Annotated in this window: 50 protein-coding genes (1 of these 50 only partly in view); 23 read left to right on the plus strand and 27 right to left on the minus strand. The window is 36.5% G+C overall.

Annotated features, from left to right (window positions below; all coding sequences use genetic code 11):
• Positions 1–27 precede the first annotated feature (27 nt).
• Positions 28–2,637 carry a TonB-dependent receptor gene (locus ACMA47_RS00810; protein ID WP_413928265.1) on the plus strand — a complete coding sequence of 870 codons (2,610 nt, stop codon included), beginning with the start codon at positions 28–30 and terminating at the stop codon, positions 2,635–2,637.
• A gap of 104 nt (positions 2,638–2,741) precedes the next feature.
• Here the strand turns inward: ACMA47_RS00810 and ACMA47_RS00815 are convergent, their stop codons facing one another.
• From ACMA47_RS00815 to ACMA47_RS00845, 7 genes are all read right to left on the minus strand, one after another.
• The gene (locus ACMA47_RS00815; protein ID WP_413928266.1) at positions 2,742–3,323 is read right to left on the minus strand and encodes a YdeI/OmpD-associated family protein; all 582 of its coding nucleotides are present in this window, start codon (positions 3,321–3,323) and stop codon (positions 2,742–2,744) included.
• Between the two features lie 249 nt (positions 3,324–3,572).
• Complete coding sequence (locus ACMA47_RS00820) at positions 3,573–4,445, minus strand: hypothetical protein (RefSeq protein WP_413928267.1); 873 nt, start codon at positions 4,443–4,445, stop codon at positions 3,573–3,575.
• Between the two features lie 101 nt (positions 4,446–4,546).
• Positions 4,547–5,137, minus strand: a complete 591-nt coding sequence (locus ACMA47_RS00825; RefSeq protein ID WP_413928268.1) for a hypothetical protein — start codon at positions 5,135–5,137, stop codon at positions 4,547–4,549.
• Between the two features lie 19 nt (positions 5,138–5,156).
• Positions 5,157–6,773, minus strand: coding sequence for a polymorphic toxin-type HINT domain-containing protein (locus tag ACMA47_RS00830; RefSeq protein ID WP_413928269.1), 1,617 nt, complete (start codon positions 6,771–6,773; stop codon positions 5,157–5,159).
• A gap of 16 nt (positions 6,774–6,789) precedes the next feature.
• A complete protein-coding gene (locus ACMA47_RS00835; protein WP_413928270.1) occupies positions 6,790–8,922 on the minus strand; it encodes a type VI secretion system Vgr family protein in 2,133 nt (710 codons plus the stop codon).
• A gap of 429 nt (positions 8,923–9,351) precedes the next feature.
• The gene (locus ACMA47_RS00840) at positions 9,352–9,831 is read right to left on the minus strand and encodes a MarR family winged helix-turn-helix transcriptional regulator (protein ID WP_413928271.1); all 480 of its coding nucleotides are present in this window, start codon (positions 9,829–9,831) and stop codon (positions 9,352–9,354) included.
• 2 nt (positions 9,832–9,833) lie between these two features.
• Positions 9,834–10,322, minus strand: a complete 489-nt coding sequence (locus ACMA47_RS00845) for a GNAT family N-acetyltransferase (RefSeq protein WP_413928272.1) — start codon at positions 10,320–10,322, stop codon at positions 9,834–9,836.
• 162 nt (positions 10,323–10,484) lie between these two features.
• Between ACMA47_RS00845 and ACMA47_RS00850 the strand changes: the two genes are divergently transcribed.
• Together ACMA47_RS00850 and ACMA47_RS00855 are read left to right on the plus strand one after the other, a co-directional pair.
• A complete protein-coding gene (locus ACMA47_RS00850; RefSeq protein ID WP_413928273.1) occupies positions 10,485–11,465 on the plus strand; it encodes a BtrH N-terminal domain-containing protein in 981 nt (326 codons plus the stop codon).
• A 243-nt stretch (positions 11,466–11,708) separates the two neighbouring features.
• Entirely contained in the window at positions 11,709–12,596 is an 888-nt protein-coding gene (locus ACMA47_RS00855) for a C1 family peptidase (RefSeq protein ID WP_413928274.1), read from the plus strand.
• Positions 12,597–12,822: 226 nt separating this feature from the next.
• On the opposite strand, the gene ACMA47_RS00860 is transcribed toward ACMA47_RS00855, so the two are convergent.
• The 8 genes from ACMA47_RS00860 to ACMA47_RS00895 form a co-directional block, all read right to left on the minus strand.
• Complete coding sequence (locus tag ACMA47_RS00860; protein ID WP_413928275.1) at positions 12,823–14,238, minus strand: efflux transporter outer membrane subunit; 1,416 nt, start codon at positions 14,236–14,238, stop codon at positions 12,823–12,825.
• A gap of 91 nt (positions 14,239–14,329) precedes the next feature.
• Positions 14,330–17,476, minus strand: coding sequence for an efflux RND transporter permease subunit (locus tag ACMA47_RS00865; RefSeq protein WP_413928276.1), 3,147 nt, complete (start codon positions 17,474–17,476; stop codon positions 14,330–14,332).
• On the minus strand, positions 17,476–18,663 hold the full coding sequence (locus tag ACMA47_RS00870) for an efflux RND transporter periplasmic adaptor subunit (protein WP_413928277.1): 1,188 nt from the start codon (positions 18,661–18,663) through the stop codon (positions 17,476–17,478). Before ACMA47_RS00870 ends, ACMA47_RS00865 begins: the two co-directional genes overlap by 1 nt.
• Position 18,664: 1 nt before the next feature.
• Positions 18,665–19,120, minus strand: a complete 456-nt coding sequence (locus ACMA47_RS00875; protein ID WP_034694378.1) for a hypothetical protein — start codon at positions 19,118–19,120, stop codon at positions 18,665–18,667.
• Positions 19,121–19,236: 116 nt separating this feature from the next.
• A complete protein-coding gene (locus tag ACMA47_RS00880) occupies positions 19,237–19,749 on the minus strand; it encodes a GNAT family N-acetyltransferase (protein ID WP_062670043.1) in 513 nt (170 codons plus the stop codon).
• A gap of 154 nt (positions 19,750–19,903) precedes the next feature.
• Positions 19,904–20,134: a DUF2007 domain-containing protein gene (locus tag ACMA47_RS00885; RefSeq protein ID WP_413928278.1), complete on the minus strand. Its 231-nt coding sequence runs from the start codon at positions 20,132–20,134 to the stop codon at positions 19,904–19,906.
• Between the two features lie 61 nt (positions 20,135–20,195).
• The gene (gene lat / locus ACMA47_RS00890) at positions 20,196–21,521 is read right to left on the minus strand and encodes an L-lysine 6-transaminase (protein ID WP_413928279.1); all 1,326 of its coding nucleotides are present in this window, start codon (positions 21,519–21,521) and stop codon (positions 20,196–20,198) included.
• A gap of 114 nt (positions 21,522–21,635) precedes the next feature.
• The gene (locus ACMA47_RS00895) at positions 21,636–23,186 is read right to left on the minus strand and encodes an aldehyde dehydrogenase family protein (protein WP_413928280.1); all 1,551 of its coding nucleotides are present in this window, start codon (positions 23,184–23,186) and stop codon (positions 21,636–21,638) included.
• A 135-nt stretch (positions 23,187–23,321) separates the two neighbouring features.
• On the opposite strand from ACMA47_RS00895, the gene ACMA47_RS00900 reads away from it, so the two are divergent.
• Positions 23,322–23,471 carry a histidine kinase gene (locus tag ACMA47_RS00900; protein ID WP_002979804.1) on the plus strand — a complete coding sequence of 50 codons (150 nt, stop codon included), beginning with the start codon at positions 23,322–23,324 and terminating at the stop codon, positions 23,469–23,471.
• A 188-nt stretch (positions 23,472–23,659) separates the two neighbouring features.
• Here ACMA47_RS00900 and ACMA47_RS00905 read toward each other — a convergent pair whose 3' ends face one another.
• The 6 genes from ACMA47_RS00905 to ACMA47_RS00930 all read right to left on the minus strand — a co-directional run bounded on the left by ACMA47_RS00905 (position 23,660) and on the right by ACMA47_RS00930 (position 31,832).
• Positions 23,660–23,848 (minus strand): hypothetical protein, encoded by a 189-nt coding sequence (locus ACMA47_RS00905; protein WP_034694367.1) that lies wholly within the window; start codon positions 23,846–23,848, stop codon positions 23,660–23,662.
• Positions 23,849–23,931: 83 nt separating this feature from the next.
• A complete protein-coding gene (locus ACMA47_RS00910; RefSeq protein ID WP_079241549.1) occupies positions 23,932–24,798 on the minus strand; it encodes an SPFH domain-containing protein in 867 nt (288 codons plus the stop codon).
• Positions 24,799–25,443: 645 nt separating this feature from the next.
• Positions 25,444–28,713 carry a cytochrome c biogenesis protein CcsA gene (gene ccsA / locus ACMA47_RS00915; RefSeq protein ID WP_413928281.1) on the minus strand — a complete coding sequence of 1,090 codons (3,270 nt, stop codon included), beginning with the start codon at positions 28,711–28,713 and terminating at the stop codon, positions 25,444–25,446.
• A 244-nt stretch (positions 28,714–28,957) separates the two neighbouring features.
• Positions 28,958–30,142, minus strand: a complete 1,185-nt coding sequence (locus tag ACMA47_RS00920; protein WP_413928282.1) for a M50 family metallopeptidase — start codon at positions 30,140–30,142, stop codon at positions 28,958–28,960.
• 90 nt (positions 30,143–30,232) lie between these two features.
• Positions 30,233–30,814, minus strand: a complete 582-nt coding sequence (locus tag ACMA47_RS00925) for a Crp/Fnr family transcriptional regulator (RefSeq protein WP_413928283.1) — start codon at positions 30,812–30,814, stop codon at positions 30,233–30,235.
• 379 nt (positions 30,815–31,193) lie between these two features.
• On the minus strand, positions 31,194–31,832 hold the full coding sequence (locus ACMA47_RS00930; protein WP_413928284.1) for a cysteine hydrolase family protein: 639 nt from the start codon (positions 31,830–31,832) through the stop codon (positions 31,194–31,196).
• Between the two features lie 362 nt (positions 31,833–32,194).
• Here ACMA47_RS00930 and ACMA47_RS00935 point away from each other — a divergent pair, with 362 nt between their 5' ends.
• The 3 genes from ACMA47_RS00935 to ACMA47_RS00945 all read left to right on the plus strand — a co-directional run bounded on the left by ACMA47_RS00935 (position 32,195) and on the right by ACMA47_RS00945 (position 37,053).
• Positions 32,195–34,774 carry a DNA translocase FtsK 4TM domain-containing protein gene (locus ACMA47_RS00935; protein WP_413928285.1) on the plus strand — a complete coding sequence of 860 codons (2,580 nt, stop codon included), beginning with the start codon at positions 32,195–32,197 and terminating at the stop codon, positions 34,772–34,774.
• Positions 34,775–34,837: 63 nt separating this feature from the next.
• The gene (locus ACMA47_RS00940; RefSeq protein ID WP_413928286.1) at positions 34,838–35,485 is read left to right on the plus strand and encodes a LolA family protein; all 648 of its coding nucleotides are present in this window, start codon (positions 34,838–34,840) and stop codon (positions 35,483–35,485) included.
• A 110-nt stretch (positions 35,486–35,595) separates the two neighbouring features.
• Positions 35,596–37,053: an LptF/LptG family permease gene (locus ACMA47_RS00945; RefSeq protein WP_413928287.1), complete on the plus strand. Its 1,458-nt coding sequence runs from the start codon at positions 35,596–35,598 to the stop codon at positions 37,051–37,053.
• Between the two features lie 126 nt (positions 37,054–37,179).
• Here ACMA47_RS00945 and ACMA47_RS00950 read toward each other — a convergent pair whose 3' ends face one another.
• On the minus strand, positions 37,180–38,241 hold the full coding sequence (locus ACMA47_RS00950) for a 3-oxoacyl-ACP synthase III family protein (RefSeq protein ID WP_413928288.1): 1,062 nt from the start codon (positions 38,239–38,241) through the stop codon (positions 37,180–37,182).
• A 198-nt stretch (positions 38,242–38,439) separates the two neighbouring features.
• A complete protein-coding gene (gene frr, locus ACMA47_RS00955; protein WP_079241539.1) occupies positions 38,440–38,994 on the minus strand; it encodes a ribosome recycling factor in 555 nt (184 codons plus the stop codon).
• 448 nt (positions 38,995–39,442) lie between these two features.
• Here frr and ACMA47_RS00960 point away from each other — a divergent pair, with 448 nt between their 5' ends.
• Positions 39,443–40,783 (plus strand): lipase family protein, encoded by a 1,341-nt coding sequence (locus ACMA47_RS00960; protein WP_413928289.1) that lies wholly within the window; start codon positions 39,443–39,445, stop codon positions 40,781–40,783.
• Positions 40,784–40,862: 79 nt separating this feature from the next.
• Here ACMA47_RS00960 and pyrH read toward each other — a convergent pair whose 3' ends face one another.
• Entirely contained in the window at positions 40,863–41,570 is a 708-nt protein-coding gene (gene pyrH, locus ACMA47_RS00965) for a UMP kinase (protein ID WP_034694340.1), read from the minus strand.
• Between the two features lie 168 nt (positions 41,571–41,738).
• On the opposite strand from pyrH, the gene porQ reads away from it, so the two are divergent.
• The 5 genes from porQ (at position 41,739) to ACMA47_RS00990 (ending at position 44,829) form a co-directional block, all read left to right on the plus strand.
• Positions 41,739–42,731: a type IX secretion system protein PorQ gene (gene porQ, locus ACMA47_RS00970; RefSeq protein WP_114822146.1), complete on the plus strand. Its 993-nt coding sequence runs from the start codon at positions 41,739–41,741 to the stop codon at positions 42,729–42,731.
• An 84-nt stretch (positions 42,732–42,815) separates the two neighbouring features.
• Entirely contained in the window at positions 42,816–43,490 is a 675-nt protein-coding gene (gene cmk / locus ACMA47_RS00975) for a (d)CMP kinase (protein ID WP_034694336.1), read from the plus strand.
• 95 nt (positions 43,491–43,585) lie between these two features.
• Complete coding sequence (locus ACMA47_RS00980; RefSeq protein ID WP_034694334.1) at positions 43,586–43,936, plus strand: YtxH domain-containing protein; 351 nt, start codon at positions 43,586–43,588, stop codon at positions 43,934–43,936.
• A gap of 80 nt (positions 43,937–44,016) precedes the next feature.
• Entirely contained in the window at positions 44,017–44,325 is a 309-nt protein-coding gene (locus tag ACMA47_RS00985) for a phage holin family protein (RefSeq protein WP_034694332.1), read from the plus strand.
• Positions 44,326–44,328: 3 nt separating this feature from the next.
• On the plus strand, positions 44,329–44,829 hold the full coding sequence (locus tag ACMA47_RS00990; RefSeq protein ID WP_034694329.1) for a hypothetical protein: 501 nt from the start codon (positions 44,329–44,331) through the stop codon (positions 44,827–44,829).
• Positions 44,830–44,909: 80 nt separating this feature from the next.
• On the opposite strand, the gene ACMA47_RS00995 is transcribed toward ACMA47_RS00990, so the two are convergent.
• A complete protein-coding gene (locus tag ACMA47_RS00995) occupies positions 44,910–45,635 on the minus strand; it encodes a TrmH family RNA methyltransferase (RefSeq protein ID WP_413928290.1) in 726 nt (241 codons plus the stop codon).
• Between ACMA47_RS00995 and ACMA47_RS01000 the strand changes: the two genes are divergently transcribed.
• Positions 45,621–48,230 carry a BamA/TamA family outer membrane protein gene (locus ACMA47_RS01000; protein ID WP_413928291.1) on the plus strand — a complete coding sequence of 870 codons (2,610 nt, stop codon included), beginning with the start codon at positions 45,621–45,623 and terminating at the stop codon, positions 48,228–48,230. The genes ACMA47_RS00995 and ACMA47_RS01000 overlap by 15 nt on opposite strands.
• Here the strand turns inward: ACMA47_RS01000 and ACMA47_RS01005 are convergent.
• Together ACMA47_RS01005 and ACMA47_RS01010 are read right to left on the minus strand one after the other, a co-directional pair.
• Complete coding sequence (locus tag ACMA47_RS01005) at positions 48,227–48,784, minus strand: vancomycin high temperature exclusion protein (RefSeq protein WP_373427997.1); 558 nt, start codon at positions 48,782–48,784, stop codon at positions 48,227–48,229. The two genes, ACMA47_RS01000 and ACMA47_RS01005, sit on opposite strands and share 4 nt — an antisense overlap.
• A gap of 56 nt (positions 48,785–48,840) precedes the next feature.
• A complete protein-coding gene (locus ACMA47_RS01010) occupies positions 48,841–49,965 on the minus strand; it encodes a 2Fe-2S iron-sulfur cluster-binding protein (RefSeq protein ID WP_413928292.1) in 1,125 nt (374 codons plus the stop codon).
• 33 nt (positions 49,966–49,998) lie between these two features.
• Between ACMA47_RS01010 and ACMA47_RS01015 the strand changes: the two genes are divergently transcribed.
• The 9 genes from ACMA47_RS01015 to ACMA47_RS01055 all read left to right on the plus strand — a co-directional run.
• A complete protein-coding gene (locus tag ACMA47_RS01015; RefSeq protein ID WP_336702292.1) occupies positions 49,999–50,559 on the plus strand; it encodes a TlpA disulfide reductase family protein in 561 nt (186 codons plus the stop codon).
• 24 nt (positions 50,560–50,583) lie between these two features.
• Positions 50,584–51,555, plus strand: a complete 972-nt coding sequence (locus tag ACMA47_RS01020) for a FecCD family ABC transporter permease (RefSeq protein ID WP_413928293.1) — start codon at positions 50,584–50,586, stop codon at positions 51,553–51,555.
• A gap of 354 nt (positions 51,556–51,909) precedes the next feature.
• On the plus strand, positions 51,910–52,032 hold the full coding sequence (locus tag ACMA47_RS01025) for a hypothetical protein (protein WP_413928294.1): 123 nt from the start codon (positions 51,910–51,912) through the stop codon (positions 52,030–52,032).
• Between the two features lie 285 nt (positions 52,033–52,317).
• A complete protein-coding gene (locus ACMA47_RS01030) occupies positions 52,318–52,695 on the plus strand; it encodes a GxxExxY protein (protein WP_413928295.1) in 378 nt (125 codons plus the stop codon).
• Between the two features lie 99 nt (positions 52,696–52,794).
• The gene (locus ACMA47_RS01035; protein ID WP_413928296.1) at positions 52,795–53,718 is read left to right on the plus strand and encodes an ABC transporter ATP-binding protein; all 924 of its coding nucleotides are present in this window, start codon (positions 52,795–52,797) and stop codon (positions 53,716–53,718) included.
• 165 nt (positions 53,719–53,883) lie between these two features.
• Positions 53,884–54,336, plus strand: coding sequence for a MarR family winged helix-turn-helix transcriptional regulator (locus tag ACMA47_RS01040; protein ID WP_034694513.1), 453 nt, complete (start codon positions 53,884–53,886; stop codon positions 54,334–54,336).
• 53 nt (positions 54,337–54,389) lie between these two features.
• Positions 54,390–56,783 carry a 3-hydroxyacyl-CoA dehydrogenase/enoyl-CoA hydratase family protein gene (locus ACMA47_RS01045; protein WP_114822154.1) on the plus strand — a complete coding sequence of 798 codons (2,394 nt, stop codon included), beginning with the start codon at positions 54,390–54,392 and terminating at the stop codon, positions 56,781–56,783.
• Positions 56,784–56,822: 39 nt separating this feature from the next.
• Positions 56,823–57,176 carry a four helix bundle protein gene (locus ACMA47_RS01050; protein WP_413928297.1) on the plus strand — a complete coding sequence of 118 codons (354 nt, stop codon included), beginning with the start codon at positions 56,823–56,825 and terminating at the stop codon, positions 57,174–57,176.
• A 50-nt stretch (positions 57,177–57,226) separates the two neighbouring features.
• A protein-coding gene (locus ACMA47_RS01055; protein ID WP_121487666.1) for a thiolase family protein crosses the window boundary here: on the plus strand, positions 57,227–57,671 show its beginning. It continues 734 nt past the right edge of the window; only the first 445 of its 1,179 coding nucleotides appear in the window; its start codon is at positions 57,227–57,229; the stop codon falls past the right edge of the window.

Consider the following 57,671-nt stretch of genomic DNA (forward strand, 5'->3'; position numbering starts at 1 on the left):
TTAAAATCAAACACGCTAGTTTATTTCATGAGCATTACTTTTAAAAAGCGACTAATTATAGCGCTTGTATTACCTACGGCCGCCATTTATTATGGGCAGAGTACGAAGGATTCTTTAGAGAAATCTAAATCTATTGATGAGGTTATGTTGGTAGGTAGAAACCTTTCCCAAACAGCCAAAGAGAGAAAAACACCTGTTGCAGTTTCCAACATTAAAGCTGCAGAAATTCAGGAAAAACTGGGAAACAGAGAATTCCCTGAAATTATGAAGTCTACTCCATCCGTTTATGTTACCAAAGTAGGTGGTGGTTTCGGAGACAGCAGAATCAACATGAGAGGTTTTGACGGGGCCAACATTGCAGTGATCATCAACGGACAGCCGGTGAATGATATGCAGGGAGGAACTGTGTACTGGTCTAACTGGACTGGGTTGGCTGACATTGCCAGCAATATTCAGATCCAAAGAGGTTTGGGAGCTTCTAAATTTGTAGTTCCATCTGTAGGAGGAACGATCAATATTGTAACCAAAGCTACCGATTCTGAACAAAAAGCAATGGTGAAAGGAGAAGTTGGAAATGACAACTACTCCAGAATATCTGCTATGTACTCTTCAGGATTAAAAAACAAATGGGGAACAACCGTATTGCTTTCCCGTTGGCAAGGTGACGGATACATCAATGGAACAAAAGGTGAAGGTTACTCGTGGTTTTTCTCTACAGGATTTAAGCCTAATGAAAAGCATGCGTTCAATTTTATCGCTACCGGAGCACCACAGGTACACGATACGAGAAGATCTTCTGCAACAGGAGCGAACGTAGCAACATTGCAACAGTTTGAAACTTATGGAAGAAGATACAATCCACAAACAGGAATGTTGAATGGTTCTCAGTTCAACCTGGCTCCTAACTTCTATCATAAGCCTATCGCATCATTGAACTGGGACTGGACAATGAATGACAATCTGAAATTATCCACAGTTCTTTATGGTTCATGGGGACGCGGTGGCGGTGGTACCGGACTTAACGGTTCTATCAAAAACGCAGCCGGACAAACTATGAACTTCATGAATTATGGTGCAGGTGGTGACGGTACAATCAACTGGGATATGATTTATCGTTATAACAGAGGCGGTATGGTAACGGATTATAATGGAAATAGCTTCCAGAAATCAACCTTTACTGCTCCTGCAGGTTCTCCTGGTGATTATAACGGGCAATATGTATCTACTCTGAACGGAACAACTGGTATCGTGAGAAAGCAGAGTATCAATGCTCATGACTGGTATGGTGTGATTGCTGACCTTAATTATAAGAAAAATAACTGGACTTTTAACGGAGGGATTGATCTTAAGACTTACAAAGGAGCTTTGTATGACATTGTAACGGATATGTTGGGATCAGATGCTTTATTTGTTCCTGGTACAGCAAATGCTCCAAAAGGATATTATATCAATCAAACGGTAAAACCGGAACCTCTTACGAAGCTTAAAGATGCTCAGAAAGTATCGATCCATAATGAAGGGCTGGTAAAATGGGCAGGTATTTATGGAATGGTTGAGTACAGTTCTGAGAAGCTAAGTGCATCTGTTCAGGGATCTGTTTCTGAGCAATATTATAAGAGAGTGGATTATATGCTGTATACGCCAGGAAACCAGGAGACAAAATGGTACCACAAAACAGGATATATTGTAAAAGGAGGTGCCAACTATAATATTGACGATCACCACAATGTATTTTTCAATACAGGGGTTATCTCAAGACAGCCTTTATTCAATGCATTATTCCCGTCCAACCAGAATATCTATAATGATGCTAAGAATGAAAGAATTTTCTCTGTGGAGTTAGGATATGGTTTCAAATCGCGTTATATAGATGTGAACATCAATGCTTACAGAACGCAGTGGGATGACAGATTTATTTCAAGAACATTCAATGCTACAGCGGCAGATGTTGCAAAATTCCCTCAACTTAATCTTGGAAGCGCTTATTTCTACAATGCCTTGAACGTAGGTCAGCTTCACCAGGGAATCGAATTGGAAGCAAAAGCCAGACCTTTTACCAACCTAAGATTAAGAGGAATGGTATCAATGGGTAACTGGAAATATAAAGGAAATGCTAACTTCAACATCCTTGATGTTCAGAACAACCAGGAAATAGCTGGGGCAACCGGAACCATCAATATCAAAGACCTGAAAGTTGGAGATGCTGCTCAAACAACTGCAAGCATCGGTGCAGATTACAATATCACCAAAGCATTCAGTATTGATGCTAACTGGGAATATTATGACAAGCTTTATGCTCAGTTCAACCCGATCAATTTCCTTACTGAAGCGGCAAGAGAAAAAGGAATTGTAAAATTGCCAAGCTATCATTTATTTGATGTTGGTGCTTCTTACAAGTTCACATTGGATGCGAAAAAATCTTTAACATTGAGAGCGAACGTGTACAACTTATTCAACAAATATTATATTTCTGAATTAAGCTCCAATATCTTCGCAGGTGATAAAATTGCGAATGGTCCGGATGCCGGAAAAACGTATCAGGAAGCTGGCAGAGTGTATCAAGGTGTTGCAGACGGTAATACAGGATTCCTTGGTTTTGGAAGAACCTGGTCTGTTGCAGCCACTTTGAGATTCTAAGATAATTTCATTTCAATAATGAATCAATTGAATAGGCTGTCCCAAAAATGGGACAGCCTATTTTCATCATAAGCATCAAAAATAAGATTCTATCTTTTTACAGCTTAAAAATTTTTAGGTTTTTTATGTTGAGCGGCCTGTCTGGCAATTTCATCAATACGATTTTTTCTGGTTTCGGGTCTTTTGGCAAGCACAATCCATTGCAGAAGCATTTTTTTCATGGATTTGCTCAAACTTAAAAAATAGGTTTCAGAACCTTCATGTAGTTTAAATGCTTCACTCAGGTCTTCAGGAATGGTAAGATCTTCTACACTATCCAGAATATTCCAGGAACCATTCTCTTTGGCAATTCGGATGGTTTCAAATCCTGCTTGCTTCATCAGATTATTTTCTATCAGCTTCTGAACCTTATCCTTATTAATTTTTGACCAGGTACTCCTCGGCTTCCTCCTGCTGAATAACTGCATAAACGAACCTTCGTCAATGGTCTTCCTTGTACTGTCGATCCAGCCAAAACAAAGGGCTTCATCTACCAGATCCGTCCAATGAACAATGGGTAAATTTGATTTTCTGGTGTTACAAATCAGCCATACGGACTGCTCTATATGATGATTCTCCTCCAGCCATTGCCGCCATTCTTCCTTTGTATTGACATAGAAAGTTTGTTTCTCCGCGATTTTCCCCATAGCTTTTCTTTTATTGATGTAAAATTAAAATACTTTAGTGACAATAGTGTGTCAGTATTAAAATTTCAAATAATTAATCATGACATCCCATAATACAAGCCTATTAAAGAAATACATGATAAATTAGGCAAAATAAATTATTAAAAAATATTCTACCTTTTCAATCGGATATGGACAGAGAAACTATAGATTATATTATCAGATATTTTAGCAAATTTTGATTGTTAGCACTATTTGTTTAATAGCTAATTATTTGCTATTTAAATCCATATCAATGAAATAAGCCAAATGTTCATGCATTTTTTCTACAAAATGAAGTTCCGCGTTCAGGATCTTAGCTGTTGATTTTTCAAAATTGTATTTGGTTTTGATACTGAATTCAAACTCGCCAATAGAAAAATCTTTCTCCTTCTCATAAAGCTTTTTGATATGGCTTTTCATAAGTTCATCCTGGTTGTTCAGTACCGAATGAAACTCTACAAAAAGGTTGTTGTTTTCTTCTTCAAGTTTTACCAGTTTCAACTGATAGTGATATTCTACGCCATCAATCAGCCTGGAATGAATATTTGACAGGCTGAATAGAAAACTGTAATATTCATTAGGAGGAAATATAAGGTTATAAACTTCCGGCAGTAAAAGAATGTATTGCAGATTCTTCTTCAATTCAACATCAAAGTTTTTCAATCCCTTTTCATAATTTGTAATCAAATTATTTTGATCCTTTTCCTCCGGGAAAGCACTCGCCAGCTTATTCTCTTTCCATTCTTCCCAACTTTTCCAAAGATCAGGTTTATTCTCAATAGAAAGAATTTTCCCGCTAAGATTTCTTTTCAACTGAATATTGCGGGAAATATCTGCAAGGGCAAGACTTTGCAACAAAAAAGGCTTCATCAAAGTATCATCAGTATCACCCGTAATTTCCTGTAGTTTTATGGTGTTATTTATATCATGATCTCTCTTTTCCTGTTCAATAATAATATCTGATGAGGTTTTTAATGAGATTGGTTTGTTCTCTGTACCCATAATAAAAGTATTCTCTACCTTCAGGGTGTATTCCTGCGAGAACTTTTCCAGTTGAAAAAGAGGAATATTTTCCCCAAATAAAAAATTTGAAATACTCATTTCATTACTATTGTATACTCTGAATGCCTTTATTGCTGAAAATGAATTTTATATATTTTATGATTCCAACTCCAGTTTCTGACTGATAGTCAGATTATCTTTTAAGCTGGTACTGATGGAAGCTGATTAAATAGATTCTGGTAATCTAATAAAACTTCATAGTCTAAATAATCTTTAGGAGTATCAAACCAATGTTTAGATAAATCTGCAGTTCCAAATTGTTCGATGAGTACTGTTTTTTCATTTTCTTTTACAAATTCCTTCAAAAAAACATTGTCTTTCTTCTTATTTGAATAGAATAATAGTGTTTTTCCAAGATCACCATACCAAGAAATTTGTTTTAAAAAAATTTTATTGTTACTATATCCCTTAAAATCTCCTTTAACGATGTCACCTTTTGAAAAGACTATCATTAAATTATACTTAAGTATATTGTTATCGTAAAAATTTAATATTAAATTCATAGAATCAATAGTAATCTGGCAATAAGGTTTTTCATCTTTATAATAGGTAATACTATATTCAAGTTCATTTTCAAAAGCATATCTAGCCCACTCATCAGGGGTATATTTTAGAAACTTCTTTGGAACATTCTGGCTAAACTCTGTAGATAAATGAACTTCTAATGTAGTTTGTTCATCCATTATCTTTTCCATAAGTCCATTATACTTCGAAAATTCTGTTTTATACATTTTTATAATAAATTTTTAATTAAATTAATCCAGAAATATTATCCACTATTTCTACTCCTTTTTTTCTTGCATGCTCAAGAACTTCTTTACTTAAGTTACCAACTTTTTCAACATGTAGTATTACTTTATCTCCAGCAGAATTTATTACTTGGCCTGTCTGTGTCATAGGTTTACCATTATATTTTGCTGCATCATCAATATAACTTTTGATTGTTTTATCTGAAATTTGAGTTAGATCACTGGCTTTACGTTCAATAATTTTAAAAGTTCCGTCAGCATTTTCTATTAATCCATCTATTTTTCCAACTTTCCCTTTCTTTAACAAGACTTCAACTTCATGAGAATATTTAAAGCCTTTTTCTAATGCTTGTTTTCTTAATTCGCTATTCCATACTAAATTAAAAAAATATCCACGTCTAACTTTCTGAAACCATTTCTGAGATTCCAAAATCATTTGGGACAAGCATCTGCCAGAATTATGAACCAATAAAGCCAGCAGGCCTACAAAATAGGTATGAAAATGAGCTACCGTAAAGTTATAAACTTTTTTAGGTTCATAGCTATATTCTATCCTTTCAATGATAACTTTCGTATCATTTTTCGTTAAAATTTTTTCACCTATTTCTAATTCTGAAGCATCTTTCCAGCCTTCCTCAGTATAAAAAGGATGTATCGCAGTTGTTTCAATTACTTCAGCTTCGGTATAAATACTAATGGTATGGTCACTTTCATTGAGGATAAGATCAATCACCGGCTGAAGGGCTACAGTATCCATATCTTCATCATAAGCCCACACCTGATCTCCGATTTGGATATCTTCAATATTTTTAATTCCGTGTTCGGTATGCACAGGTGTTCCGGCTGGAAAACAGGCAAAAACACAGGTCTTAAGCAATTTTTTGGCTACATCATCCACACTTTTCTTTAAAGCTTCTTTGCTCAGCTTTTTTAGTGCTGCTTTTCCCATCTGTTGCAGAGCTTCTTTAGATATGGCTTTTGCCCCTGCTTTTATAGCCCCTTTTACTCCTGCTTTTGCTCCCTGCATGGCTACCGTTCCGGCTCCGAAAGAAACTACACCTACGGCTATAGAAGCGACATCCCAGATTAAAAATCCGGCATTCATAAGGCCACCGCCTACATCTCCGGTTTGTATATCATTGATGAGGTCACGACCGCTTCCCCAAACCGGGATCATACCTTCTACAAAACCTGCCTCACCTACACTATCGCCATATCCACTGTCGTCAAGTTCACGCTGTGCCTGATCCTGCATATCTTTTACCTCCTTGGCCGCATCATCCGGAAGTGGAACCTGTCCACTGGTCATAAACTCTATCTTCCCGCCTATAGGACATTGACAGGTACTTTTCCCTATCAAAGAACGGATCCCGTTAATTTTCACCTGCCAGGTATCCTGCCAGGTCATAGGAACAGTAGTAGGTGTACAAGGTCCTCCACTGATCTTACACACTTTAAAGGAAGGGATATTAATAAGAGGAGTAGCATCCTGATTGGTCGCTACAAGACAGCCATGGATTTTCACCTTCGTATTGAACGTAGGTTTAAAGAAATCCGGAGCTGCTCCCTGGTCACACATCATCAGGGCATTGAGGGTTATGTATTCTAACTCATCCATAATTTCGGTTTTAGAATTACATAATATTGGTATCTCCTGAAGACATCACAGCGCTTGGTCCGCCGGTAATAGTAAGTGGCGAATCTGTGCTGATATCCATAGGGCCGCCTTTACTTGACAATCCCAGAGCTCCGGTAAGTGCAGTGATATCAATTATTCCTTTTCCTGCTGAAGCCATAATACCTGCTTCGGATATGGTGATAGAATTATCTCCTACCTGTAGGGTAATACTTGTTTTTCCGTCAAGGGTAATATTTCCGCCTGCATCCATTTTCAGCAATGATTGTGGCGGAGCATCTTTTTTCCCCCCAACATTGATGACATTGGAACTTCCTGCATTCACAGTATGGTTGCTATTTGCATTGGTAGTCGCGTTTCCGGTTCCGTCAAAATTCATATTGGCACCACCCTGATCTTTAAGATTCATAGATCCGGCTCCATTGTCATATTTTAATTCTGCGCCACTTCGTCCACTGAAACTCATAACATTATTTCCAGTACCGCCACCTGCTCCAATTCCGCCATGATACATTCCACCCATCACAAAAGGACGATCGGGATGAAGATGTACAAAATTGATAATGACCTGATCTCCCACTTCAGGAATAGACATAAATCCTCTGTTTTTACCTACCTTTTCACTGCTTCCGGCATCAGGTGACATTACACGGATAAATTCTGTGGTGTCCTGGCCGGTTTGCCAGTCAAGCTGAACCTGCACGCGGCCTTGATTTTCAGGATCGGTATTGGAAACTACTTTTCCAAACTGGGGTTCCGCCACCGGAACTGTAAATTCCGGTCTTGGAATAAATCCGGTATCAGAAGCTATGGCCTGGAAAGATCCATCATAGTATCCGCGGGCATCCACATGATGGGTTACCTCTATAAGCATTAATTTAGTGAAATAAGAGGTTTCGTTAGTGTCCGTTTTACGCATCTGGATATCCGCAATACATCCTGGATAAAGAAAAGGAACGGTTGTATTACCGGAAGTTACAAAAACTTCTGAAGCTTTACTTCCTGCAGTTCCCTTTTGAGAAGCATCAATATCCATAAAAGATGATGCTTTGATAGGAGCCACTCTTAAAGATGGGGTTTGAAAAGTTTTTTCTGAAATTTCATAAGCCCTCTTCGCAATATCTGAGGTATGCGTTATTTTTGAGCTTCCGCCTTTAAATTTTTCATTTTTACTACTGTTATATCCATAAAATGAAGGATTCACATGCTGAGCTTTCATTTTAATTTTAACATCTGTCAGATTACTGCCATAGGTTAGCAACACAGGCTTTTCCTGTGGTGGCAATTGTCCGAAATGTAAAACTTCTCCATCATAGAAAAATTGTTCTCCATAAGCTTCAGCAATTCTAGCCAGATAGTTATAATGGGTTTCTCCGTATTGAGAACTGTAAGATACATTGCCATGACGGGCATCTATTCTAAAGTCAAATTTCCCCTGCCCTAATCCTTCTTTAATCACTTCATTGGCGATACTGTTCAAGCTAATGGGTTGTGATCCACCGAAACTTTGAATATGTGGGGCAGCATCTAACAAAATTGTTGGACTGAAACCTGACAGCACAAGATTACCCAGGCTTCCCTGTTCCTGACTGAATCCAACCTCCGTGATAACTCCTATAAAATTCCGCTCAGCTCCGCCTTCCACATCTTTATATTTGAAAACCACCGTAATCCTTTTTCCCAGGAAATTCTGTATTTCTTCAAGATTATGGTTTTCTGCACTTCCTAACGTATCATGAGCAAGAATAAGCTCAAACTCGTGATGTTTAGTAGCACTTTGAGTAAGGCTAAAATGTTTGAAATACTTTATAGATTTACCTTCCACATGGATATCAAGCTTTACTACCCGGTTGATTCCTACGATGGCACTCTCCGGAATACTGTCAGCATTGAATATTTTAGAAGTAGGCTGTCTGGCCCAAAGCTTATCCTTACTTATGGATGGTTCATTGGGCAGTAAAGGCTGGTTCAGGAATTGTTTTCCTGTATTCGCCATATTGACTGCGTTATTCACTTTTGAAGCAGTTTTCTTTACTTCTTTAACTTTTTTATTGTCTTTGATTTTGCTTACAAAATCTGTCTTGTCTGAATCTATTTCCGGTTTGGGAAGATTATTCTGTTCCTTAAACATGACATCTTTTTTTAGTGTATGACTTAATTGAATAAGGTGAGACCCTTTGGTTCAAGGAATCAACCTACAAGCTTGTAACGGTCTCTTGAACAAGCTTTTCAATGATTGACCTGAGATGGGTACAGTGGGAATTTTCAGAAAAAAAATTCCGCTTTAGATACTTAGTAACACTTTAAAAAGTGGTTGATTTCGGTATTTTTTCATAAGTTTTTTTAGTGATTTTGGTATTGCAATATATAACCTTAAATACTCACTCCAAAATGAATTATCGATTATTTGGAAAATTGTCGTAGTTCTACGACAATGAGTTTTCAATAAAGCTTTTTCACATATTGAACTTATGATTAGATGATCAGTGAGAAGAAATTAATTTTTTTATTTTTTATACATTATTATTTACTACGTAAGTAGAAAAAAACGCTCCTATATTTACTTAGAATTTTTACGTTGCAACGCTCTCTGATAAAAAGACTGATTGGCAATTTTCTCTTCTGCTTCATCAATAGCAGTCAGCAGATTGTTTTTATTGTCGGAAATATCTCCTAAAATCTGAGCCATTAGATCCCATACGGGTTTCATTTTCTCAATAAGTTCATTCCCTTTTGAAGTCAGTTTAAAGAGCCTTTTCCGTTCATCCTGCTTATCTTTTTCCCACTGGATCAAGTCCAGTTTTTCAAGTTCTTTGAGCAAAGTTATCGTAGATGGATGGGTATACCCTATTTCATTGGCTATTTCAACAACGCTTGCTATTTCTTTTTTATAAATGGTGAAAATAACCGGAAACCATTTCAATTCAAAATCAATTCCGAAGGCTTTATAAATAAGCGCTCCATCTTTTCTCAATTGTTCACTGAGGCGGTGCAGTCTGGTGGATATGGCAAGAATTCCTGCTTCGTTGATTACATTCATATTCAGTCAATATTTAAATGGTAAAAAACATCATCAGCACTCATTAAAGGAAATTTCACAGGAATATCGCTTTTTTCAATCTTTACAAATTCATTCCTTTCGTAGAAACGCTGGGCTGCTTTCAGTACCGTTATGGTTCCCAAATATAAATCATCAATTCTGTTTTCGCGACAGAAAGAAATTAAAACTTCCAATAATTCTTGCGCAATATTCAGTTCTTTTCCTCTGAATTCTTTTTTCACAAACATTTTTCTGATTGCTCCTGCCCTTTCGTCAAATTTAACCAACGCTATAGAACCTACCAGTTCACCTTCCACAAAAGCACCCCAAAAGTTACCTCCGGCTTCCGTGTAAAAACTTTCTATCTGCAGAAGATCAGGTTGATCTTCAATGGTAATCGGAATATTAAACTCTTTCTGCTGAATCGTCAAAATCAGATCAATGGCCTGCTCTGAGTAGGAATTCCCTATGGATTGTATCTCTAATTTCATAGTGTTTATATTTTAAAGTACAAAACTACGTAGTTGAATACATATATGCAAATCAATTCTACTTTTTAAAAAATTTTAACACTGAATTTTCAAAAAACGGAATTTCTATATAATGATATTTATGTAATTTTCTTTACCCCAAAATTAATAACCCACGCCAAAATGAAAATAGAAAACCTGAAGCCTTTTAACGGACAGCATTGTGAAACTACTACCACAGGAACATTATTACAACATATTGGAATTGAACTTTCCGAACCCATGCTTTTCGGGTTGGGTGAAGGTCTCGGCTTTATCTATTGGAATATGAAAACGATGGACTTCCCTTTCATCGGAGGACGAATAAAACCAGATTTGCTCACTAAGAATTTAGCCAAAAATCTGAATCTTGAATTAACGGTAAAAGAAACCTCTTCACCGCAAAAGGCCTGGGAACAAGTAAAAGAACTTCTCAATAGTGGGCAGGCAGTAGGATTGAAAATGGATTGCTATCATCTTGAATATTTCTCAAATCCTTTCCATTTTGCCGGACATTATGCGGCTATTTATGGCTATGATGATGAAGAGGCTTTCCTGATTGATACCAGACAACAAGGTGGACAAGTACAAACATCTTTAAAAAGTCTGGCTATGGCCCGTTCTGAAAAAGGTCCGATGGCTTCTAAAAATCTGTATTATATCATCAGGAAAACAGACAGAAAATTCGATCTGCAAAAAGTTATCATCACTGCGATCAAAAATAATACGGCTGAATATCTGAATCCACCCATTACCAATATCTCCTACAAAGGGATTTTAAAAACCAGTACTGAAATTGTCAAATGGTTCAATACGAGTAAAGACGTTGAAGAAGAATTTAAACAAGCGGCTTTGCTAATGGAAAAAGCAGGAACCGGTGGTGCTTTGTTCAGAAATTTATACCGTGATTTTTTGAAAGAAAGTGATGAATTGCTCCAGCTAAATCCGTTAAAGGCAGGTTATGAAGCATTCACAGAAATTGCAAAACTCTGGACAAATGTGTCTCAGCTGTTTGAAAAAGTGAGCCAGACAAAGGAAATTCAATATATTCATCAGGCTTCGGATATTTTAAAAACAATATCTGAAAAAGAGAAAAAAGCGATGGAAATATTGATGACATTATAATCTGCTATTTACAACTCTTTCTTAAACTCATTTTTTTGAAATGGATCAGGAGATCTGTTCTTTTGTAATTTTTATATCAAAATGAAGAAAATAAGGAATGAAATCAACAATCCCAATCAAAAACGAATAAACAAAACAACAAACACATAAAAAAGGTTAAAATAATATGATATTCATAAATTTAATTATTATTTTATATAAATAATTTATAATTTTATAAGATTAATTTTAAATAATACATTTATGAAAAATCTTAAATTATTCGCCATCGCATTAGGAGTGTTATCTTTGTCTTCCTGTAACAGAAATGAAGAAGAGCAAAACACCCAGGAACCTAACCAGGAAAATAAAGCAATGCATTCATTAGGAGCAATATTGGTAGATGAGAAAACCTATGATTCGTTTGCTAAAGTTGATATTAATGCATTATCAATGAAATTTAAAGGCAAATCAACAGAAGCTTTAGTAACTTCTATTCCATCAAGTTATATCATACCCAACACCCCTCCAATAGTAAATCAGGGACACGAGGGTTCATGTGTTGCTTTCGCTACGGCTTATGCCGCTGCAAGTACCCTGGAATATAATTTCAAAGGAGTAACCAGTCCAAGAAGTCCGGAATATGTATATAATCAAATAAAAGTAAGCGACTGTAGTGGTGGAAGTTACCCATCCAGCGCATTAGATTTAATAAAAAACCAAGGAGTTTGCAGCTGGAGTGAAATGCCGTATACAGATGTTGGGTGCTCTACACAACCCAATGCTACTCAAAAAAGTGCTGCAAGTACGCATAAATTTACAACCTGGGCTACTGTAGATAAAACAAATATCAGCAATGTAAAAGCTCTTTTAAGCATGAATTTTCCAATAATCATTGCAGTTACGGTAGATGCAAGCTTTGATAATTTAAGCTCGGCAAGCAACTGGATATGGAAAAGCCATTCTGGAGCTAAAAGAGGAGGACATGCCATCTGTGTAGTGGGATATGATGATGCAAAACAAGCTTTTAAAGTACAAAATTCATGGGGCCCATCATGGGGTGATAATGGATTTTTCTGGATAGATTATGCATTCTTTGCCAAGACTACAAAGGGTGCTATTAATGAATCTTATGTAGCCTATGTTCAATAAGAAAAGAAGTTATAAAAATTAATAGTGGTCGGAATGAATTCCGGCCATTTTTTATGTCTTTTAAATCCGGATCATTTATTTTTGGGTAAATGAGAGTATACATTGATATAATCAGGTTGATATAACAATCCCTGTTTACAATAAATATCAGCCTTGATCTTCCTTAATAAAAAAACGCATGCCATTACTGACATACGTTTCTCTATTATTTGATAACAGAATATGGTTATTTCCAGCCTCCGCCTAAAGCCTGATAAAGCTCTACGGCTGCTTTCATTTTACTGTATCTTGCATTGGAAATGTTAAGCTCTGCATTTAATGAATTCACACTGGCATTCAACACTTCAAGATAGTTCGCCATACCATAGTTCACTAATTCCTGGGAATAGTCAACCGATTTTTTGTAGGCATCCAGCTCTTTTTGTTTCAATTCAATGAATGAATCCTGAACAGAGAAAACTCTGATGGCATCCGAAACTTCTTTTCCGGCAGTCAGAACTGTTTTTCTGAAGTTTAAATAAGCAGTTTCCTTATTGGCAAGACTTACGTCATAGTTGGTTTGGATCTGTCTCTTATTTAAAATCGGCTGAGCCAATCCAGCCACTACATTGGCAAACAATGAATTTACACTGAATAAATGGTCAATATCTACCGACTGTACTCCTCCGCTTCCTGTCAGTTTTAAAGTTGGATAAAACTGAGCTTTGGCAGCATTGGTCAACTCAAAAGCATTCATTAAGTTATACTCTGCTCTCATAACATCCGGACGGTTGGCCAGAAGTTGAGTAGGATAACCTAATTTCAAATCGATAGGCAGTTTTTGCCCTTCCAACGTAGATCTTTCGATAGCATGAGAAGGCTCTCCCATCAAAAGACTCATGGTATTTTCAAGCAACTGGATCTGTGTATCAATATCAATCAGTAATGATTTGGCATTGAAAACAAGAGCCTCACTTTGCTGTACTGCTACTTCAGTAACTGTTCCGGAAGTTTTTAAAGCCTTAGTAGCTTCAAGGTTTTTCTCTCTTACCGCAATGGTTTCCGTAATAATTCTCTTCTGTGCATCAAATGTCAACAATTGATAATATGCAGAAGCAATGGAAGACACCAAACTGCTTTTAACCGCTTTATGTGCTGCAACAGTTCCTAAATAAGTAGCCAGCTGTGCTTTCTCCTGTGCCTTTAATTTACCCCAGATATCAGCTTCCCATCCGATACTTGCCGTAATGTCAAACTGATTCACATAACGTCTTGATCCGATAATCTGTCCAAACTGTGTATTGATAGACTGAGTCTGAAATGTATAGTTGGGTCCTATGGAAACTGTTGGCTGATAAGCTGCTTTACTTTGTTTAAGGTATGCTTCTGCAGAATTAATACTTTCCAGAGCAATTCTGATATCAAGATTGTTCTCCAGTGCTTTAGAAATATGCCCTTGCAATATAGGATCAGTGAATATCTCTTTCCAGGAAATATCTGCAATATTGGTACTGTCCGAAGGAAGCATATCTGTACGGAACAGCTTTTCGTCTACAACATTCTTCGGTCTTTCATATTCTTTTCTTGCCATACAGGATGAAATGGCTCCGAGTATGAAAACTGAAAAAGTGATTCCTTTTATGATGTTTAATAAACTCTTCATTATTTTTAATTAGAAGTTAGAGTTTAGAAGTTAGAAGTTAGTGTTTAGACTCATCTCTAATTTCTAACTTCTAATTTCTTAAATCTTAATTTTATTCTGCTAAATTGATATCTTCTTTTTTGATAGGTTTAATTTTTTCCTGCAGTGTTTCAAAAATCACATACAGAACCGGAATTACAAATAATCCCAAAACAGTTCCTATCAATAGTCCGATTGCCGCACCCGTAGCGATAGATCTGTTACCTACTGCTCCAATTCCACTTGCCAGCACTAACGGCAATAAACCGAAAATAAAGGCAAATGATGTCATTAGAATAGGTCTCACTCTGGCTTTCGCTGCATTGATGGCCGACATTACAATGGTTTCTCCATGATGTCTTCTCTGAACAGCGAATTCAACAATAAGAATCGCATTTTTCGCCAGTAGTCCTACGAGCATGATCAGGGCAATCTGGAAGTAAATGTTATTTTCCAGTCCCATAATCTTCTGGCCGAAGTAAGCTCCCATTACCCCAAGAGGAAGAGAGATAATAACGATCAGCGGAAGGATATAACTTTCATACTGTGCAGAAAGAATAAAGTAAACGAAGATCAAACTTAGTCCGAAAATCAGAAGTGTCTGAGATCCTGAATTTAATTCTTCTCTGGTTAACCCTGTAAATTCTACGGCATAGTTTTGATTCAGAGTTTCATCTGCCACCTGTTGTACAGCTGCAATGGCATCCCCGGAACTGTATCCGTCAGAGTTTGCTCCTGTCACCTTCACGGAAGTAAACAGGTTATAACGGCTTACAGATTGTGGTCCATAGGCTTTTGTTAATGTTACAAACTGTGAGATCGGAGTCATGATCCCTGATCCTGTTCTGACATAGAGCTGATTCAGATTGTCAATATTCTTTCTGTTCTCAGGAAGAGCCTGAACCATCACCCTGAACTGCTTTCCATACTTGGTAAAATCGGCAGTATAAATACCTCCGATATACCCCTGCATAGTCGCCAGAATGTCGTTTACAGAAACACCAAGCTGCTTGCTCAGAGGAACATTAATTTCCATCTGATACTGAGGATATTTGGTATTGAATGAAGTCTGTGCAAACTGAATTTCCGGTCTCTGCATCAGCTTACCGATGAATTCATTGGTTTTAGCATCTAAATCAGCATATTCACCTCCTGATTTGTCCAGCAATACCATTTCAAAACCGGCACTGTTACCAAATCCCGGTACACTTGGCGGTTGGAAGAATACGACTTTAGCATCAGGAACAGATCCTACAATTCCAAATAATTTTTTGGTGATATCTTCAGAAGTCTGTCCGTCTTTTTTTCTTTCTTCGAATGGTTTCAGTTTCACAAAGGCAAGACCGTTGTTACTTCCGTTCCCGGATAAGAATCCTCTACCCGTAGAAATTGTTACATTCTGTACTCCCGGAACTTTTAATGCCTTTGCCTGAAGTGTTTTCAGAGCGTTATAGGTTCTTTCCATAGAAGCTCCCGGAGGAAGCTGAACATCTGTAAAGATAATCCCTCTGTCTTCTGTAGGTACAAAACCTTTCTTCATGCTGCTGCTTGCCCAGAATAAGATCCCTCCGGTAACAGCAAAAATAATTAAGGTAACCCACTTATGTCTTAACAAGAATACAAATCCTCTTCCGTAACGCTCAGTAGTTGTTTTAAAAGCAATATTAAACTTATAGAAAAACTTCTGTAGCAGATTCAGATTTTGATACTCTTTATGATGCTCTGCGTGAGGTTTCAGAAATAATGAACATAAAACCGGACTCAGCGTTAATGCGTTAATAGCAGAAATGATGATAGCAATGATCAGCGTAATACCAAACTGCTGGTAGAATACCCCTGTAGGCCCTGTAATGAACGTCACCGGAATAAATACTGCAGCCATTACCAACGTAATCGAAATAATAGCTCCTGTAATCTCATCCATTGCTTCTACTGTGGCTTTTTTAGCATCAGAAATACCATGTTCCATCTTGGCATGAACAGCCTCGACGACGACAATGGCATCATCCACTACAATACCAATGGCCAGTACCAATGCAAATAAGGTTAAGAGGTTCAATGAATATCCGAATAAATTCAGGAAGAAGAACGCCCCCACAATAGATACCGGAACCGCAATGGCCGGAATCAGCGTAGACCTGAAGTCCTGAAGGAAAATATATACTACAATAAATACCAGAATGAAGGCTTCGATCAGGGTATGTACTACCTTTTCAATAGAAGCTTCCAGGAATTCGTTGGTATCAAAGTTAAAAGTATACTTTACACCCTTTGGAAAAGTTCCTTCGGCTGATTTCAGATAGGCTTTGATGTTTTTAATAATCTCCTGTGCATTGGATCCCGGAGTCTGGAAGATCCCCATACTGATGGAAGGATTGTTTCCGTTCTCCCCGATTCCTGTATAAGACTGTCCTGCCAGTTCTACTTTGGCAACGTCTTTCAGCATCAGGTTTTGTCCGTTTGCAAGAGATTTGATGATGATATTATCGTACTGTTCTTTATCATTGAATTTACCTACGTATTTGATGATATATTCAAAAGAACTTCCGCTGTTTTGTCCGATAGAACCTGCAGCAGCTTCTCTACTCTGCTCGTTGATAGCATTGGTAACATCCGTAGGAGTTACACTGTAGGCAGCCATTTTTGCAGGATCCAACCAGATTCTCATCGAGTAGTTTTTACCACCGAATACGTTGGCATCCCCTACACCATTTACCCTTTTCAGGTTTGGAATAATATTGATATTCAAGAAGTTCTGAAGGTACACATCATCCAAATCTTTATTTTCAGAATAGAAAGACATATACATCAGGGCACTGGTTTGTTGCTTCTGGGTTACAACCCCTGAACGTGTTACTTCGGATGGTAAAAGAGGTGTTGCTCTGGCTACACGGTTCTGTACGTTTACCGCTGCAATATCGGGATCTATTCCTTGTTTGAAGAAAACCTGGATCTGAGCAGAACCGTCATTCCCGGCACTGGAAGTGATATAATCCATACCTTCCACCCCGTTGATCTGTTCTTCCAAAGGAACTACCACACTTTTCATCACCGTCTCAGCATTCGCTCCCGTATAGTTTGCGGAAACACTTACCGTAGGCGGTGCAATATCCGGATACTGTGTAACCGGTAACGAGATCAGCCCTAGCACACCGAGAATCACAATCAAGATTGAGATTACGGTAGATAAAACCGGTCTGTTAATAAAGTTTTTTATCATTAGAATTTCGGTTTTATAGATTGAACAAGACTATCCATTTTAATTGGCTTCGGCTTCACTGCTGTTCCCGGTTTCAGACCTCCGATACCGGCTGCAATAACCGTTTCTCCTTTATTAACTCCTGATTTAAGAAGAGCCATATTGTCAATTCTGTCGATAACATTTACCACAACGTTTCTGGCAGTATCTCCTTTTTCTACTTTGTATACGTAAACGATACCTTGTTGCTCATAAGTAGCACTTTCAGGTACAACAAGAACATTATCGTAATGCTGAGGGAATCTGATGGTTCCACTGTTCCCATTACTTAATAATTTCTGAGCATTCGAGAAAGCAACTCTGAACTGGATCGTTCCGGTTGTAGGATCAATCTGACCGGTAATGGCTTCAATTCTCCCTTTTTCAGGATAAAGACTTCCATTGGCCAACTGAAGTTCTACCATAGGTAAGTTTTTAATTTTCTCAGGCATAGATGCACCCGGAGACTTTTCAAGGAAATCAAAATATTCCTTTTCATTCATCGCAAAGTAAGCATAGATCTCAGACGTATCTGAAATTGTTGTCAGAGGTGTCTGATCAGACGGTCCTACCAAACTTCCTACTTTTAACGGCAGTCTTCCGATTATCCCAGAAATAGGAGCACGAATGATAGAATATTCAATATTGGCCTCTACTCCTTTGTAATTCGCTTCAGCCTGTCTTTTGGCAGCATTTGCCTGTTGAAGCTGAGCCTGAGCCTGGGCCAACTGAGCCTGGGCTGTCTGTAACTGTACGTTGCTGATGATATTTTTCTGAACCAGAGGTTTTAGTTTGTTTACTTCAACCTGAGCTGCATTTACAGAAGCCTGAGCTGCTGCAACACTAGATGCTGCTGCGCCTATTCCAGCTTTGGAAGCCGCTGCATTTTCGTTCAGGATATTGGTTTCCAAACGGAACAAAGGCTGCCCTTTGGTAACATATTGTCCTTCATCTACCAATACCTGGGTAATATACCCTTGTATTTTTGCACGTACATCATTGTTTACTCTACCCTGAATGGTAGCCGGAAACGTCTGATAACCCACTATATTTTTTGACTCCACGGAAACAACCGGATACGGCTTGGCACCATCCTGTTTCGGGGCTTCTTTTTTGCAGGCTGTCAGTGAAAACGCTGCAATGGAAAGTATAACTAGCTTATTATTCATTTTATAGTTTATTAAGAGATTCCTGAATATTTTCTATGTTTTTATTTAAGAGTGCTTTGTAAACTTCTATTCTTTCGTTGTATCCATCATCTTTACTTTTTTTAAAATTGTTTAAATCATCTAATAGTCTTAATTCGTCCTGCATCTTTTGGACAATTTTTTCGAATCGTATTTTCTTGTATTCATCATTGATGAAAAAATACCGTTTCCGCTCATCCATTTTGTTATGATCTACGATAAGCTGGGCATTGAGCAGTAATGAAATACTGGTAGAAACAGAGCTTTTGCTCGCAGAGAGCACTTCAACAAATTCGTCAAAAGTAATTCCTACTTTCTCATAGTCGAAAAGAAGGTAGGAATAAATTTTTGATGCTAAAGGGGGTAAGCTGAACACGGTGCCATAGAATTTTACGGCATCTTGAAAAATTTTTTCATCAATTTCTATACTTTGGTGCATAATATAAAAATTTGAACAAAAGTAGAAATTAGTTCAGAACCAAACGAACAAACCTGATAGAGTTTATAAATACAGGGCGTTTTAAAAATTCAATGAAAGTTGATTTAACTTTTTGATTAAATTATAATCTTCTCAAAAGCTTTTCTCATTCCGTCTTTCAAAAGGACCTCTCCGCAATACGAATAACCTCTGCCTTCAAGGATTTTCAACATGGCAATATTGTCATGGTTGGTATCTACCTTAATACTCTGAATTCCATGGGATTTGGTAAATTCTTCAATCTGATCAAAAAGTTTTTTAACCATACCCTGTCCTGCAAATTTTTCATCTACAGCCACTCTGTGAACCACAACAAATTCACCGTCACTTAACCATGCTCCTTCAATGGTGCTGTAAGCAGGTTCATCATTCAGAATAAGTGCTGCATATACTGCAATCTCGCCATCCACTGTCATAACGTGACCAAATCCTTTTGCAATATCGCTTTCCACTGTCCCGAGATTAGGGTATCCGTTCTGCCATTGGGTACTTCCATCCTGCCTTCTTCTTTCGATGGACTGCTGGATGATTTCCCAAATAATGTTTCTGTCTTCAATTTCCGCTTGTCTTAGTTTAATCTCCGGATTCATGTTGTAAAATTTGATTAAAAGATTGATTTAAGAATTAAAAAAGTTACTGCTTTTTTAATTCTTAAATCAATGGTTTATAATTAATTAAAAAACCGAAAATTAATTAAAATTAATTTTCGGTTCGAAGTAGTAAAATTTAAAATTATGAAATTGTTTATTGATTTTCACTTTGTTGAAGGTAAGCATCAATAATTTCAAATGCTCTTTTTTCTTCTTCCAGATCTACCATTACTTTCAGCGAAGTGGCCGTTGGCGTAGTGGTAAACGTAAGATAGTTATTTTCAACGGTATTTGCAATTTGTGCGTCATCCAATTTAGACTTAACCAACTGAATTTCTGCAGGGTTATCACTTACATAAACTGATACTCTCGTACTTCTTTCCATATTCTAATTGTTTGAGTATCTAAATATACGATGTTTTTTTCAAAATTACAAATCCCGGGTTTTAAATTTTATTAATATTGTTTTCAATTTTATCTAAAGCAAGTTGGATTTCTTCTTTAGTAACATTCAAGTGAGGTCTGAAACGAAGAGACTGATCTCCACAAGGAAGAATGATTAATCCGTCATTGAAAAGCTCATTCATCAGGTGGTTTCTCTGCTCTGCAGTAGGAAGATCAATAGCACACATCAAGCCTCTTCCTCTTGCATTGGAAATTTTTTCAGGATATTTTTCAGCAAGAGCTTTTAAGCTTTCCAGTAAGAAATCTCCAACTACTCTTGCATTCTCAACAAGATTTTCTTTTTCGATCACTTCCATGACCAACTGGAAACGAAGCATATCGATAAAGTTTCCTCCGAATGTAGAGTTGATTCTTGAACTTTCTCTGAAAACGTTGTTCGGAACCTGATCAAATTTTTCTCTATTAGCTAAAACCCCACAAACCTGAGCTTTTTTCCCGAAAGAAATGATATCCGGTTTTGCTGTGAAATGCTGGAAAGCCCACATTTTTCCTGTAATAGCAATTCCTGTCTGAACTTCATCAAAAATAAGTAAGATTTCGTTATCATCACAGATTCTTCTTAATCCTAATAAGAATTCGTCTCTGAAATGATTGTCACCTCCTTCAGCCTGAATAGGTTCAATGATGATACAAGCCACTTTATCAGGGTGCATCAAAATTGCCTCTTCGATCTGAAGTAAAGCAAGATTTTCGTTTTTGATGGTTTCTTCAAGGTTTTCTTCAGTAATCGGGAACTTTAATTTTGGATTTAAAATTCTCGGCCAGTTAAACATTGGGAAATATTGATACTTTCTTGGGTCAGAAGTATTAGTCAGGCTCAAAGTATAACCACTTCTTCCATGAAAAGCCTGTTTGAAGTGGATACAGATTCCAGCTTCAGTATCTAATCCTTTTTCAAAGTTTTTGCGGGTTTTCCAGTCGAAGCATGCCTTCATAGCATTTTCAACTCCCATCGTTCCGCCTTCGATAAAGAAAGCGTATTGTAATTCTTCAGGGATAACTACTCTCTCAAATACTTCAAGGAAATGAGCGTATTCTTCCGAGTAAACGTCAGCCAAAGTAGGTTTGTTAACAGCCATTCTTCCCAACCATTCTGATCTTTCTAGAAGATAAGGGTGATTGTATCCGATGGATGCTGATGCAAACATAGAGAACATATCCAAGTATTCTCTGTCTGTCAGTTTATCATAAAGCCAAGATCCATGTGATTTTTCAATATCCATCACAAAATCGAAACCGTCTGCCAACACATGTTTTCCTACTGTTTCTTTTACTTTATTTGCTTTTATATCTAATGTGTGTTCCATAATAAATTTGTAGTGTGATTTAATAAATGAATGATTAAATGATTCTAATAATACAACGTTTAACCATTCAGGTTATTAATTTTTTTTGTTTTTTGAATGCTTTAAGTAAAGCTTTTATAAATCAAATTTAATTCCTTGTGCTAAAGGAAGTTGTGCGGTGTAATTTATAGTATTGGTTTGTCTTCTCATATAATATTTCCAAGCGTCAGATCCTGACTCTCTTCCTCCTCCGGTTTCTTTTTCACCACCGAAAGCTCCACCAATTTCAGCACCGGAAGTTCCGATATTGACGTTGGCAATACCACAGTCTGAACCAGCATGAGAAAGGAATAATTCTGCCTCTCTTAAGTTTTGAGTCATGATTGCAGAAGACAATCCCTGAGGAACATCATTCTGAATAGCGATTGCTTCTTCTAATGTTTTGTATTTGATCAAATATAGGATCGGTGCAAAAGTTTCGTGCTGAACAATCTCATAAGAATTTTTCACTTCCGCTACGCAAGGCTTCACATAACATCCGGATTCATAATCTTTACCAGATAAAACTCCGCCTTCAACAACGAATTTTCCACCTTCTTTTTTACATTTTTTGATAGCTTCTTCGTATTGGTTTACAGCATCAGTATCAATAAGCGGTCCTACATGGTTTTTCTCATCCAATGGATTTCCTATTTTCAACTGACCATACGCTTTTGCCAATCTTGTTTTCACTTCATCATATACACTTTCGTGGATAATCAGTCTTCTTGTTGAAGTACATCTCTGACCAGCAGTTCCTACAGCTCCGAAAACAGCTCCGATAATCGACATGTCGATATCAGCTTCTTTAGTAATGATGATGGCATTGTTTCCACCTAATTCAAGGATAGACTTCCCGAATCTTTCTGCTACTTTAGAAGAAACCATTCTTCCTACTCTTGTAGATCCTGTGAAAGATACCAACGCTACTCTTTTATCATCTACCAGTTTCTGTCCGATTTCGTGGTCTGACACCAATACACTTGAAACTCCTTCAGGAAGATTATTTTCCTTCAGAACTTCCATCATGATATTCTGGCATGCAATAGCACAAAGCGGTGTTTTCTCAGATGGCTTCCAAATGGTAACGTTACCACAGATCCAAGCCAATGCAGTGTTCCAGGACCATACGGCTACCGGGAAGTTGAATGCAGTGATAATCCCAACAACTCCTAGCGGATGGTATTGCTCATACATTCTGTGTCCAGGTCTTTCCGAGTGCATAGTATACCCCTGAAGCTGTCTTGAAAGTCCAACTGCAAAGTCACAGATATCGATCATCTCCTGAACTTCACCAAGACCTTCCTGCAATGATTTACCCATTTCATAAGAAACAAGTTTACCAAGATCGTCTTTATATTCTCTTAATTTTAAGCCCAGCTGTCTTACCATCTCTCCTCTTTTGGGAGCCGGAATCAGCCTGAATTCCTGAAATGCCTTTTGAGCAGTTTCAATTACTTTGTCATAATCACTTTCTCCGGAAGTTTTTACTTTAGCGATCAATTTTCCGTCTACAGGAGAAATACTTTCTATCACCTTTCCTGAAGCGAAATATTTTCCGCCCACTGAAGTCCCTTTGTTCTCTTCTTTGATACCAAGATTTCTAAGTGTTTTTTCAATTCCGAAATCCTTTACTTTTTTTGACATAAAATCTTACTTTTCGTTCTCTCTAAAGATAAAAATATTATGTGAACCTCAAAACTTTAATTTTTAATACGCTTTTTATTTGGACTAATTATAAACATGCTTATCTTTGTAGGGTAATCTTTTTGATAATCACCAATGGAAAATTCACAAGAAAACAACTCAAAGCTTAAAAAGTGGTTCAAGCGTGTGGGATGGGCAGGATTAGCTTTCTTTACCATAAAAGGCTTAATTTGGCTCGTTATATTCTACGTTGGAGCAGATAGCCTTCAGAGTTGTATACAATAAAAAAGCAGAGAAAATTTCTCTGCTTTCTTTTTGATAGAAGGTTAACCGAATTGTTATTTCTTTATTGAAAGGCTAAAAAAGGAGGTCTTTTTTATATTTTCTCTAATTTAAAAAAAGGGAAAATAAAGGATTTTGATGAAGATATTTCCCAAAAAGATTATTTTTCTTCTGCCTTTCGTCCTATTAAACTACTCTTTCTTCTTTCTCCCTGCGTTCACCAGGCTCTGATGCAACAGGTATTCTATCTGTCCGTTCACACTTCTGAATTCATCATTGGCCCACTTTTCAAGAAGTTTATAAGTAGACTCATCTATCCTTATCACAAAGGATTTTTTACCTTTGCTTTCCGAAGAGTTCTGAGCTTTTTCTGATTTCATGTTCTAAATTCTCTAACATTATTTCTGACTATTTTAGTGTAAAAGCTATCTGCACTAAAATCTAATTATTAATTGTTCACTTCTTAATTGTAAAGTGTTCCCGCATTTAAGATAGGCGTTGCTGCTTTTTCACCGCAAAGAACCACCATTAAATTGCTTACCATTGCCGCTTTTCTTTCATCATCAAGATCTACGATATTTTCTTCAGAAAGCTTTTTCAATGCAAGGTCTACCATTCCTACCGCTCCTTCTACAATCTTGGTTCTTGCAGCAACAATAGCTGTTGCCTGCTGTCTCTGAAGCATTGCTCCTGCAATTTCTGAAGCATAAGCCAGATGCGAAATCCTTGCCTCCTGAATCACAATTCCAGCCTTTGAAAGACGGTCTGTGAGTTCCTGCTCCAAAATAGAATTAATTTTATCTCCTCCTTCTCTCAATGTAATCGGAGCATGATCATCTTCTAAATTATCATAAGGAAAGCTCATCGCCAAATGTCTTACCGCCGCTTCACTCTGCATTTTTACAAAGTCTGAATAACGCTCCACATCAAAGGCCGCTTTATAAGTATCTCCTACTTTCCATACGATCACAACTGCAATTTCAATAGGGTTACCCATTTTATCATTTACCTTCAAAGTCTGACCTTGCAGGTTTTCGGAACGTAAAGAAATTTTTTGTGATGAATATAAAGGATTGATAAAGAATAATCCGTTCTCTTTTACACTTCCCACATATTTTCCAAAGAAGTTTAATACTCTCGAATGGTTAGGCTGAATAATCATTAACCCTTTTAAGAAAAAGCACGAAAGAAGAAAGCAAAGCATAGAGATAACCACATAGGCTATACTTTGATCTACTCCACTCACAAAGAAGTATACTGCTGCAACAAACAAGGCCAGGCAAATGACCAATGTAAGATAACCCGACATGGGTTTTAATGTTTTTTCCATGATTGAATTTTAATTTGATATTATTTTGATATCATAAAGATAGTAATGAATTTTGAATTATGAATGATAAATTATGATTTTTTTGAGGTGCGGGTTTCCGGGTTCGGGGTTTCGAGTTTCGGGATATAGGATTCGGGTATTTTAGCTAACGCAAAGTTCGCGAGGTTAATTTACAATTAGGATGCATTATATTTTTGTTCGCAAAGCCACTTCATTTAGCTAAGACCTCTATTTTCTTTGCTGAGTAAAACGTCTTTGTGAACGATATCTTATCATTATCAAAATCATTGCGAACCTTAGCATTTAGAAAATATCAGCTCCTTATCCCTTACAAAACTTCTAACATAACTGAAATATCTTCTTGCTTAGTGAAACGTCTTAACGAACGATATTTTATCATCATAAAAATCATTGCGAACCTTAGCGTTTAGAAAAACACCAGTTCTTTACATTTTACAAAACTTCTAACTTAACTAAAACGTCTTCTTCTCTTGCTGAGTAAAACACTTTTGCGAACGATAACTCATCATAATATACATCATTGCGAACGCAGCGTTAAAACTACTCATCCTAAAACCAGCAACAATAGGAATAAAAAAATCCCGGAAAGTGAATTCCGGGATTTTAGTGTATGTATTCAAAAGTCTATTTCTTCGTTAAAGCTTTAAACTTGATATAAGAAACAGCTGATAGAAGGATCATTGTTCCTATTCCGATGTATACCCAAGCTGGTACTGGTACCGGATCTCCTGCTGCGTATGAGTGAAGTCCGCTTAGATAATAATTAACTCCAAAGTAAGTCATTACCATTGAGCAGAATGCAAACATTGTTGCTACGTGGAATGCCCATCTGCTTCTCAATCCAGGTACTAATCTCATGTGCAATACAAATGCATAGACCATGATAGAGATGAAAGCCCATGTTTCTTTCGGGTCCCAGCTCCAGTATCTTCCCCATGATTCGTTGGCCCAGATTCCCCCTAAGAAGTTTCCTACTGTTAATGCAAACAATCCGATTGTTAATGACATTTCAGAAACAATTACTAATTCTTTTAATGTAGTATCGTGGTGAATCTTATAGGTTTCTTTATTGGAGATAATATAGAATACCAATGAAATTACAGCAATGATCATCGACAATGCGAAGAATCCGTAACTTGAGGTAATAATGGCTACGTGAACAATCAGCCAGTAAGACTTCAATACCGGAACAAGTGGTGTAATCTGCGGATCAAGAGCAGAACCACCATGCGCAAATCCCATCATAATAACTGCCACCATGAATCCGGCTGCAGGAATTAATGCATTGGCATTTCTATACAGAATTAAACCAGCCGTAATACCTACCCAGGAGATAAAGATAATAGCTTCGTAACCGTTACTCCAAGGAGCATGCCCTGAAATATACCATCTTGCAACAAGTCCCAGGAAATGCAATAGATACCCAACTAAACCAACCGCAATAATTACTTTAATTACTTTGTTTAGTATTTTATTTGATTTGAATAATTCAACAAAACCTAGAATCAAAAGAAGACCACCAACAAGCGTGTAGAAAATCAACAGTTTGAAGTTGATATCTGCTTTATTCATGAATACTTCAAGATCCACTTTAGATTTAGCAGGAACAACCGCTTTACCCCATTTCTGCTGGTATTCTGAAAGCTTCGCCAGTTCTGCATCTGCTTTGCTCCAGTCCCCTGTTTTCTGTGCCGTAAGCGCTTCTGCAAAGTAAGGTCCCATTACCTGCTGAGATTCCATATCCGGTTCGAATTTCTGGTCTAACCATGAATGCCACGTGTGATTAGCATCATTCTTCACAGGAACAATTCTCATAAACTGACCACTGAAGAACTCATTGAAGATCTGTACTCTTTCGTTTACAGCAATTACTTCTTTATCATAGTTCGTTTGTTCAGCCGGTTTTTTACGGAATGCCGTGTTGTAATCATGCTCCAGAATATAATTTAGGTTTCCGTTAGCATCTGCCGGGAAAAGGTTCATCAGTGAAGTATAACCATCTTCATCTGCCTTTGTTTTATTTTTCAGTTCATCACCACCTTTAGGTCCTACTTTGATCATAGGAACCATTGTCCAGCTTGGTGTGTCTGTATTGATAGAAAGAAACCATTGGTTAGCCGTAAGAGACTTCCCGTCTGTTCCTTTGAATTCGTCTTTTTTGTATAATTTTCTTAAAACATCTAATGCTTCTGTGTTGATAGGAACAATTCTTCCTTCAAAACTTTGCACCAAAAGATATCCGAATTTATCAGCATGTTCTTTGCTGATTTTGTTTCTTGCAATGATTTCATCCGGAGAAATAGATCTCATTTTACCCATTGGAGTTGCCAGAGAGTTCTGCTTCGGAGCAGCACCATCAAGTGGCTGGGCAGACGGAGCCGGAGCGTGAGAATGGTTATCTCCTTCCACATGAATATGTTCTCTGCTTCCATCAGTAGTTCCGTGAGTTTCGATTTTTTGAGCATTTAACCCTAAACTTAAGAACAATAAAAGTATACCTGCTGCTTTCTTTTTATTAACGTCAGCCAGCATTTTATTTAATTTCCAGAAATGAGTTCCTTTCCAGAAGAAAATAACAAACATTCCAAGGAATAAAAGTCCGTATCCGATATAAGAAATCAAAGTTCCCCAGTAATCGTGGTTTACAGAAAGAACGGTTCCCATTCTGTCCGGATCAAAACTCGACTGGAAGAAACGGTATCCTTTATGATTAAGAACGTGGTTCATATAAATTTTATAAGGAGTTTCTTTACCTTCGTCAATGATTTTCACATGGCTTTCGTAAGCACTTGGAGATGAACTTCCAGGATACGTTTCCATCACGAAATCATCCAGTTTCAATGCGAAAGGTGTGTTGTATACTTTAGGTCCGAAACCTACCATGATGTTTAAACCATCCATCGTCACCTGCTTGTAAGCATTCGGATTTCCTTTTTCAACCGAAAGGTCTACAATTTGCTTTGTTTTTGGCCCTTGAAGCTCAATCTGAAGCATATCAGGAATATTAGCATCTTTCTTTCTATCGCCTTCAATAGCCATCAGTCTTCCTTTTTTAAGACCTTCAGGTACTACCAGCTTCAGTTCGTTAATGGTATATAAACTTCTTAATGCCAAAGGTTGGAATTCATCTTTCACTGTACTTCCTGTTGCCTGAGTAGCCATGGTCATATAGCTTGCATCTACAGGAGTTTTGATAAATAATTTTCCGCCTTCATTTTTAAATTCAACAGCTCCATCAATCGCTCTGTTGAATGTCACCAAAGTTCCGTTGATGGATTTTGTTTCTCCCGGTTTGATGTAAATGTTTTGTCTTCCGGTAGTTCCGGTAGAAACCAAATGAAGATACTCAGCACCGTTTGGCTCAGCTACAAGGCTGTCTTTTTTTCTTTGGATGTATTCCTTGGCAAACACTTTCACTTCTTTTCCGTGGAAGTCATAAGTTGCTTTTAGATCCTTGTGTAACGGAGACATCAGATAAGGAACATCCTGATAATTCAGTACATCACCCTTTTCTTCGATCTGAATTTTAAAGAAATTTTTATCGGTTACAATTTCGTTGGATGTTTCACCTTCTCTGATGTGCATTTGTCCTTCGAAACTGATGTATCTGGTGATAGCACCACCAATAAAAATAAAAACAAAGGCAAGGTGGAAAACAAGAACCGGCCACTTATCTTTCTTCCACAGTCTGTATCTTCCGATATTTCCTATGAAATTGAGAATCAGTAAGACCATGATCAGTTCGAACCATTTAGCCTCATAAATTAATGCTTTTGCTGTAGGAGTTCCGTAGTCGTTTTCTAAGAACGTTGCATAAGCCATCGCGAATGCGTACACCAGCAACAATACAGCCATTGTCCTGGTTGAGATAAGAATATCTTGGAGCTTCTTCATGATTTATTGTACTTGACATGCAAAAATAAGCATGATAAACCACAAAGAGCTTAAAAAAAGCTGTTTTTTATCACTTTGGCCTCGGTTTTGCTTATTTTGAAACATTCTTAATAAGCCCGAAAACATTAGGAAAAATTCAATTTTTAAAAATGTAAAAATTCGGATTTATATTACCTATCCGGATGATCGAGGCACTCTATTTCTCTCTTGCTATTTTTACCGCAATTAACTGATATAAAATTCATTATAATTCCAGCCTGTCACGCTCTTCCATTTTTAATTTTATTTCGGCTATTAATTCATCAATCCCGCGGAATGATTCATCCATTTTTTTCGCTTTTAAAAACATATTCAGTGCATCCCGGTACTCCATTTTTCTCATATGATAAATTCCCCAATTTTTATATGCATCGGCATTTTGAGCATCAAGCTTTAATGAATCTTCAATATCCCTGAGTCCTTCTTCATAGAGGTCTAAATTAATCTTTGCGAGTCCGCGGTTATTATAAGAATATGAAAATTTTTTATCCACTGAAATGGCTTTGTTTAATAAAGGGATAGAATCTCTATATTTTTCAAGAAGAATTAATGTGTAACCTTTATTATTTAAAGCAAATTTATTGTTAGGATCCATTTTCAAAGCTTTGTCATAATATTCAAGAGATTCTTCCAATGTTCCTGTTTCAGTAAACGTTAATGCAAAATTCGTCCAGTCATCCGTAGTCATAGAAGGATTATTTTCTTTGAATTGAATCGCAATTTCTTTTGCTTTTTCATAATTCTTACTGTTAATATGGGATACTATTGTCATCCGATAGATATTGAGATCTTTTGATTCCTGTAATAAACTATCAAAAATGGATGCAGCTTCAGAATACTTCTTCTCATGAAATTTATATATTCCTTCTGTATATTCTTCAGGGAGTTTCCTCTGCCGGATAAGATTGATGATAGCTCTTCCATCATTAGAAATCGATCTTCCATCACTCATATAAACAGTTTTCTGGCTTGGAAAAATATTGATCAAAAAATCAATTGCTGACGACACCATTAATACAATGAAAAAAAACGTAAGAAATTGAGTATTTGCAATGATAAAATAAGAGAGTAACGCTAATAATAAAGAGGCAGCCGGCCCTCCAAACACATATAAAATATGCTTATTAACCGAAAATCTTTTCTCTTCAGATTCACACAACCCTCTTCCCCATTTAAGAGGATTTTTAAATATATAAAAAGAAAAATCTTTGAAATTGATAGGAAAACTGTTATCCTTATCTCCATAAGAACCAATAAAGACATGTACTTTTTTTCTTGTAATCAGCCACACGGTAACAGCATGTCCCATTTCATGAAAAAAAACCGTTAACGGTCTGATCAATGCTAAAAAGACGAAAATAAAAATTGCGGGGACACCAAATAGTTCCATTAAAAAAAGTCTTCAGTCAGTTATTAATTATCTTTCTTAGTCATATCGAATACAATTCCAGAAATGACTAAGAAACCTGTGGCAATATACTTATTTTTCCAATGATATTTTCTTCCTGATTTTACTTAAAAACTCATGGGTGATACCCAGATAGGCCGCTACTTGCTGTTGGGTAATTTTCTGTTCCAATCCCGGATACTTTTCAAGAAATTCAAGATAACGTTTGTCTGCCGTTTTACCCGTTAAGGAAAGAATCCTCCTTTGCAGTGCTACCGAAGATTTCTGGTTCATGATTCTGAAAAGTTTTTCTATCTGCGGCATTGTTTCATACAGATGCTCCTTATCTTTTTTAGAAATCATCAATACTTCGCTGTCTTCAAGAGCTTCAATATTCAGAATACTGGGAACGGCATTGATAAGACTGTCAATATCTGTAATCCACCAGCCTTCCACAGCAAAATATAAGGTTTGTTCAAATCCGTTTTCATTGAGATAATAGACTTTAAAACAACCATTCAGAACAAACCCTTCGAAGAGACAACACTCTCCTTCTTTAAGAACAATTTCTTTCTTTTTAAACGCTTTGAATTCAAAAGGCTTTAGAAACTGTTGAAAATCCTCTTCTGAAAGGTTGATGTATTGACTGATATTTCTAAAAAGTAAATCGGACATGGGATTATTTAAGCAAAATAAAGGTATCAAAATTATTGACACCTTTATGAAATTAAGTTATGTTAAGTTATTTTTGTTCCTAAGCAATAGAACTTCAATTTTTGTTGGGTAAACGCTAAGGCGCAAAGTTTTATCATACATATTGTTTATTTTAAGACTCAAGAAAATCGAAGATTTTCAGCAAGATGACCTGTTTTAAATTTTATCGGAGATAAAATCTTTGCGACCTTAAAAACACCTGATATTCTAAAAATTCTTAGCGCCTTCGCGTTTTACAATAGCCTTTCATTTCCATTCTTTAGCAGATAGAAAAGACTTTTAGATGATTTCAAATAAAGTCTATCTTAAAAATCTTTGTGTCTGTAAGTCCAGAATAACATTATTTTAAAAATTCATTGGTACTTATTACACGGGCATAGAGATTCCCAAGAGCAGATATCCCGGCCAGAAAAGACTTTTGTACATCTGCCGCTTTTATGACTTCCCCGCTCAGCTCACGATTTCTGGTTGCTGTAGCATCTCCGATAATGGTATTGGTAAACCCAAAATCAAAAGCAGCTCTGGTTGTAGTATCTACGCAGACATCCGTCATCATTCCTGTAATCACCAGGTTTTTAATTTTTTGAGACTGCAGATAATTCAACAGATCTGTTTCCCTGAAGCTATTGGGAAAATGCTTAACGATAACTTTTTCATCTTCCTTCGGTAAAACCAGATGATTGATTTTAGCTCCCTCTGTATCCGGAAGGAAAAACGTTGCGCCATCGTTGGTAGAAATGTGCTGAATGTGAATGACAGGAAGATTGTTTTTCCTGAAATATTCTAAAATACTTCTGGTATTTTCGGCAGCCTGTTCACTTTTTTCCAGTGTCATTTTTCCTCCCGGGAAATAATCATTTTGTACATCGATAATGATTAATGCAGTGTTTTCCATTTTTTGTTTTTGTTGTGCGTTCATTGTAATCAGTGAAATGAATATCAGACCTAAGGTCAGAAAAGTTGTGAATGTATTTTTCATGTTGAAATTTTATAGGCCAAAATTACAGACGCTCCAGGTCCTGACCTTTGAACTAGTTCAAAAAACAGTATTGAGATAAAATAATTTCTAATATTGTTAATTTTTTTAATCTCCGACCGTTTAAATCGAAAATTTTATTATCTTTTTTAAAGAAAAATAAATATTAATCAGTTAATATAATTTAACGGTATCAGATTTGGATAAGCAAAAAAAATAACCTTATTTTATTCTACTGTAACAGAAAATATTTTTAAAGAAAAAAATTAAACAACCTCTATAAAAGCGGGATTTCCAAATTGTTTTTTGGATAAAAAAGATTCATTTAGTGTTGAATAAAACATTAAATTTGCGACATTGATATTATGGATAAAAAGACACAAAAAAAACCGACTGAATCGCCTGAGAAAGGCAGAATTTTATCTAAGCCACGTATTTTTTTCGGGCTTACTTTTATACTTTTATCGGCTGTTCTTGCATTCTCATTCGTCTCTTATCTGATGAACTGGAAAGCAGATCAAAGCCAGGCAGGAACCATGCTGGACAAAAGCATAAAATCTTCCAACATTTTTGGTAAGGTAGGTGACTGGCTTGGGAATATTTTCATTTTTGAAAGTATTGGTATTGCCTCATTTATCATTGCATTTTTACTGCTTGTAGTAGGAACACTGATTCTTAAGAAAAAAATCTTCAAACCCTGGAAAACTATTGGGCATTCTTTATTTTTTATCTGCTGGCTTCCTATTTTTATGGGAGCACTTACTAAAGGACAAGGTGTTTTAGGAGGTGTCTATGGATATCAGATCATGGATTACCTTAATTCCATTATCGGAGCAGTAGGTTTGTGGACCGTATTAGCAGCAAGTATTCTTCTCTATTTTATTCTTGAATTCAATCTTCGTCCAAGTTCTATCAAGGCAAAACTGGATAAAATCAATGAAAATACGATTGGAAAAGTAAAATCTATGATGCCTGACTCCAATGATGATTTCGAAGCTGATGAGGAATTGAGAGAAGAAGCAGAGGAAGCGGAAGAAGAAACCACCTCCAGAGTTACGGTAAGTGATGTTACGAATCATACTGTCAATACTCCGATTAATACAATGAAAGAACCAGAACCGGTAAGTGCTCCGAAAGGATTCCCTGAAGTTCCTGTTTCAAACGAGATAGAGACCATTACTACACCTAACCATACTTCTTTTGATGCGGAACCTAAGGAGGTTTCCCAACCGGTAAGTTTAAATCTTTCTACCAAACCAATTGTTCCGGTTTCCAGCCCGGAGGAAGCATTTGACATCAGACCTTCTGCTCCGTCTCCGGCAGTAACCACTGCTCCGGCACAGGAAAATATTAAATTCAATGTAGAGGTCGCTCAGGTAGTTGATGTTTTGGATGATTCTGATAAAAAGTCTCAGGAACTTGTAGAAAAGCATGGATTGTATGATCACAAGCTGGATCTTGCTAATTTCCAGATGCCACCTGTAGAATTACTGAAAGATTATGGAAATGAAGAAATTTCTATCAATAAGGAAGAATTAGAAGAAAATAAAAATAAGATTGTTGGACTGCTTAAGAATTTCAACGTTGGAATCGCAGAGATTAAAGCAACCATCGGGCCTACCGTTACGCTTTATGAAATTGTTCCTGAAGCAGGAATCCGAGTTGCAGCAATTAAAAAACTGCAGGATGATATCGCGCTGAACCTTTCTGCATTAGGAATCAGAATTATCGCTCCAATGCCAGGAAAAGGAACTATCGGGATTGAGGTACCAAGAAAAAATCCTACGATGGTTTCTATGCGTTCTGTTATTGCTTCTCAGAAATTCCAGAATACGGATATGGATCTTCCGGTAGTTTTCGGAAAGACTATTTCCAACGAAATCTTCATGGCCGACCTTTCGAAAATGCCTCACTTATTGATGGCAGGAGCAACAGGTCAGGGTAAATCTGTAGGGATCAATGCTATTCTTACTTCCCTTCTTTATAAAAAACACCCAAGCGAACTAAAGTTCGTCATGGTAGATCCTAAAAAAGTAGAACTTTCATTATACTCAAAAATTGAAAGACATTATCTGGCCAAACTTCCGGATGCAGAAGAAGCTATCATTACCGATACCAATAAAGTAATCAATACGCTGAACTCTCTTTGTATTGAAATGGATACCCGATATGATCTTCTTAAAAATGCTTTCTGTAAAAACTTAAAAGAATACAATAAGAAGTTTACGGAAAGAAAATTAAATCCTGAAAACGGACACCGTTATTTACCTTATATCGTATTGGTAGTAGATGAGTTCGCAGATTTGATTATGACGGCAGGAAAAGAGGTTGAATTACCAATTGCGAGACTTGCACAGCTTGCAAGAGCTGTAGGAATCCACCTTATTGTGGCTACACAGAGACCATCTGTAAATGTTATTACAGGTATGATCAAAGCCAACTTCCCTGCAAGAGCTGCCTTCAGAGTAATTTCCAGTGTAGACTCCAGAACAATCCTGGATTCTCCGGGAGCAGATCAGCTGATCGGTAAAGGAGATATGCTTTATTTCAATGGAAACGAGATCTTAAGACTTCAGTGTGCTTTCGTAGATACTCCGGAAGTGGAAAGACTGGCAGAGTTTATCGGGGAACAAAAAGGATATGCTTCAGCATTATTGCTTCCTGAATATGTTTCAGAAGATTCAACAAGTACTGTAGGTGCTTTTGACCCGAACGAAAAAGATGCTTTATTTGAAGAAGCAGCAAGAATTATTGTTTCTACACAACAGGGATCTACCTCAATGCTTCAGAGACAATTAAAACTGGGGTACAACAGAGCCGGAAGAATTATGGATCAGCTTGAAGCAAGTGGTATCGTTGGAGGCTTTAACGGAGCAAAAGCAAGAGAGGTTCTTATCAGTGACCTTCATTCTTTGGAACAGTTTTTGGAAGATCTGCGTAGTTAAAGGAAAAATGAATAGTTTTAACCTTAAGAGTTAAAGAAAATCTAACGATTATTAAATAAAAAAATGAAGAATATTATTTCAAAAGTTATATTAGGAAGTTTTGTTGTAGGTGCAGTAGGTATGGCCAACGCTCAGAAGATTGATGCTAAAGCTAAAAAGATATTGGATGATATTACAGCCAACTACAATTCTAAAAAGAATTCTTACTTCAAATTTTCTTTTGGAAGCGGTCTTAACGGACAGGTGACAAAAACAGAACCTGGTATTTATTATGTAGCAGGAGAGAAATACAAACTGAAGATCATGGATACAGAGCAGATCTTCGATGGTAATAAAATTTACAATATCAACGCTGATGATATGGAAGTAACCATTGCTAAACCGAACGGAAGCAGTACCATGTTCTCCCCTATCAACTATCTTACAAACTATAGAAATGATTATAATGTAACTTATAACGGTAAGAAAGTGGTCAATGGTGTGAATACAGACTTTATTAAACTGACTCCGGTAAAAGCGAACGGAATAAAATACGTATACCTTTTTGTAGATTCAGCGAAAAAGCAAATGGTAAAACTGGAACAGCATGGAAACAACAAAGATGTTGCTGTAATTGCTATTAAAGAGTACAAAGAAAACCAGGAGCTGGATCCTAATATGTTTGTTTTTGACAAAAATAAGTTTAAAAACTACATCGTTACAGAACTTTAAAAAGCTGAAAGTGAATTCGCAACTATGTAAATTTACTTTTAAAGTTAAAAAAATAACAAAATATAAAAAGCCACAAGTAAACTTTGTGGCTTTTTGATTAATTTTGGCGCATGTTAAAAATACTAGACCGATACATTATAAAAACCTTCTTTGGACCGTTTTTCTTTATATTCAGCGTATTGTTTTTCATTTTTATTGTAAACATTATCTGGGTACAGTTGGGACAGTTTATGGGAAAAGGATTAAGCTACTGGCAAATCCTTAAACTTCTTTTTTATCTTGGGGTAAACGTTATCAGTATGGTTCTCCCGCTTACGATCCTTCTGGCGAGTATTATGTCATTTGGTGAATTTGGAGAACGTTACGAGCTTGCAGCTATGAAAGCAGCAGGAATTCCTTTGACCCGGGTAATGACTCCTCTTCTTGGAATTTCAACGGCACTTGCCATCATGTTGTTTTTCTTTTCCAACAATATTATTCCTGATTTTCAGAAGAAAGCCAAGAACATGCTTTTCAATATTGCCCAGACTAAACCGGCTATCAACTTTACTCCGGGACAGTTTATTGATCAGATTCCAGGTTATATGGTAAAGTTTGACAAGATCTATGGGGAAAGCGGAGAAAATATTGAAGGCGTTTTTGTTCATAAAAAAGCCAATGCTTACGAAAACCAACAATCTGTAGTGGCTGAAAAAGGAAAATTTGTTCCGGCTGCCAATAAAAATTTTCTAAAGCTTGTTCTATATAACGGCTATGTATTTGAGGATGCTTTTGCCGGAAAAGGTGATAATGTAAGGCTAAAACAGCCTGACCAGGCGATTAAATTCGATACATTGGTATCTCACTTTGACATCAGTGAAATCATCAATAAAGCCATCGAAAAAGAACAGATTACCGATGACTACCGTTTCCAGACCTACAACCAGCTTGACGGAACAATTTCAAAAACCAAAAAAGACAATAAACAGTTCTTTGATAACATCGGATCCGAGGTTCTTAACCAGACCAATTCTGTGATTACCTACATGGATAAAGGCAACAAACATAAAGTAGCTCCGAAGACCCAGATCAAACTGGACACAGTAAAAGGGGATAAAAAACTGGAAATCATTTACAATTCCTACAACAGATTAGACAACCTGAAATCAACACTGGAATCTAAAAAGAATGAATACAGTTCTAACGTAAAATACTTCAGTAAAGTCGTTATTTACCAGCAGAGAATTGTCGCCTATTCGGTGACCTGTATCATCTTCTTCCTGATTGGATCAAGTTTAGGTTCCATCATCAGAAAAGGAGGAATGGGACTTCCGGTAATCATCGCTATCGTTATTTTCATTGTCTTTTATGTAATGAATGTTGGGGTAGAAAACATGTCGTGGAGCGGAAAAATGAACCCTTACCTTGCAGCATGGCTTCCTAACCTGATCCTTCTTCCTTTTGGAGTCTGGATGACTTATAAAGCGCTTACAGATTCACAATTATTTGATGCAGAAAAATACAAAGCATTGTTCAAACCCATCACCAAAAGGTTTACAAAAAGCAAAGAACATCAGAGATATCAATAATTCTGATATAGAAATAAAAAAGCTTCGGAGTTTCTCCGAAGCTTTTTTCATATAAGGACCTGAAAAGATCAATACAATGTCTATAAAACCAAAGAGGCTTCCTATCAGAAACCTCTTTATTATTTTTTAAAACTGATACACAAAAGCATTAATATTCATCCCTGCACCTACAGACGCAAATAAAACCACATCATTCTTCTCTATTTTATGATGTTCCAGTTCATCCTTTAAAATCATCGTCAGCAAAGAAGGAATTGTCGCTACACTGCTATTTCCCAATTTGTGAATAACCATAGGCATAATATTTTCCGGAACCGGTTTTCCATATAATTGATAAAACCTGTTCACGATGGCTTCATCCATTTTTTCGTTCGCCTGATGAATAATAATCTTATTCAACTGATCAATGGAATATCCACTGTTGTCAAGACATTTTTTCATGGCATCCGGAACATTCACCAGAGCAAATTCATATATTTTCCTGCCATCCATCTTGATGTATCGGGTATCCGGGCATCTTTCGTTATTGTAAGATTTTCCAAAGTACAGATAGTCTTTCTCGTCAAGTGTATAAGAAGCTGACAAATGAGATTTGATCCCGGAATCATCATTGGGGTTTACTTCCAGAACAGCCGCTCCCGCTCCATCCGCATAAATCATACTGTCTCTGTCGTGAATATCTACCACACGGGATAGTGTTTCTGCCCCAATCACCAAACATCGTTTAGCCAAACCGGATTTGATAAACGCATGAGCCTGTATGACACCTTCAATCCAGCCCGGACATCCAAAAAGAACATCATAGGCTACGCAGAAATTATTTCTGATCCCCAATAAATGTTTTACCCTGGCAGCAAGGCTGGGTACCGTATCAGACTGAACCGTTCCAAAACGAACATCCCCGAAGTTATGGGCAAATATAATATAGTCCAATGTTTCAGGATCAACTCCCGCATTTTCTATGGCTTCACGCGCCGCAATAAGCCCCAGATCCGAAGTAACCTGTGTACTATGCGCATATCTTCTCTCCTCAATACCCGTAATTTTTTTTAACTTATCCGTAATGGAGGCATTATTCTCTTTTAATAATATCCCTTCTTCATTAAGAAAAATATGTTTATCAAAAAATAAATTGGTTATGGTTTCCGATGGGATGTAGTTTCCTACCCCGATTATTTTTGTCATCATTTTTAGTATCTGTTTCCTGTTTTTTAATTAAACGTCAGGAATAATTCATTAAATATAATGAATGAACGTAAATACTTCACAATATAGTATGGAACAAGAATGTATTGCATTGCAAAAAGTGAAATGTAACGGTAAAAATCACAAAAAAAGAGGTCTCTCAAAAGAAACCTCTCTCATAATATTTTCAAAAACTGAAAATTATACTTTCATAATTTCAGCTTCTTTTGTTTTAAGATGCTCGTCGCAAAGTTTTACATATTTATCTGTATACGTCTGGATTTCTTCTTCCACTCCTTTTACAACATCTTCAGAAACTCCTTCCAGTTTTTTAAGTTCTTTCAAACCTTCCTGTCTTGCGTTTCTTACCGTTACTTTAGTGTTCTCAGATTCTACTTTAGCCTGCTTTGCAAGTTCCTTTCTTCTTTCCTCTGTTAAAGGTGGAACATTAAGAATAATATTTTCTCCGTTGTTAGAAGGTGCAAAACCTAAGTTAGAATTGATGATCGCTTTTTCAATCGCATTGATTGCCGTTCTGTCCCAAGGTTGAATAGAGATTGTCATTGCATCCGGAACAGAAACATTCGCAACCTGGTTGATAGGAGTCATTGCTCCATAGTATTCTACCATTACATCCTGAACCATTGCCGTAGAAGCACGTCCTGCTCTAATTCTTTGAAATGCGTGATCCAGGTGCTTTACAGCTGCATCCATGTCTTGTTTTACAGATTCTAATATAAGATCTAATTCTTCCATTATTATATTAAAGTTTGATAAATTACACATCTATTAATTCAACTGAATATCAATTAATTAAATCCAAAAACACTGTAAACATCAGGGTTTCCTTACTATTTTAAATTATTTTTTACTATTCAGTGCTGCAAAAATAATGATTGTTTTCGAATAATAGCTATTTCCAACATGGATTTTGTGTACTTGTCTTCTCTTTGAAAAAAAGAAAGTTATTTTTCGTCTAAAATTCAACTTCAAGCAAAAAACTTCGGGTACAAATACCTATAGAACATTTTGGTTATTTCTACTTAGTGTGATATCATTTTTAATAACGTCCTTTACTCTGTTCTTTTAAACAAAAATTTAGCAGGTATTTTAAATGAAATCCTTGCCATAAAAAACGGAAAGTCTTAGAGAAGACATTTCTTATCAATTAAAAATTTTAACCTTATTTTAAACCAATCACATCATGACAAATCCATCATTAGATGCCTATCAACAAGTTTTCGGTATGGCAGGTCTTGCCAACCGTGCCGGAGGCTACAACGGTTTTGGTATCCAACTACAGCAACAGCTTCAGTATGATTTATCCTATTATTTTAACAATGTTCCTCCGGTTAAAATAATGGATCAGAAAACACCTTCCATAGCTAACCCTTCAGCCGTATCGGAATTAGGAAACTGGGATTTGGTCTGGGGCCCTGCCCTGATCGAAGAAAAAAATGAAAAGGGAGTTCCTACCGGTGTTGCAGATAATGCATTGTATGTCGTTAAGTCTAATGCTGTCGCATTTCCGGGAGGTCCTACATTACCTACCTACGTTGTAGCTATTGCTGCTACTAATCCTTCATCACTTTACGATTGGGAAACAGAAGACTTCTCAGTTGCAGAAGTGGTAAACTGGACTACTTACAACCCTTCCAATTTTGCTCCATCGGCTTATAATGGCACTGATCCTTATATTTCAAAGGGAACTGCTACTGGTATCAGTATCCTTCTCGGGCTTGAAAGTCCTCCATCTGCAGCTTCACCGAATACTACATTGCAACAATTTTTGGCAGGTTTAAATCCGGATCCGGGTACCGCCATTATATTTTGTGGACACAGTCTTGCCGGAGCACTATCTCCTACCCTTGCTCTTTATCTGAAAGAAAATAAGGATCTGAATGCTTTCGGGGTAACGCTTGTATATCCAACTGCCGGACCAACGCCAGGTGAGGTAGCATTTGCCAATCTGTTCAATAGTAAATTCCCACCGTTGCCTCCAGGATGGCAGCAACAATCAGGCACTTACCAAAGCTGGAATACCATGCACTGGAATAATCTGGATGTAGTTCCTCATGCGTGGCCGGTATCAGAACTGGAGAAAATTGCAACTATATATGGTCAGGCCACTAACAATATGACTCCTTATATATTACAAACTTTACAAAAATTGGCTATTGATGATTCTTCAAAATCAGGAGCCAGTTATACAAGAATACAAAACCAATCGCTTCCAGGGCAACTCCAAACCACTATCAAAACACCTCCTGAAACTTTGCAGGATTATATGCTTCAGCTAGGCGTACAACATGTGGCCATGTATAATGGTATTCCTGCAACAGGACCTAATCCTCAGGTAAATGGACTTATTTTACCACAGCCATTACCAAAACCGGCCGTTTTAAATCTGGTACCGGGAGTAACTGCTGTTACAGAATCTGAGATGGTTATAAAAATAATGAATCAGATCCTTGAATGGATTTTGTCCCATTACACTTTGGTTGAAAAAGAAAATGCCAAACAAAATGCCAGTGTGAATAAATAATTAAGATTAGTGTTAAAATGAAAACACCTGTCACAATTACTGTAACAGGTGTTTTTATATTTTTTAGGACTTATATTGATTATAAATTAACCAAAGTACCTACATTTTCTCCGTCTACGATTTTTTCTAAATTTCCATCTTTGTTCATATCGAATACGATGATTGGCAATTTATTTTCGTGGCTCAAAGTAAAGGCAGTCATATCCATTACTTTAAGGTTCTTCTCAAATACTTCATCGAAAGATAATGAATTGTATTTTACAGCATTAGCGTTCTTCTCCGGATCGCTGTCGTAGATTCCGTCTACTCTTGTTCCTTTTAAGATTACATCAGCTCCGATTTCGATGGCTCTTAATGTTGCAGCTGTATCAGTCGTAAAATAAGGGTTTCCTGTACCTGCTCCAAAGATCACTACTCTTCCTTTTTCAAGGTGTCTTACTGCTCTTCTTTTGATGAAAGGTTCAGCCACTTTATCCATTTCGATAGCAGACTGAAGTCTTGTTTTGATTCCTGCATCTTCCAGTGCTCCCTGTAAAGCCATTCCATTGATAACAGTAGCAAGCATTCCCATATAATCACCCTGCACTCTATCCATCCCTTTTGCAGCTCCTGCAACACCACGGAAGATATTTCCTCCTCCAATCACGATCGCTACTTCACAGCCTTTTTCAACTACTTTTTTGATCTCAGCTGCATATTCCTGCAGTCTTTCAGTATCAATACCGTATTGTCTGTTTCCCATTAAGGCCTCACCGCTCAGTTTCAGAAGGATTCTTTTATATTTCATCTTTTATTTTTAAGTAACTTTTTATTAGTACGGGTTTCCCCAGAATTTGATTTTGCAAATATAATCATTAATGATATTGATAAAAGAAAAATATTTAAATAGAAATAATGTAAGAAATATTTTGAAAAGTACGAAAAAGGATTATTTTTGCATTAATTATAAATTGAGTTGAAGAAAATTATCATTTTTTCATTATTTCTATCAGGAATTGTTTCTTATGCGCAAACAGGAACAAATGTCTATCCGTTCTTAAATGTACCTGTATCTGCAAGACAGGCTGCTTTGGGTGGAGATGCAATTTCGGTGAGAGATTATGATGTTTCCTTTGCTATTGCAAACCCTGCCCTTTTAAATAAAGATTCTGACAAACAGCTTTCTGTAAACGCAACGGCTTACCTTGCCGACTCGAAATACGGAACTATCGCTTATGCCAAAGATTTTGAGAATGGCCACATGGCTACCATCAATGCAAGGTATATGAGCTATGGAAGTATTCCGAGGACGGATGAAAGCGGTTTCGAAAACGGAGAATTTAAAGCTTCAGATGTAGCGATTGGTGCAGGCTATGCCTACCAGTTTGAAGAAGACTGGACGATTGGTGGAGGACTTAATTTCATTACCTCAAAAATTGACAACTATACTTCTTCCGCCATCTCAGGAACAGCGGGAATTACCTATCATAATAAAAAGAATAAAGAAGTAGTTTCTCTTGTGATGAGAAATTTTGGGTTTCAGCTGAAATCCTTCAATGGAACAAGAGAAAATCTTCCGTTCAGAATCGATCTTGGATATACCAAAATCATCAAGAACTTCCCTCTTGCCATCACCATTACAGCCCATGATCTTCAGAAGTTTGATATTTCTTCAGAAGAAAATCTGGACGGACAAAAAGTAGGTGCCGGCAGAAAAATCGCAGACCACTTTTCATTGGGAGCAGAATTGTTTCCGGAAAAGAATTTCAATATCAGACTGGGATATAATGTAAAAAGAGGAAATGAACTGGCGGTTGCAGATCAAAGAAACTTCTCAGGACTTTCTGCAGGATTTGGAGTTAAAGTTTCCAGATTCCGTATTGATTATGCCCACGTAAGATATCACAACTCTTCGAACGTCAATCAGATAGGAATATCCATGGACCTTTCCAGCCACAGAGGAGAATAATCTTCCTGACCAAAAATTTCTTAATTATTCTGAAATTTTCTTACTTCTTCTTGATTTTCTAAAAAAAATCTTGAAATTTGCAGTATGAAAAAACCTGTAATTGCTATCGATGGGTACTCGTCTACCGGAAAAAGTTCTATCTCTAAAGTCATTGCTGATAAACTGGGACTTATTCATATGGATACAGGAGCGCTTTACAGAGGAGTTACCTGGTATGCTTTGCAGCATTGTCTGAATGAAAACGGTGAGATTGATCTGAATACACTGTTCTCTTCTTTTAATCAGATCAAACTTGAATTTAAAAATAACGACGGCACCCTTATTCTTTTCCTTAATGACACCGATATCTCTAAGGAAATCCGAACCAATATCGTTTCTGACAACGTAAGCCTTGTTGCCAAGCAGAAAGAAGTAAGAGACTTTTTGCTGCAGTCACAGCGCACTTTGGCAGAAAAAGGAGGTGTTATTATGGACGGACGTGACATTGGGACAGTAGTTCTGCCAAATGCGGACTATAAATTCTTTCTTACTGCCAGCATTGACGAAAGAACCAACAGAAGGTTTCTGGAACTGAAAGGCCTGGGAATAGAAGCAGATAAAGAGCAGGTAAAGCAAAACCTTATAGAACGTGACAAAATCGATAGTGAGCGTGAAATAGCCCCATTGAAGCAGGCTGACGATGCTATTGTAATTGATAATTCTGCACTCACCAAAAAGGAAACCATAGAAGTTATTTTATCTCACATCAAAAAGATTTAACAATTTTTAATAGGCTTCAGGCCTCCTTTGGTATACAAATTGTAAGTTTTATTACTGTAAAAACTAATTTATTATTAATTATTAAAAAACTTAAAATGTCTAGAAAAGGAAATAATACAGCAGGTATATTGGCAGGACTTCTTGCAGGTGCTGCGGCAGGTGTAATCTTAGGAATGTTATACGCACCGGAAGAAGGTAAAGAAACCAGAAAAAAAATCAAAACTAAAGCAAATGATCTTAAAGATCAGGCAAAAAATAAATACGGTGAGGTTTCTGAAAAAGTAAAAGACCAATATGGCAATATTTCTTCTACTTTCAAAGAAACGGCGAGTAGCGTAGCACATACTGTGAAAGACGGATATGATAAATACAAAGATCAGATTGTTTCTAAAACTGCAGATTTGGCAAAAGATGTAGAAGCGGAACTGAATGATCTGAAAAAATAAGTAATTTATCTTTTTTAAGTAAATTACGGAAAGGAACTTTTGTGCGAAAGTTCCTTTTTTTGTAACTTTAAAAAAAAACAATGATAGAAACTATTAAAGAATACGCCTCCAAGAGAATAGATCTTCTGAAAATTGAAGCGACTGAAAAGTCGTCACTTTCTGCCGGGCTCATTACTTACTTTGTAGTACTGCTTGTTGCTTTTGCTTTTTTTATTATCCTTTTCAATTTTGGAATTGCTTTCCTTATCGGCAAAGCACTGGATAATTACTCATATGGATTCTTAATTGTGGCTGCATTTTATGCACTGGTAATGGCGTTTGTAGTGGCCTTCAAAACTAAGATTGTCAATACTGTTGCAGATCAGGTTATTAAATTTTTAAATCATTAAACTATGGGCAGAAAATACGAGAGCATAGAAGAATTAAGAAGAAAGAAAAAACTGCTTCAGGGTGAAATCAGTGATCTGGAAAATCTTCTTACCTTCAAAAATACAAAAGAAAGCTTAAGTGCATTTACCAATGGTTTAAGTGATCAGTATCTTCAGGAAAAAATTGATGAAGACGGTGATGAAAAAGTAGTTTTAAGAAAGGATGTCATTGCCAAACAGCTTACTTCAGAGGTGAAAGATCTTCTGATCAGCAAAAATACAGCTGTAGGAATTGCCAGCTCCGCATTCAAAGGAGGAAACATTACCGATGGTCTTGTTAAACTGGGAGTTACTGCTATCGTTGGAAACTATGCCAAAAAGAATATGAAAAGCTCCAACTGGAAGAAAAAACTGATTGGTGCAGCATTGATTTACCTTGCTCCTATTGCTCTGAAATATGTCAGAAAAAAGATGGAGGTTTATCAGAAAAACAAAAGTGTTTCAAGTATGGAACAATTGATATAAAAATCAGATATCAGAAACCAGGCGCTGGATATTATTCAGTAATATTTTACAATAATTTTTAACCTCTGGTTTCTGATTTTCTATTTTGAAAATAACTGTCCTAAAATAATCCCTGCAGCCATTGATACATTCAGGCTTTCTGTAGACTGGGATTTTCCAAACCTCGGAATACTGATACTTTTCTGTAAAAGCTTTTCCGTTTCCGGTCTCATTCCATTTCCTTCGTTTCCTAAAATGAGATTAATCTTTTCCGGTTTTTCAAAGGTATAAATATTCTCACCTTCCATATCCGTTCCGATATTCACATTCTCTGTCTTAGAAAGATATTCCACAAGATCAGTATACACCACATTTACTCTGGTAAACGAGCCCATTGTCGCCTGAATCACTTTCGGATTGTAAACATCTACGGTATCTTCACTGCAGATGATCTGTTCAATTCCGAACCAGTCTGCCAATCGTATAATAGTTCCCAGATTTCCAGGATCCTGTATTCCATCCAAAACCAATTGTATATTCTTATCTTCCCATTTTTCTTCCTCGGCAAGATAACATACCGCAACGGAATCTTTTGGTGTTTTAAGAAAACTGATTTTTTTTAATTCATTTTCAGAGATATGGGTAACAGGGATATCACTACGGTCCAATTTTTGTGGATCGGTTGATAATATTTCTTTAACTTTAAAGTTAGAATTAAAAAGTTCACAAATGATTTTATTACCTTCAACCAAAAACAAATTGTATTTTTGTCTGAACTTCTTTTTATCTAAAGATTGTAAAACTTTTATTGTATGAGCTGTAAGCATTATAAGAATTCTCCTCAAAAATATTATAAAATTATCTCATTTGCAACATTTGTTGGTCTCCTTTATGCTTGTAGTACGACAAAAAAAGTTCCTGAGGGCGAATATCTGCTTACCAAGAACAGTTTAGAGTTCGAGGATAAGAGAGAATTTTTCGACGAAGAGCTGAAAGATTACATCCAGCAAAAGCCCAATAAAAAGCAGTTTCTTTTCATGCCGTTGAGTTTACTACTCTACAATATGGCGGATACGAAATATGACACAATACTTAATGAATATATGACCTATCCCGGTGAGATGAGAAATCAGAAACTGAGAGACTCTTTATTCCTTAAATATAATATGAAAAGCAGTGTCGGGAAAAGTCTGCTTTTTGACCGTTTACTGCACAATTGGGGGACAGCACCGGTAATTCTTGATCAGACCAGAAGCGAAAAAAGTGCTGAATCTATCAAGAAAAGACTTACTTACAGAGGATTTTGGGATGCTGATGTAAAGTTCAATCATACATTGGATTCTGCTTCCAAAAAAGCATCTGTCAATTACTCGATCAAGCATAACGAACCTACGCGCATTAAGGATTATTTCTATAATATTCCGGATCAGGGAATCAAAGGGTATTACAACTATAATCTGAACAGAAGCCTTGTGAGATCCGGACAGATTCTTGATCAGACTGTTTTAGAAAAAGAAGTAACGAGAATTACGGATCTGATGCGAGAATTTGGTTTCTATCGATTCAATGCCTCCAACGATGAGGTTTATTTTGTTGCGGATTCTCTTAAAAGCAGAAAGCAGATTCCTTTAACGCTGGAAATTCATAAAGATTCCCTGGATACTCCTTATAAGATTGCTACGTTTGGAAATATTGACGTGGCCATTGTGGATGAACCCGGAGATTATCCTAAAAATACCAAAAAAGACAGCTTAAGGAGAATAAGATTTCATACGGTGAATGATAAATACAAACTTTCATCCATATGGAGAGCTATTATTCCGGACAGTAAAAAGGTTTTTGACCAAACTAAACTGGATGTAACCAAGAGAAACCTTTTATCGATGAATAATTTCAGTATCGTTAAAGCAAGAGACTCTCTGAGACAAGGAGGAATGACTTCTCCTAATGACAGTATTGTGGATGTTTTATATGTACTGAAACCACTTCCGAAATATGAACTTAAAGTGGGAACAGATATTAATTATTCTCAGATTTTAAATCTGGGGATCTCTCCTTCTGTGGACCTTACTACCCGAAATGTTTTCAGAGGGGCGGAAAACCTTTCTACCAGCCTTTCAGGAACATTTGGTTCTATCAGAAGTACAAAGGATATCAGTAAAAGAGTGGCTGCGTACGAAATCTCAGCTCAGGCATCTTTGAATTTCCCGAGGCTTTTATTGCCTTTTAATTATTATAGATTTATTCCTAAACGATATACCCCTACATCATCTATTTTGCTGGGGGCATCTATACAGAATAATATCGGTTTGGGAAGATTAATTTTTAATACAGGATTGAATTATCAGGCCAGTGTTAATGATCAGGTATACCATAAGCTTACGTTATTCAATACTCAGGTCAGTCTGACGAAAAATAAAGATGCTTACTACGATTATTTTGTGAATGACGGAAGGGTAAAAGATGAAGTTTTCGGAAATTATTTTATGTTTAGCCCTGAAACTGCGCAAACCGGACAAGATTATAAAGACGGAAAACTCAGCGTAGATGAAGTTTCCAAGAAAATTATCGAGAACGATGCTTACCGTGCAAGTCTTAATCAACAGGGTACTGATCTTCTGACAGCATTCAGAGGGACATTGGTGAACAAAGACAGACAGACTCAGGATGTCCTTATTTCTTCCATGATCTACAACTTTGTATATAGTGAAATTGGAAAAAAAGAATATCCCAATGCATTTTATTTTAACGGAAAAGTAGAGCTTGCAGGTAACATCTTAAGCTTATTCAATAAAAAAGATAATGACGGAGGTATTGTTACCGGCCCACAGAGAACTATTTTTGGGTTGCCTTATGCACAATTTGTAAAATTTGATATTGACACTAGAAAGTATTTCAAGTTTAACGGAAATCAGACGTTAGTACTTCGTCAGTTTATCGGAGTTGGAATTCCCTTTGGAAACTCTCAGGATATGCCCATCATCAAGTCTTATTTCAATGGAGGTTCCAATGATATCAGAGCCTGGGTAGCCTTTGGAGGATTAGGTCCTGCAGATTCTCAGGTGGATGAAAGAGTTCGTACCTATATGACGGACAATGTAAAACTTACCACCAATATTGAATATCGAATTCCTTTCAATAAAACTTACGAAGGAGCTTTATTTACCGATATCGGGAATACATGGAGCCTTCGTAACTATAATGACGGCTATGGGGATGAATTTAAATTCGGTAAGTTCTGGAAACAAGTGGGTATCGGAAGTGGATTCGGATTAAGATTAAACATTGCTTACGTTACTGCGAGAATTGACCTTGCGTATAAGATCTATGACCCGAATAAACCTGAAGGCGACCGATGGAGATTCAAAAACATCCAGCCTTTCAAACCAACAGTTAATATCGCGTTCGGATATCCTTTCTAGTCCGGAGAAACGCCCAAAATAAAATAGACTACAGCAATCACACGGGCGAGGATTTCCCTCGTCTGGTTTCTGTAGAAACTCTCAGGTTTTGTGACATCCTGCGCATCAAAGCCCAAAGCATTCATATCATTATTTCTTGCAAAAAACAGCGCTCTGAGGTTATGATATCCCTGAGATACAATAATGACATTCTTCTTCTTATAAACATCCTTACAACGGAGAATACTTTTATAAGTATTAAAGCCTTTCGGATCTTCCACAATAATATCTTCAGGCACTCCTTCCTGATTGATCAGATAGTTTTTCATTGCTCCCGGCTCGTTATAGCCTTTGCTTTTTTCCCCGCTCACTATAATTTTCTTGATTTTCCCATGATGGTAAAGAAGTGCTGTGGCATCCATTCTTTTGGTGAAATAAGGATTGGATTTTCCGGATCTCATTTTTGGAGATGTTCCCAGAACCAAAGCAATTTCACGGGGTGGAATTTTTGAGATTTTGGTATAAGTTCTCCCATTGGTAAGCCCGAAAACCCACACATTACAGAAGCATATCATCAGAATTCCCAATTCCAGTGATATAAATCCAAGGTTAAATATGTTCCTAATAATTCTCAACTAAGATCAAAGTTAAGCTTTATTTTTTTACTTTTCACAATAGACATACAAGCTAAAATATGTCCCTGCTCTTCCTCTTTTTCGGTAAGATACTCATTCTCCAACAGTTCCACCTCTCCTTCTTCCAGAGAACATTCACAACTTCCGCAGATTCCGGACTTGCAGGAATAAGGGACAGGGAATTTCTGCATCAGAAGCTGTTGAAGGATTTTATCCTTATTATCAGGAAGCTGGGTCTTATATTTTTTCCCCAGCATGGTAAATTCAACCTCAATATTTTCAATCAGAGGAAATTCTTTTTCTACAGGATAAATATCATCATTAAATTCTTCAAAAAGTTCAAAATGAATGTTCTTTTTAGGAATTCCGTGGTGATAACATGCATTGGCCAATGTCTTGATCATTTCACCTTTTCCACATATCAATACTTCATCTACCGCATCCCAAATGGTAGATTCTTCATCTGTATCATCCAAATGAAGGATCTGATTGATGATCAGGTGTAATTTCTTCTCATCCAGTCTGCCATAGAAAAACTGATCTGCTGTTTTCTCCTGAGAAAAAAAATAAAATATCTGAAGCCTGTCCCCACATGTTCTGGCCAGATTATCCAGCTGTTCGCGATAGACTAAATCTTCTGAACTTTTATTTCCAAAAAATAAAAACAACCGCGTTCTGGGTTCATTGTGAAGAATATTTTTGAAATGACTTAAAATCGGGGTAATTCCAATGCCGGCTGCAAAAGCAACAATAGTTCTAAATTCACTGGGTTTGGATACAATTGTAAATCTCCCGGAAGGTTCACTTACCCAAAGTTCATCACCAACATTATAATTTTGAAATAACTGCGAAGTAGCTCCTTCAGAGGAATTCACCTTTATCCCCAGACATATTTTCCCTTCATAAGGAGCTGAAGTCATTGAATAATCATTAATAACCTCTTTCCCATGTGATTGAAATCTTATACTAACGAACTGCCCGGCCTCAAACCTGAAATTTTCTTTTAAATTCTCAGGAATATCAAACTCCAGAGAAAAAGTATTTTTGGTCAGCTCTTCCTTTTTCGCTATTTTTAACGGATGAAACTGTATCAGTTTCCCTTTATAGATTTGTTGTTCCATAACTTCAATTCAAAAATAGATAAAAAATAATTTATGAAGAAGATAATTTTTTCCATGTTACTTCTTACTGCACTGTACAGCTGTAAAAAAGAAGGTCAGAAATCTGAAAATACCGCAGCTGCAGATTCTCTTTCTGTATCTCAAACTACAGAAACAGAAGGAAGTACAGCTATCCCCAAAGAACTTTCTCCAGAAAACGTAAGTCAGCATTTAGCAAAAAATAATGATACGTTATATGTAACCAACTTTTTTGCAACCTGGTGTGGCCCATGTATCAGAGAAATTCCAAGTTTTAAAAGTAAAATGGATGAGTTGAAAGGAAAACCTGTAAAGTTCACTTTCGTCAACCTTGATGATAAGGCAGATTGGGCTGGTGCTGTTAAGAATTTTGCCACCGAAAATAAATTGGGAGGTAATATTATCTTACTGGATGGGCAAAAATTAGATCAAAACTTCTTTCACAACAACTTCAAACAATGGGACGGTGGTTCTATTCCTTTTACTTTCATGAGAAAAGGAGATAAAACCGATGAGTACCTTGGAATGATGACAGAAGATGTTTTGAATTCAAAAATTGATTCTTTTTTAAAATAAAATAGACTGAACTCTTTCTGAATCATGTCAAAAAGATTTAAAATCCTGTGTTTATTATTCGTGATCGCCATTATTATAAGCGCTGTCATTAATCTGAACACAGGATTTTTAGGTTTAAGCATCCAGGATTTCTTTCAGGATTCGGCACATAGCCAGATTGCTGAGATCCGTATCAACCGTGTTCTGGTAATGATGCTGGCAGGAATTTCCATTCCTACTTCTGGTTTTCTGATGCAGGAATATTTTCAAAACCCGCTGGCTGGGCCTGATATATTGGGAATTACTTCCGTTGCCAGTTTATCGGTCGCCTTTTATATTTTCTTTTCCCATAATATTTTATTACCTGAATTTTTACAGAACAGCTTTCTCAGTTTATCAGCTATTGGAGGCAGCTTGCTGCTAATGCTGATCCTGCTGTCGATGTCTAACAGGTTTCAGGATAAATCCTATCTTATTATTTTCGGTTTTTTGGTATCTGCTTTTGCTGGAGCTATTGTATCTCTTCTTCAGTTTTATGCGGAAAACCAAAGTCTGAAAAACTATATTTTATGGTCTTTCGGAGCGAATAATATGGTAACGAGAAACCAGATTTATGTACTGTTTATTTTAGTTTCAATTGGTATGTTTATCTGTTTCAGAGCAATAAAGCCGCTCATCGGGAACTCTCTGGGTAATTCCTATGCACAAAGTTTGGGCGTAAATTTGAAACAACTGAAACTTTTAATCATCGTTGCCTCCTCTCTCCTATCAGCATCTGTTACAGCATTTTTAGGACCTATTCTTTTTATTGGAATCATTGTCCCCCACTTCTGCAGGCTGGTCTATAATCCTTCAAAATTATGGCAGCAATGGATTCTTAATATGTTTCTGGGAATGCTGATTATGCTATTCTTCTCCGTTATTGCAGAGAAAACCCAGATTCCTCTGAATGTACTAAGCTCTGTATTTGGTATTCCTGTGATTCTGATGATGCTTTTGAAGCAGAATAAGGTGTAGTTTTTGTTGGAAAACGCAAAGGCGCAAGGTTATTTTTAATTATAATTTTTTAAGGCGCAAAGATTTTATCTACGATAAAATTGAACACTGCATATTCTAAAGAAAGAACATCCCCCGATCTCTTGCTGAAAATCTTCCTTTGAGCGAAATCGAAATGTTCTTGCCCCTTAAATAATCACAATCTATTTATAAGCCTTTGCTCCTTTATGTTTACCCAACAGACTTCCCAATAAACTTAACACTATAGTTTTTGAAATGTTGATAAGTATACACTCACATCTAATATACCTATCTAACAATTCATATATTTAAGCTCAAATATGGTAGCGATGGATTCATAATATATTTCTGGGGATGCTGATTATGTTATTTTTCTCTGTTATTGCTGAGAAAACCCAGATTCCTCTGAATGTAATAAGCTCTGTATTGGGGATTCCTGTGATTCTGATGATGCTTTTGAAGCAGAATAAAGTGTAAGATTTTTGTTGGAAAATGCAAAGGCGCAAGGTTATTTTTAATTATAACTTTTTAAGGCGCAAAGATTTTATCTACGATAAAATTGAGCACTGCATATTTTAATTCACAAAAAATCATCATATCCTTGCTGAAAATCTTTGATTTTCTTGCGCCTTAAAATATACAAATTGTATAAAAAACTTTGCGCCCTTGCGCTTACCCAACAATACACTTAAATAAAAAATTTTAAGACATAATATCGTTTCCCTAACAATTCTTACATTTAGGTTCAACAAGACACCACAAATGACAGAAAATGAAATTTCAAAAATTGTTTTTGAAACGGGATTAAAAATTCATAGAAAACTTGGAGCAGGACTGTTTGAACATGTATACGAAGAATGTATGTTTTATGAATTAACAAAATCAGGATTTTTAGTAGAAAAACAAAAATTACTTCCAATCATTTATGAAGATTTGAAAATAGAAAATGCTTTTAAACTTGATCTGATAATTAAAAACAAGGTGATTTTAGAAATAAAAACCGTTGATTACATTAGTCCTACTCATAAAGCACAACTACTCACCTACTTAAAAATGTCAAACTGTAAACTTGGTATGCTGCTCAATTTTCAATCAGATGTTTTCAAAAACGGAGTAACAAGAATTGTAAACAACTTATAAAATAAAACATGATAAAAATTTGACAAAGTCAAATTCCTTGCTTCTTAAAACATTATTTTTGTAAAACATTTTGCGTCTTCGCGTATAACCAACAAAAACATGCACCTACAGATCAAACAGGCTGATATCGGCTACAATACAACATTAATTTCCAATGCTCATGCAGATTTAAAGCTTGGTGATGTATGCCTGTTGATTGGTAATAACGGTGTAGGGAAAACAACATTGATCAAATCTATTCTGCATCAAATGCCTTTACTGAATGGAGAGATTGCTATTAATGGAAAAAATGTGAAAAATCTTTCCGTAAAAGAAATTGCGGAAAATATTGCTATTGTCTTTTCAAAGTCGGTTATTCCACAACATTATACGGTTGAAGATCTTATTTCTCTGGGAAAATACATCTACTACCCTTTTTATTTTGAGTTAAAAAAAGAAGACCGTGAAGAAGTGGCTCATATTATTGAAGAACTGGATCTGAATCAGTACAGATATACTCTTTTGAAAAACCTGTCAGATGGAAATCTTCAGAAGGCATTTATCGGGCGTGCTATTACTCAAAATTCGCTTATCATTATTCTGGATGAACCTACTACTCATCTGGATGAGAAAAATAAGATCATTATTCTAAAAACCTTGAGAAAGCTGGCTAAGGAACAGAACAAACTTATTCTGTTTTCTTCCCACGACTGGAGACTGGCCAAAGAGTTTGCAGACAAAATATGGTATGTAAAGGAAAATCATCTGTATTCAGGGATTGTGGAGGATATTTTACTTCAGCACGATGAACTTACTAATGCTTCATTGTTTCAAATCAACGAGACCTTTATTCCACCTTTCATTTCTGCGCCACAGTTTCACAAGGAAATGCTGTATTCTCTGCTTCAAAAAAACTTCCAAAAAGACCTGTCTGAGCTTAATTTTGAGTTTCAGAACACTTTTTGGGTAATTACTAAAGATTCCGCTACTTATCAATGTGAATCTTTTGAAGAAATTATCAATTTAGTTTCAAACATTCATTAATACTGAGTTTTCTTTAATTAATCCATATACTATGCATGCATAGTATTATGCTAATCATACAATTTAATCCGTTTATTTACAGCCTATTAACAAAATTTAACGTTAATAAATATTATGCATGCATAATATTTATTAAATTTGGGTAAAACCATTGGCGCAAAAATGATGGATAATAATAAGGAAAAAATAGAAAACGTAGATTTAATTTTAAAGCAGACCTGGTTGGCTGTTTCTAAAATGTACACAGAATTAGCCCAGGAACATGATTCCACAGCGGTACAGGCACTCACTCTTCTTAAAATTGATCCCAAAGAAGGAACCCGAAGTACCAATCTTGGTCCAAAGATGGCTATTGAACCCACTTCATTAACGAGAATCATCAAACTTCTTGAAGATAACGGATACATCTATAAGGAAAAAACCACCACTGATAAAAGAGAGGTGATCATTAAACTTACAGACAAAGGATTAAATTCCAGAAATATGTCTAAGGAAGTCGTTGTCAACTTTAATAAGAAGGTGATGGAGAAAATAGCTCCGGAAAAACTGGATGCTTTCAAAGACGTGATGACTGAGATCATGAAAATAGCAAACGAATTATTAAATAACAGAAAATAAATTATGATGAAGCCTTAGGGCTCATATAATCTTATACAAATAAAAATTTACATATGAAAAGAAGAATCAAACATGTAACGGTTCTTGGTTCAGGAATTATGGGAAGCGGAATCGCTGCTCACTTCGCCAACATCGGCGTTGAAGTATCACTTTTGGATATTGTTCCTTTTGAACTTACTGAAGCTGAACAAAAAAAAGGTTTGACCAAAGATGACAAGGTAGTAAGAAACAGAATTGCTTCCGAAAACTTTGAAAAACTTAAAAAAGCAAGTCCTGCACTTCTGTATTCACCAAAGTTTGCAGACAGAATTAAAATCGGAAATTTCGATGATGATTTGCCGAAAATAAAAAACACTGACTGGATCATTGAAGTAGTAGTAGAAAGACTTGACATCAAGAAGTCTGTATACGAAAAAATTGAACAGTTCAGAAAACCGGGTACTTTAATTTCTTCTAATACTTCCGGTATTCCTATCCATTTCCTTACAGAAGGAAGAAGCGAGGATTTCAAAAAATACTTCGCAGGAACACACTTCTTCAACCCTGTAAGATACCTTCCTCTTTTAGAGATTATCCCAACTAACGATACAGATCCTGAGATCATCGATTTCTATATGAATTATGGAGCAAAATTCTTGGGTAAAACGACTGTTTTAGCTAAAGATACTCCAGCTTTCATCGCCAACAGAATCGGTGTATTCTCAATGATGGATCTTCTTCACAATGTACAGAAATTAGGACTTACCGTTTCTGATGTTGATAAATTAACAGGTCCAGTAATCGGGCGTCCAAAATCTGCTACATTCAGAACAGCTGACGTTGTAGGTCTTGATACTTTGGTAATGGTAGCCAACGGAGTTCGTCAAAGCGGTGCGGAAGCGAACGACTTTAATGATGTATTTGCTCTTCCTCCTTATATCCAGAAAATGATGGATAATAAATGGTTAGGATCAAAAACAGAACAAGGTTTCTATAAAAAAGTGAAAAATGCAGAAGGAAAATCTGAAATTCACGGATTAAACCTTGATACTTTGGAGTATGAACTTCAAGGAAAATCATCCTTCCCTACTCTAGAATTAACAAAAGCTATAGATAAACCGATTGACAGATTCAAAGTATTAATCGGTGGTAAAGATAAAGCTGGCGAATTATACAGAAAGTCTTTAGGGGCATTATTCGCATACGTTTCTCATAAAGTTCCTGAAATCTCTGACGAAGTTTACAAAATTGACGACGCGATGAGAGCTGGTTTCGGATGGGAAAACGGTCCATTTGAAATCTGGGATGCTGTAGGTGTTCAGAAAGGTATTGAACTGGCAAAAGATGCCGGATACGAGGTTTCTGACTGGGTGAAAAATGTAGAAACTTTCTATAAAGTTAATGACGAAGGACAAAGCATTTACGTTGATAAAAATTCAGGAGAATACAACAAAATCCCTGGTCAGGATGCATTCATCATCTTAGATAATATCAGAAAAAATAAAACACTTTGGAGCAATTCAGGTGCTGCTATTGAAGATTTAGGAGATGGTATCATCAACTTCGAGATCCGTTCAAAAATGAACTCTCTTGGAGGCGAAGTTCTTGACGGATTAAACAGAGCCATTGATTTAGCTGAAAAAGAATATGACGGATTAGTAGTTGGTAACCAGGGAGCTAATTTCTCTGTAGGCGCTAACCTTGCCATGATCCTAATGATGGCTATCGAGCAGGATTGGGATGATTTGAACATGGCGATCGCTTACTTCCAGAAATCAATGATGAGAGTACGCTACTCTTCTATTCCTGTAGTAGTTGCTCCTCACGGAATGACTTTAGGTGGAGGATGCGAAATGACCATGCATGCAGACCGAGTGGTTGCAGCGGCAGAAACGTATATCGGACTTGTAGAAACCGGAGTTGGAGTAATTCCTGGTGGTGGTGGTACTAAAGAATTGACTTTAAGAACTTCCAGAGAATTCCACAACGATGATGTTAAAAATAACAGACTTCGTGATGCTTTCATGAACATCGCCATGGGTAAAGTAGCTACTTCTGCCTATGAAGCTTATGACATGGGAATCCTTGAAAAAGGGAAAGACATCGTTTCTGTAAGCAAAAACAGACAGATTGCTGAAGCTAAAAAAGTAGCGAAACTATTAGCAGAACAAGGATATACTCAGCCCATCGAGCAAAAAGTAAAAGTTCTTGGTAAAGATGCACTAGGAATGTTCTACGTAGGAACAGACCAGATGCTAACCGGAAACTTTATTTCTGCACACGATAAAAAAATTGCTGATAAACTGGCCAACGTAATGGTAGGTGGAAACTTATCTGAACCAACAGTGGTAACAGAACAATATCTATTGAACCTTGAAAGAGAAACTTTCCTTCAGCTTTGTGGAGAAAGAAAAACTCTGGAGAGAATCCAATATATGTTACAGAACGGAAAACCATTAAGAAACTAGATTTTTTTGTAAAATGTAAAAAGTATTAATGTATTCACGATGCATAATTTTAGAGATTTAGAAGTTTGGTCAAAATCAATGAAGCTTTGTAAAATATTTTATCTGGCTTCAAACAGTTTTCCAAAAGATGAAATGTTCGGATTGACTTCCCAGTCAAGAAGAAGTTTATATTCAATTCCTTCTAATATCGCTGAGGGTGCAGGCAGAGATACAGATGCTCAGTTTTCACATTTCTTAAATATAGCATTAGGCTCTTCATTTGAATTTGAAACCCAGATATTAATTGCAAATGATTTAGGTTTCTTTAAAAATGATGATTTTAATATTATTTTTAAAGAAATCAAGCATATACAAAATATGTTAGCAAAATTGAAGCAAAAATTCAATACTTAAACATTTTAATCATAAATACATTTTACATAAATACTTTAATACAAAAAAAAATGAAAACAGCATACATAGTAAAAGGTTTCAGAACTGCCGTTGGAAAAGCTCCAAAAGGAAGTTTAAGATTTACAAGACCTGATGTAATGGCAGCTACCGTTATTGAAAAATTAATGGCTGAGCTACCCCAATTAGATAAAAACAGAATTGATGACCTTATCGTAGGAAATGCAATGCCGGAAGCTGAACAAGGGCTGAATGTTGCACGTCTGATCTCTTTGATGGGATTAAATACCGATAAAGTTCCGGGAGTAACTGTAAACAGATACTGTGCTTCAGGAAGTGAGGCGATCGCTATTGCTTCTGCAAAAATTCAGGCTGGTATGGCGGATTGTATCATTGCGGGTGGTACAGAATCTATGTCATACATTCCGATGGGAGGTTACAAGCCGGTTCCTGAAACAGATATCGCAAAAACAAACCCTGATTACTACTGGGGAATGG

The organism is Chryseobacterium sp. T20 (genome assembly GCF_047345655.1).
Lineage (GTDB): Bacteria > Bacteroidota > Bacteroidia > Flavobacteriales > Weeksellaceae > Chryseobacterium.

Coding starts and splice junctions, on each gene's coding strand:
- ACMA47_RS00810 (WP_413928265.1), top strand. CDS start 28: ATGAGCATTACTTTTAAAAAGCGACTAATTATAGCGCTTGTATTACCT.
- ACMA47_RS00815 (WP_413928266.1), bottom strand. CDS start 3,323: ATGGGGAAAATCGCGGAGAAACAAACTTTCTATGTCAATACAAAGGAA.
- ACMA47_RS00820 (WP_413928267.1), bottom strand. CDS start 4,445: ATGAGTATTTCAAATTTTTTATTTGGGGAAAATATTCCTCTTTTTCAA.
- ACMA47_RS00825 (WP_413928268.1), bottom strand. CDS start 5,137: ATGTATAAAACAGAATTTTCGAAGTATAATGGACTTATGGAAAAGATA.
- ACMA47_RS00830 (WP_413928269.1), bottom strand. CDS start 6,773: ATGGATGAGTTAGAATACATAACCCTCAATGCCCTGATGATGTGTGAC.
- ACMA47_RS00835 (WP_413928270.1), bottom strand. CDS start 8,922: ATGTTTAAGGAACAGAATAATCTTCCCAAACCGGAAATAGATTCAGAC.
- ACMA47_RS00840 (WP_413928271.1), bottom strand. CDS start 9,831: ATGAATGTAATCAACGAAGCAGGAATTCTTGCCATATCCACCAGACTG.
- ACMA47_RS00845 (WP_413928272.1), bottom strand. CDS start 10,322: ATGAAATTAGAGATACAATCCATAGGGAATTCCTACTCAGAGCAGGCC.
- ACMA47_RS00850 (WP_413928273.1), top strand. CDS start 10,485: ATGAAAATAGAAAACCTGAAGCCTTTTAACGGACAGCATTGTGAAACT.
- ACMA47_RS00855 (WP_413928274.1), top strand. CDS start 11,709: ATGAAAAATCTTAAATTATTCGCCATCGCATTAGGAGTGTTATCTTTG.
- ACMA47_RS00860 (WP_413928275.1), bottom strand. CDS start 14,238: ATGAAGAGTTTATTAAACATCATAAAAGGAATCACTTTTTCAGTTTTC.
- ACMA47_RS00865 (WP_413928276.1), bottom strand. CDS start 17,476: ATGATAAAAAACTTTATTAACAGACCGGTTTTATCTACCGTAATCTCA.
- ACMA47_RS00870 (WP_413928277.1), bottom strand. CDS start 18,663: ATGAATAATAAGCTAGTTATACTTTCCATTGCAGCGTTTTCACTGACA.
- ACMA47_RS00875 (WP_034694378.1), bottom strand. CDS start 19,120: ATGCACCAAAGTATAGAAATTGATGAAAAAATTTTTCAAGATGCCGTA.
- ACMA47_RS00880 (WP_062670043.1), bottom strand. CDS start 19,749: ATGAATCCGGAGATTAAACTAAGACAAGCGGAAATTGAAGACAGAAAC.
- ACMA47_RS00885 (WP_413928278.1), bottom strand. CDS start 20,134: ATGGAAAGAAGTACGAGAGTATCAGTTTATGTAAGTGATAACCCTGCA.
- lat (WP_413928279.1), bottom strand. CDS start 21,521: ATGGAACACACATTAGATATAAAAGCAAATAAAGTAAAAGAAACAGTA.
- ACMA47_RS00895 (WP_413928280.1), bottom strand. CDS start 23,186: ATGTCAAAAAAAGTAAAGGATTTCGGAATTGAAAAAACACTTAGAAAT.
- ACMA47_RS00900 (WP_002979804.1), top strand. CDS start 23,322: ATGGAAAATTCACAAGAAAACAACTCAAAGCTTAAAAAGTGGTTCAAG.
- ACMA47_RS00905 (WP_034694367.1), bottom strand. CDS start 23,848: ATGAAATCAGAAAAAGCTCAGAACTCTTCGGAAAGCAAAGGTAAAAAA.
- ACMA47_RS00910 (WP_079241549.1), bottom strand. CDS start 24,798: ATGGAAAAAACATTAAAACCCATGTCGGGTTATCTTACATTGGTCATT.
- ccsA (WP_413928281.1), bottom strand. CDS start 28,713: ATGAAGAAGCTCCAAGATATTCTTATCTCAACCAGGACAATGGCTGTA.
- ACMA47_RS00920 (WP_413928282.1), bottom strand. CDS start 30,142: ATGGAACTATTTGGTGTCCCCGCAATTTTTATTTTCGTCTTTTTAGCA.
- ACMA47_RS00925 (WP_413928283.1), bottom strand. CDS start 30,814: ATGTCCGATTTACTTTTTAGAAATATCAGTCAATACATCAACCTTTCA.
- ACMA47_RS00930 (WP_413928284.1), bottom strand. CDS start 31,832: ATGAAAAATACATTCACAACTTTTCTGACCTTAGGTCTGATATTCATT.
- ACMA47_RS00935 (WP_413928285.1), top strand. CDS start 32,195: ATGGATAAAAAGACACAAAAAAAACCGACTGAATCGCCTGAGAAAGGC.
- ACMA47_RS00940 (WP_413928286.1), top strand. CDS start 34,838: ATGAAGAATATTATTTCAAAAGTTATATTAGGAAGTTTTGTTGTAGGT.
- ACMA47_RS00945 (WP_413928287.1), top strand. CDS start 35,596: ATGTTAAAAATACTAGACCGATACATTATAAAAACCTTCTTTGGACCG.
- ACMA47_RS00950 (WP_413928288.1), bottom strand. CDS start 38,241: ATGATGACAAAAATAATCGGGGTAGGAAACTACATCCCATCGGAAACC.
- frr (WP_079241539.1), bottom strand. CDS start 38,994: ATGGAAGAATTAGATCTTATATTAGAATCTGTAAAACAAGACATGGAT.
- ACMA47_RS00960 (WP_413928289.1), top strand. CDS start 39,443: ATGACAAATCCATCATTAGATGCCTATCAACAAGTTTTCGGTATGGCA.
- pyrH (WP_034694340.1), bottom strand. CDS start 41,570: ATGAAATATAAAAGAATCCTTCTGAAACTGAGCGGTGAGGCCTTAATG.
- cmk (WP_034694336.1), top strand. CDS start 42,816: ATGAAAAAACCTGTAATTGCTATCGATGGGTACTCGTCTACCGGAAAA.
- ACMA47_RS00980 (WP_034694334.1), top strand. CDS start 43,586: ATGTCTAGAAAAGGAAATAATACAGCAGGTATATTGGCAGGACTTCTT.
- ACMA47_RS00985 (WP_034694332.1), top strand. CDS start 44,017: ATGATAGAAACTATTAAAGAATACGCCTCCAAGAGAATAGATCTTCTG.
- ACMA47_RS00990 (WP_034694329.1), top strand. CDS start 44,329: ATGGGCAGAAAATACGAGAGCATAGAAGAATTAAGAAGAAAGAAAAAA.
- ACMA47_RS01000 (WP_413928291.1), top strand. CDS start 45,621: ATGAGCTGTAAGCATTATAAGAATTCTCCTCAAAAATATTATAAAATT.
- ACMA47_RS00995 (WP_413928290.1), bottom strand. CDS start 45,635: ATGCTTACAGCTCATACAATAAAAGTTTTACAATCTTTAGATAAAAAG.
- ACMA47_RS01005 (WP_373427997.1), bottom strand. CDS start 48,784: ATGATATGCTTCTGTAATGTGTGGGTTTTCGGGCTTACCAATGGGAGA.
- ACMA47_RS01010 (WP_413928292.1), bottom strand. CDS start 49,965: ATGGAACAACAAATCTATAAAGGGAAACTGATACAGTTTCATCCGTTA.
- ACMA47_RS01015 (WP_336702292.1), top strand. CDS start 49,999: ATGAAGAAGATAATTTTTTCCATGTTACTTCTTACTGCACTGTACAGC.
- ACMA47_RS01020 (WP_413928293.1), top strand. CDS start 50,584: ATGTCAAAAAGATTTAAAATCCTGTGTTTATTATTCGTGATCGCCATT.
- ACMA47_RS01025 (WP_413928294.1), top strand. CDS start 51,910: ATGCTGATTATGTTATTTTTCTCTGTTATTGCTGAGAAAACCCAGATT.
- ACMA47_RS01030 (WP_413928295.1), top strand. CDS start 52,318: ATGACAGAAAATGAAATTTCAAAAATTGTTTTTGAAACGGGATTAAAA.
- ACMA47_RS01035 (WP_413928296.1), top strand. CDS start 52,795: ATGCACCTACAGATCAAACAGGCTGATATCGGCTACAATACAACATTA.
- ACMA47_RS01040 (WP_034694513.1), top strand. CDS start 53,884: ATGGATAATAATAAGGAAAAAATAGAAAACGTAGATTTAATTTTAAAG.
- ACMA47_RS01045 (WP_114822154.1), top strand. CDS start 54,390: ATGAAAAGAAGAATCAAACATGTAACGGTTCTTGGTTCAGGAATTATG.
- ACMA47_RS01050 (WP_413928297.1), top strand. CDS start 56,823: ATGCATAATTTTAGAGATTTAGAAGTTTGGTCAAAATCAATGAAGCTT.